The following is a 57,671-nucleotide window of genomic DNA, read 5'->3' on the forward strand; positions in this document are numbered from 1 at the left end:
TATTTGAAGTTGTTGCAATAAGAGCTGCAGCACAAATATCTTCCTGACCAGTTAAAAATAAATGATTTTTTTTCATAGTATCATAAGCTTTTCTAGTATTTACAACTATTAAATCGACATCATTTATATTTCTATAATTATAGATTATTTGAGCTGCTAAAACTAAAAATTGATTATTGAAGAAATGATTTTTTAATTTATTATATATTATTATAATATCATTAAAACTTTCTTCAGGATTATTTTGTATAGACAAATTGACAGCAGTAGTTAAAAGATTATTACCTCTAAAGTTAGAAAAAATAGAAGAGTTATTCCTTATTATATCTATACAATTGTTAATTTTTTCTACATCTGCATTTCTATTTCTTAATGTTAAGTTTAAAGCGTTACATTTTTTAAAAGTACCCATACCAAGGGTTGATTTTACATTATCTAATAGCTTACTATTTTTAATAAGTAGTTCAATTTTATCATCTACCATAAACTCTCATCTCCTTAAAATTTATAATAATATTATAACTATAAATTAAAATTAATTCAATATAAAAAAACTCTTTATAAGATAAAAAATAACTCATAATACCATATAAGTTTATAAGTATTTAAATTTGAGTATATTAACATTAGTGATATAATGGTAATATGTAGTAAAATATGGAGGTTAGATAAAATGAAAAAAAGTAATAAAGTGAAAGTAATTATTTTATTTATGATTACAATGCTATTGACGTTGACAAGCTGTAAAGGAGAAGTAGAAGAAACTATAATAGACGATAAAGAAGTAAAAGAAGTATCAGTAGTTGTACCAAATGGGGTTCCAGCTACAGCAATTTCAAAGCTTATAAAAGAAAATATACAGGTTGATAATAAGCACATTATTAATTATTCTATAGAAAATACAGCAGATACATTAGCAACTGCAGTTATGAAAGGAGAACCAGATATAGCTATAGTACCATCTAACCTTGCAGCACAAGCTTATAATAAAGGCCTTGGATATAAGTTAGTTGGAACAACTGGCTTCGGAGCTTTATATTTGATTTCAACTGAAGGTGAAATAAATTTTAATGACATTAAAGGAAAAGAGATATATAACATAGCTAATGGATTAACTCCTGATATAGTTTTTAAAGCTTTATTAAAGCAAAATGGAATTTTAAATGATGTTACTTTAAGTTATGTTGGAGGTGCTACAGAATTAGCACCAGCTATATTAAGTGGAAAAGCTAAATATGCAGTTGTTCCTGAACCAGCTTTAACAACTATATTAAGTAAAAAACCTAATATAAGTATAGTGGCTAGTTTAAATGACTTATGGAAGGAACAATTTAATAGTGAAAAAGGTTTTCCACAGGCAAGTATAATAGTTAAGGAAGAAATAATAGCCAATGATAAAGATTTTCTTGAAAAGTTTATAACTAAAGTAGATGAATCAGTTAAATGGGTAAATGATAATAATAAAGAAGCAGCACAATATTCGGTTGAAAATGGTTCACAAGTAGAAACCTCTATAACAGAAAAGTCAATAAAAAATAGTAATATAAGCTTTTCAAAGGCAAAAGATAATAAAGAGGATTATATAGATTACTTTAAAGTTTTAGAAAGTGAAAATTCAAAATCAATAGGAGAAAAGGTACCAGATGAAAAATTCTTCTATGAAGGATAAAAGAATAATATTCATATCACTACTTATAATAGTAGTGATATGGATAATTTTATCCAATAAAATTAACAATTCTATTTATTTGCCTAAGATAAGTGAAATATTAATAGAAATAATAAGTATAGTAAAAGAAAAGCAATTTTTATTAAATATAATAAATTCATTATTAAGAGGCTTCATAAGTTTTTTTATAGCACTAATAATAGCTGTGTTCCTAGGGATAGTATCAAGCTTCAATAAATTTATCTACAATTTTTTATATCCAGTAAACTCAATATTAAAATCAATACCAACAATAGCTTTTATACTAATTGCACTAATTTGGTTAAATAAAAATTATGCACCTTATTTAATTGGAATTGTAATAGCTTTTCCAATATTATATGAAACAACAATTAATTCACTTATAAATGGAAATAGTTATTTAAATGAAATGGTTGAAGCTTTTAGGGTTAGTTTTTTTGATAAACTTTTTAATATACATATTCAATCAATAATAATAAGTATATCATCTATAGCAACATCGACTTTTTCCTTAGTTTTGAAAGTAGTAATTGCAGGAGAAGTTTATGGACAACCGTCTTATGGAATAGGAAGTGCTATACAAGGTGAAAAAATTAACTTTAATACATCAGGTATATTTGCATGGATAATTATAGTAGCAATGCTATGCTATGTAACTGATAAATTTATTATATGTTTTTTAAATATTCTTATTAAAGATAGGAGATATATGATTGATTAAATTTAATAATATTAATATTAGCTTTGGAGATAAAGTGTTATATGATAATTTTTCTATAGAATTTCAGGAAAATGCTATAAATTATATAATGGGTGAATCTGGAATAGGAAAAACTACTTTAATAAAATATATAAAAGATGATTTATTTTTGAAAAATGTTGATATTAGTGTTGTTTTTCAAGAAAGTAGATTAATACCCTGGAAGAATATTTATAAGAATTTAGAAATAGTAATAAAAAATAAAGTTATGAAAGAAGATAGAAAAATAAAAATTAAAACGATATTACAAAATATGAATTTAATAAATTGCGAAAAGTTGTATCCTCACGAGCTAAGCGGTGGAATGCAACAAAGAGTAAGTATAGCTAGAGCACTACTCTATAATGGAGAAGTTTTTATTATGGATGAACCATTTAAGGGATTAGATAAAGAAAATAAAGAAAATGTCATTAGATTTATAAAGAAATATATATATGAAAATTCTAAAACGGCAATAGTAATAAGTCATGATATAGAAGAAGCAAAGAGGTTTGCTGATAAAATAATATTACTTAAAAATGAGCCTGTTACTAAAGAGATAATTAAATAGTTATGTTTAAGCGTAGAATTGCTAAAACTTTTACAAGGGAAATGCTTAAAGAATATTAAATGCAATAAATTTGAATTAATAGAAGTAATAAAGGAAAAACTAATATTGAGGATAAAATTTAATTAATGATATAGTTTACAGAAGGATTATTATAGAAAATCTAGAATATAATAAGTATAAGTTTAAGGATAATAATTTAAAATACTTAAAGGATGGAAATTATGCCAAAGGTTATTAATATAATCGGAGAAAAATCAAATGTGGGAAAAACATTTGTAATTGAAGGTTTAATAAGAGAATTAAGAAGTAGAAATTTAAGTGTAGCAACAATTAAACATGATATTCATGAATTTGATATTGATAAAAAAGGAAAAGATACATATAAACATAGAGAAGCAGGTTCAGAAACTATAATAATATCCTCTAGTTCTAGACTTGCGATAATAAAAGAATTAAAAGAAGAAACTAAATTTTATGATCTAATAAATATAGCTATAGATAAAGATATAATTTTAGTAGAAGGATATAAGAAAAGTAATTTAAGAAAGATAGAAGTATATAGAAATGGTGTTAGTAGTAAAATAATAACGCCCAAGAATAATCTTATAGCAATAGCAAGTGATGTAAACTTAAGATTAGATAATATTTTAGTTGTAGATAAAAATGATTTTAAAGAACTTGCTAATTTAATAGAGAAAGAAGAAGATTTTAAATTTGAAAATTATCAATAATATTTTCTAGAGCATAGTATTACCTAAGGATACAATCTATGGATTCTATGCCTGAATTATAAATTCACAGGGTGTTTATTTGAAAAAATAGCATCTCCACGATTTGGGAAGGAAAATAAGTTGACTTAAGTATATAATTACTTATAAAATATAAATTTTAAAATAATATTAAGGTTAATTTTAAGATTTATACATTAAGTAGATTTTAGCACTATAAAAGGTGTTTATTTATATTTAAATTAAAGGCTTATTACTCACCCAATTTATGAGTAATAAGCTTTTTGTATAGAAAATACAAAGCAATATTATTTTAAAAGAATTATTATATAAATTTTAGAGGAGGAAGAATGTGAGATCCTTTATATCATTAAATGAAGCACTGGAAATATTAAACGAAAATGTAGATAATTTAGATATTGAAGAAGTAGATTTAATTAATGGATTAAATAGAGTAGTATCTGAAAATATATATGCACAAATAAACAATCCACCTTTTAATAAATCTGCCATGGATGGATATGCATTTATTTGTAATAATAAAGAATTAATTAATAAAAGATTAAAGATAATTGATAAGGTTTATGCAGGAGGAGTCTGTAATAACATTGTAAGTGAAGAAACAGCAATTAAAATAATGACAGGAGCACCAATTCCAAAAGGAGCAAATGCTGTTATAAAACAAGAAGATGTAGTTATAGAAGAAGATTATATTATTTTAAGAAAAAATATAAATGAAAATGAGAATATTTGTATAAAGGGAGAAGATATATTACAAGGAAGCTTACTTTTAAAGTCAAATAAAAAACTTAATTATGCTGACATTGGAATTTTAGCTAGTTCAGGAATAAATAAAATAAAAGTATATAAAAAGCCTAAAGTGGCATTTATAAGTACCGGTGATGAAGTTATTGATATTGGTTTTGAGCTTAAAGAAGGAAAAATTTATAACAGTAATAAATATTCTATATTATCTAGATTAGGTGAACTTGGATATGATGTTAAATATATTAGTCATATAAATGATGATTCTAAGGAAATAGGTAATTGTATTGAACAATTGTCTAAGAAGGTAGATTTAATAATTACAACCGGAGGAGTTTCGGTAGGAGAAAAGGATTTACTTAAAGAAGCCATAGATATAACAAGTGGAGAAAAGCTTTTTTGGAAAATTAATATCAAACCAGGTTCAGCAGTTTTATGTAGTAAGATAAATAAGTCAATTATACTAAGTTTATCAGGTAATCCAACAGCTGCACTAACAACTTTCGAACTATTAGTTAAGCCAACTCTTGAGAAATTATCTGGATATAAAGAAATCAAAATAAATAGAGAAAAAGCAATATTATTACAAGACATCAAAAAGAAAAGTCCTCAAAGAAGATTCATAAGAGGATATGTAGAAATTGATAATTATAGACAATATGTACATATAACACAAACTAAATCAGGAAATGGAATACTTAGTTCTGCAATAAATTCAAATTGTATAATTGAAATAGAAGTTAATAATGATGGAAAAAGTAAAGGTGATTTAGTAGATATTATAAAACTTTAGGAGAAAAGATGATAAATAAAACATTAGCTATTTTAGCAGGTGGAAAAAGCAGTAGGATGAATTATAATAACAAAGCATTATTACTTTTTAAAGAAAAAACATTTATAGAAAGTATAATATATGAAGGAAAGGATTTTGATGAAGTAATAATTATATCTAATAATAAAGAAGATTATACACAGTTTGGTTTGAAAGTTTTTAATGATATTTATTTAGGAAATGGGCCTTTATCCGGAATACATTCAGCACTTAAAAATTCGAGAAATGAGAAGGTTTTTTGTATTGCTTGTGACATGCCTTTAATTACAAAAGATATCTTAAAGTTTATAAGTGATATAAATGAAGAATATGAAGTTTTAGTACCTAAAATAAATGAAAAACTTCAACCATTATGTGCCATATATTCTAAAGGACTAATTCCTAGAGCTGAAGAAGCTTTAATAAATAATGAAAATAAATTAAAAAAGTTTATAATGTCAACAAAATATAAAGTGTTAGAAGATAAAAAATATAAAGTGCTAAGTGAAAAAGAGTTTTCAAATATAAATACAATTAATGAATATAATGATTTGGAGGAAATTTAATGTACACTGTTGGAATAATAACAAGTAGTGATAAAGGGTATATAGGAGAGAGAGAAGACAAAAGTGGAGCAGTTATTAAAGAAATAGTAGAAAATGCAGGTTTTAAAGTAGAAAAAATGATAATTGTACCTGATGAAAATGAGATGTTAAAAAAAGAATTTATATATATGAGTGATGAACTAAAGGTTAATTTAATATTAAGTACAGGTGGTACTGGATTCTCCCAAAGAGATATAACTCCAGAGGCAACCAAAGAAATAATTGATAGAGAAGCACCAGGAATTTGTGAAGCTATAAGAATGTATAGTCTCCAAATAACTAAAAGAGCAATGCTTTCAAGAGCCGTATCAGGTATAAGAAAAGATACATTAATAGTAAATTTGCCAGGAAGTCCAAAAGCATGTAAAGAAGCTTTAGATTTTATATTAGATGAGTTAAAGCATGGAATTGATATTTTGATTGGGGAATCAAAGGAATGTGCGAGAAAGTAAACATAATTATATTTAAAAAAATTATTAGAAATATTATTAATTTTATAGGAGATTAAGTAAAATGAAAATGATAAGTGTATATGATTCTGTTGGGTGTATATTATCTCATGATGTTACTCAAATAATACCAGGAGAATTCAAAGGAAGACTTTTTAAAAAGGGTCATGTTATAAAAGAGGAAGATATTGAAAAATTATTATCCATAGGCAAAGAGCATATTTATGTATGGGAACCTAGTGAAGGAGAATTACATGAAAATGATGCTGCAATTAGGATTTCAAACCTTGTACTTGGAGAGGGTGTCTGTAAATCAAAAGAAATCAAAGAAGGAAAAGTGGACTTTTTTGCAGATATAGATGGAGTTTTAAAAATAAATAAAGATGAATTATTTAAACTTAATAGTCTTGGAGAAATAATAGTATCAACACTACATAATAATACTCCAATAAGAAAAGGTGAGAAAATAGGTGCAACAAGAGTTATTCCATTAATAATTGATGAAGATAAGATAATTAATGCAGAAAAATTAATAAAAAATAAAATTATTTATGTGGAAAAAATAAAGTCTAAGAAGTGTTTACTTATAACAACAGGTAATGAAGTCTATAATGGAAGAATAAAAGATGCCTTTTTACCAGTTATAAAATCAAAGCTTGGATATTATGGCAGTGAAGTAATAAAGCAAGTTATTTTACCAGATTCTAAAGAAAAAATAATAGAAGAAATAAAAAATGGATTAAGTGAAAATGTAGATATGATTGTATGCACAGGGGGAATGTCAGTAGACCCAGATGATGTAACACCAACTGCTATAAAAGAATGTGGCGGAGAACTTGTTACTTATGGATCACCAGTATTACCAGGAGCTATGTTCTTATTAGCTTATTATAAAGATACACCTATACTTGGAGTGCCAAGTTGTGCAATGTATTCAAAAAGAACAGTATTAGATTTAGTACTACCAAGAGTACTATCAGATGAAAAATTAACTTTAGAGGATATAGCAGCTTATGGACATGGAGGATTGTGCTTAGATTGTAAGATTTGTACTTTTCCACATTGTTCTTTTGGAAAGTAGGAGGATATAATGAATAGTAAATTTACTCATTTTGATAATAATGGCAATGCAAAGATGGTAGATGTATCAGAAAAGAAGAAAACTGAAAGAGTTGCAATTGCAATTTCTAAAATAAAAGTAAGCAAAGAAACATTAGAACTTATAAAAAAAGGGGAAATAGGTAAAGGGGATGTTTTAGGAGTGGCTAGAGTTGCGGGAATAATGGCTAGTAAGCAAACATCTAATTTAATACCTATGTGTCACCCTTTAATGATATCGAGTTGTAATATAGATTTTGAAATAAATGATGAAGATAGTAGTATTGAAATTAAAGCAACTGTAAAAATAGTAGATAAAACAGGAGTTGAAATGGAGGCTTTAACTGCAGCTACGATTTCAGCATTAACAATATATGATATGTGTAAAGCTGTAGATAAAAGAATGGTTATAGAGTACACTCATTTACTAAAAAAAACAGGGGGGAAGAGTGGAGAGTTTGATTTTTATGATAGCTCTTTAAAATAATATGAAAGATAAATATGGCAGAGAAATAGACTATTTAAGAATTTCATTAACTGATAACTGTAATTTAAGATGCATATATTGTATGGAAGAAAAAGATAATAATTTTCTTAAAAATGAAGATAAACTAACTAATGATGAAATATGTAAAATAGTATGTGAAAGTGCAAAGCTTGGTATAAAAAAAGTTCGATTTACTGGCGGAGAGCCTTTAGTTAGAAAAGATATATTAGAACTTATGCAAAGAATAAATAATATACCATCTATAAAAGAAATATATTTAACTACAAATGGAATATTACTAGAAGAAAATCTAGAGATTTTTTCGAAGTCCGGATTAAAAGGTGTTAATATAAGTTTAGATTCCTTAAATGAAGAGAACTTTAAGAAATTAACTAGATTAGGAGATTTGAAAAAGGTACTATCAGCAATAGATAAATGTATATCACTTGGAATTAAAGTAAAATTAAATACTGTTATAATAAAAGGAATTAATGACAAGGAGATAATAGATTTTGTTAATTTAACTTTAAAGAATCCAATAGATGTAAGGTTTATAGAACTTATGCCAATTGGGATAGGAAGCAAATATAAAGGAATTAATAATGAAGATATTATAGAAACTATTAAAAATAATTATAAGAGATTTGAAGAAGTTAAAAAAAATAAAAGTGGGGGTCCAGCAACTTATATAAAATTAAATGGTGCTAAAGGTAAAATTGGATTTATAAGTGCAATAAGCAATTGCTTTTGCGAAGAATGTAATAGAATTAGATTAACTCCAGAAGGATTTTTGAAACAATGTTTACATTTCAATTATGGTATTGATTTAAAGAAATTAATTAGAAGTGGAGTTTCTGATAAAGATTTGTCACTTGCAATATACAATAGCATTTTTGATAAACCAGAAAAACATTTATTTATGCAGAAAAGTAAAGACAAAGAATTAAAATTTATGAATCAAATTGGAGGATAGAAATATGAGCAAAGTTTTAGCTATATGTACAAGTAAGCATAAAGGAACATTAAAAAATGAAATAGAAGAAGCAACCTTTATAGAAGAGTTTGGGATAGAAGGTGATGCTCATGCAGGTAAATGGCATAGGCAAGTAAGTTTATTAGCATTTGAAAAAATTGATGAATTTAGAAATAAAGGTGGAGACGTAGATTTTGGTGCATTTGGAGAAAATTTAGTAATAGATGAAATTGAGCTAAATAAACTTCCAGTTGGACAAAGATTAACAGTAGGAGAAGTACTTTTAGAAGTAACTCAAATTGGTAAGGAATGTCATGATAAGTGTGCTATATATTATCAAGTTGGAGAATGTATAATGCCGAAAAATGGTATATTTACTAGGGTATTAAGGGGCGGAAAAGTAAGAGTTGGAGATGAGTGCAATTTAACAAATATGGAAAAGAAAGTATTTTCCTTGTAACGAAAACATCTTAGCATTTAGTTATGAAATAATTGAATGCTAAGATTTTTTTACTTTTTAGAGTAGCAAAAAAAATTAATTTTATGGATATTTTTATGATATCTTCATTTTACATAGGTTATGTATTTTTATTAAATGAATACAAGAAGTAAATATTAGAAATAATATTTATAAAATGGATAGATTTAAAGGAGAAATTATATGAGAATTGTTAGATCTACTTGCAATTATTGTTCTATAGCATGCAATTTTGATTTCCATGTTAACGAAAATGATTTTATAGAAAGGGTAGTACCAGCAAAGAATTATCCTGTGAATAAAGGTTTTTGTTGTATTAAAGGTCTTAATTTAGATAAACAAAATACTATTTATGAGAACCCAGTACTGCCACTTTTAAAAAATAAAAAAGGACAGTTTGAACATATATCTTGGGGAGAAGCATTTAATATATTTGCGAATAAGATTAAAGATATACAAAATCGGTATGGAAAAGAAAGTTTTGCATTTTTAAGTACAGGGCAGTTATGTACTGAAGAAATGGCACTAGCTGGGCATATAGGAAGAAATTTTTTAGGTGGTAATGGAGATGGAAATACTAGACTTTGTATGGCAACTGCAGTTGTAGCATATAAACAAAGTTTTGGCTTTGATTCACCGCCATACACCTTTGAAGATTTAGAACTATCCGATGTAGCAATATTTATTGGCTGTAATCCGGTAGTAGCTCATCCAATTCTTTGGAGAAGACTTGTTGATGGCAGAGGTGAAGATTCAAAACTTATAGTAATTGACCCAAGAAAAAGTGAGACAGTTAGTAATGCAGATATTTGGATTGATTTAAAACCAAAGAGTGATTTAAGACTTTTATATACATTAGCAAATGTGCTAATTGAAAAAGAATGGATAGATAAAGAGTTTATAAAAAATAGCACCGAAGACTTTGAAGGCTTTAAAAGCCATGTTAAAAAATATGATATAAATGATATTGAAGAGCATACAGGAATATCCAAAGGAAGAATATTAGATCTTGCAAAAATAATTCATGAAGGAAAAAGAGTATCGTTTTGGTGGACTATGGGGGTAAATCAAGGATATCAAGCAGTTAGAACTGCACAGGCTATAATAAATTTGGCGCTTATGACTGGAAATATAGGAAAACCTGGAACAGGAGCAAATTCAATAACAGGGCAATGCAATGCTATGGGATCAAGATTATTTAGTAATACAACAGGACTTTACGGAGGCGGAGAATATAGTAATAAGGATAGAAGAAAAGTTGTAGCAGAAGCCTTAGATATTGATGAAGATATGTTACCTAAAAAATCAAGTATTCCATATGATCAAATAATTGAAGGCATTAATAAAGGAGAAATAAAAGCTCTTTGGGTGATAGCTACAAATCCAGCAGCATCTTTTATAAATAATTTAGAATTTAAGAAAGCTGCTGAAAAACTAGAATTCTTAGCTCTTCAAGATATTTATAGCGATACAGAAACTGCTAAATATGCGCATCTTATACTTCCATCAACAAATGGATTAAAAAAGGAAGGGGTTCTCATAAATACAGAAAGAAGAATATCTAAAATTCAACCAGTAATTCCTAAAAAGGAAAATGAATTATCAGACTATGATATAATGCTAGGAATTGGCGAAGCTATTGGAATGGGAAAACTTTTGGAGAAATGGAGAACTCCAAAGGATGCTTTTGAAACAATAAGAGAATGTACTAAGGATATGCCTTGTGATATTACAGGAGTAGAATATGATGATTTAATAGTATCGCAAGGAATACAATGGCCATTTAGAAAAGGAGAGAAATTAGATAGTAAAGAGAGAAGACTCTTTGAAGATAAAAAGTTTTATACTCCTAGTAAAAAAGCAAAATTTATTTATGAGGATATAAGTGAAATGCCATATGAGCAAAATAAGGAATACCCCTATATTTTAAGTACAGGAAGGGCCACTGCAGGTCAATGGCATACACAAACAAGAACAAGGGAAATTCCAGCAGTAGAAGCAATAATTGTTAAAGAAGGATATATAAATATTAATACAGATACGGCAGAAAAGCTTGGCATTAGAGAAAATGAAAAAGTTAAGGTAACTGCACCTAATGGATTAAGCAATAATTTTCTAGTTAAGTTAACTAGAACTGTAAAGAAAGATCATGTTTTTGTACCAATGCATTATATAGAGTCAAACTCTGTATTACCATCAGTGTTTGACACTTATTCAAGAGAGCCTAATTATAAGTATGTACCAGTAAAAATAGAAAAAATAAATTAGGAGATTAATATGAAAAGAATAAAAATAAATAGAAAAAAATGTATAGGATGCTTAACTTGTGTTACGGCCTGTACGGTAGCTCACGGATCAAGAGATACTAGAGGTAGAATAGTTATTGATAGTGAGGGAAAGTATGCGCCTATATACTGTAGGCATTGTACTAGACCAGAATGTGTATATGCATGCCCTACTGGAGCAATGAGAAGAGATGATGAAAGTGGCTATGTAATTTATGATAAAAGTCGTTGTGCAAGTTGCTTTATGTGTATAATGGCTTGTCCTTATGGAGTATTAAAGATGGATTATCAAACTAATAGAGAAGTTATGAAATGTGATATGTGCTTATCTACTGAAAGTGAGTATCCACAATGTGTAGCTAAATGTCCTATGGGAGCTTTAACCTTAGAGGAGGTATATAGATAATGGTATATGTTATAGTTGGTGCATCAGCATCAGGAATTAATGCAGCTAAAACAATTAGAGAATATGATAAAGATGCAGAAGTTATTTTAGTATCAAAAGATGATAGAGTATATTCAAGATGTATACTTCATCATTTTTTAGATAGTAGAAGAGATATTAAGGATTTAGATTTTACTCCCAAAGATTTTTTTGATATGTATAATATAAAATGGTTAAGAGGAATTGAAGTTATAGGAATAGATATTAAAGAAAAAGTTTTATCTTTATCAAATAAGGAAAGTTTAAAATATGATAAAGTTTTACTTGCAGCTGGAGCTTCTTCTTTTTTACCACCAATAGAAAATTTAAGAACTTCTAATAATATAATTGGGCTTAGAAATTTAGATGATGCAATAAAAATTAAAGAGCTTACTAAGAAAGTCAAAAATGTTGCTATTTTAGGAGCAGGATTAGTTGGAGTTGATGCTTTAGCAGGACTTTTAGATTATGATGTGAATTTAACAATGATTGAAATGGGAGATAGAATGCTTCCCCTTCAATTAGACAAATATTCTGCAAATGTATATGAAGAAAGGTTAAGAAAAGAAGGAGTTAATTTTAAGTTTGGTGTAAGAGCAGAAAAGGTGATTGTAGATAATGATAATAATCCAGTTTCAATAAAGCTTAATACAGGAGAAGAAGTACCTTGTGAACTCATTATAGCTTGTGCTGGTGTTAGAGCAAATGTAGGATTCTTAAAAGATACTGGAATTGAATGTGATAAATTTGGACTTATAATAAATGCAAAAGGTGAAACAAATGCTAAAGATGTATATGGAGCAGGAGATATAACAGGAAGAAATCCTATTTGGCCAACGGCTGTTAAAGAAGGAATAATAGCGGCAAATAATATGGTTGGAAAAGAAACATTTATGGAAGATTACTTCGCTAGTAAAAATACGATGAATTTTTGCGGTGTGGCTACTATGTCATTAGGTATAGTTACAAAGCCTGACGATGATTATGAAGAAATAGTAGATATTGATGGTAAGGATTATAGAAAAATAATTTATAAAGATGGAGCAATTTATGGAGCTATAGTTCAAGGAGATTTATCTTATGTAGGAGTATTGACACAACTTATAAAACAAAAAATAAATGTTGATAAAGTTAAAAAACCTTTATTTGACATTGATTATTCTGACTTCTTTAATGAAACAGAAAATTTAGAATTTGTATATTGATTTAAATGAGAAATTAATAATTATAATAATGTGATAGTCATAAATATTTTATAACTATATAAGTAAAAGATTAATTAGTTTTATCAAAACCTCATTATTATCAATGCTTAATAAATGGCTTAGGAGGGAACCATGAAAGAAAATCTATTTTTGAAAAAAGTTGAGAATTTACCTATTGCGGTAGTGCCAGCTATGGTAGGTGCAGCTACATTATCTAATATTTATTATTTATTAGGATACATATGGATAAGGCACTTAACTATGTGGATTGCAACAGTTATTTTATTAACTTATATAGTTAAAATTTTATTATTTTATCCTACTTGCAAAAAAGAGTATTTTAACACGGTTCCATCTAGTCTTTATGCAGGAATAACTATGATAACTATGATTCTAGGGTCATATTATTTTGATTATAATAATAAATTTGGGAAAGGTCTATGGATTTTAGGGGTAGGGGTGCATGCAGTGCATATAGTAGTATTTACATATAATAATGTAATAAAGGGATTAAACAAAGATACTTTTCTTCCAAGTTGGTATGTGACATATAATGGAATAATGGTTTCTGTAGTTGTAGGAGCTTCTATGAAAGAGCCTTTAATAAATAAAATAGTTTTATATTATGGTATTGTGGCTCTACTAATTATATTACCATTTATGATTTTAAGATTAATAAAAGTTCCTGTAAAGGATGCAGTATTTCATACTCAAGCTATTTTGCTTGCTCCTTCAAGTCTTTGTGTGGTTTGTTATATAAATATTGAAGATAACGCTAACAATCTAGTATTATATTTATTATATCTTTTAGTTTTTGGTACGCTTTTATTCGTATTGTTAAAGCTTCCTAAATTTTTTTCCTATAAATTTACGCCATCTTTTTCAGCATTAACCTTCCCTATGGCAATAGCAACATTAGCTTCAATAAAAATGTCATCATTTCTAAATTATAAAGGATATAAATTATTAAGTAATATATTAAAAGAAATATCAGGGATACAAATATATGTTACAACAGGTATAATAGTATTTGTACTATTTAATTTTTTTATGATATTTATAAAAGACATTAAGAGAAAATAAGAGTAATTTTAAAGAAGGCATACAATAATAATGATATAAATTTTTTCTTCAAATTTATAAAAAGGTATTCACAAATGATAAAAAAAAGAGTAATATATAAGTATAAATAAACATATCGGAATAGTAGGATATAAAGGAGAGATAAAAATGAAAATAGCAAAAAGTTTAGTAGAATTAATAGGAAATACACCATTATTAGAATTATCTAATTACAATTCAGAAAAGGATCTTTTAGCAACAGTAATTGCAAAGTTAGAATATTTTAATCCAGGTGGTAGCGTAAAAGATAGAATTGGATATGGAATGATAGTAGATGCAGAGAAAAATGGAATTTTAAATAAAGATTCAGTAATAATAGAGCCAACAAGTGGAAATACGGGTATAGCGTTAGCTTTTGTTTCAGCAGCAAAGGGATACAGACTTATTTTAACAATGCCAGAAACTATGAGTTTAGAAAGAAGAAATCTTCTAAAAGCTCTAGGGGCAGAATTAGTGCTTACACCTGGAACAGAAGGTATGAAAGGTGCAATAGCTAAAGCAAATGAACTTAAGGATACAATTGAAAATTCAGTTATTTTACAACAATTTGAAAATCCATCTAATCCAGAAATTCATAGAAATACAACTGCAGAAGAAATCTGGAGAGATACGGATGGAAAAGTTGATATATTTGTAGGTGGAGTTGGTACAGGAGGTACTATTACAGGAGTTGGAGAAGTTTTAAAAGCTAAAAATCCTAATGTTAAGATAGTTGCAGTTGAACCAAAAAATTCTCCAGTTATATCTGGTGGAAATCCAGGGCCTCATAAAATTCAAGGTATAGGAGCAGGATTTATACCTAAAAATTTAAATGTTTCAATTATAGATGAAGTTATTACTGTTGACAATGAAGATGCATTTAATGCTTCAAAAGATCTTTCAAGAACAGAGGGATTATTAGTAGGGATATCAGCAGGAGCAGCAATAGTTGCAGCACAAGAATTAGCAAAAAGGGAAGAAAATAAAGGGAAGAATATCGTAGTACTTTTACCAGATACAGGTGAAAGATATCTTTCAACAGATTTATATAAATAATTTAAAATAAAGTCATTGCTATTTGTAGTAATGACTTTTATTATTAATGTATAAGGTATATAAGTTAAAATAAATAGTTCATACTAAAATAAACAACTTTAAACTTATAGTGCTATAAAAATATAGATTATTAATTTAAATATATATATAATAAAGGTTAATTAGATATTTAATTTTTATAATGATAGTAGAATAAAAGGAAAAAAGGTGATTATGTGAAAATTTCGACTAAAGGAAGATATGGCTTAAGAGCCTTAGTAGACTTAGCTATAAATATGGAATCTGAAAATGTAAGTATAAAAACAATATCAGAAAGACAGAATATATCAGAAAGATATTTAGAGCAAATATTTTCTTTGCTAAGAAAAGGTGGAATTATAGTAGGAAGAAAAGGAGCTCAAGGAGGGTATTCTTTAAGTAAAAATGCAAGTGAATTATCTATAAGTGAGATATTAAAAGTATTAGAAGGTGAAAATATTTTTATAGATATAAATGATGATGAAGAAAATGAAATAGAAGATTTTATAAACAAGAATTTATGGAGAGAAATTAATGATAAGATAAATGGTTATTTTTCAGCTATAACATTAGAAGATTTAGTTAATGACTATAAAAAATCAAAAGATACAATAATATATTATATATAAAAAGAAGTGGAAATTGCCACTTCTTTTTATATTATCTAATATAATAATATGATAAAAATATTTATATGATAACATAGAATAATATCTTTTAAATTAATAAAAATTATATACAAATTAATTAGTATTTTAATTAAAAATAAATATGAAATTTTAAAATAATGATAATTAGTCTATACCTTATAAGCAATAAGTAATATTGTACTAAAGCAGCTAAAATGCTATAATGTAATTGATTTCAAAGAGAGGTGGATGGTGATTCCTATGTATAAAAAAAATCTAAAAAATTTATCAAGATTCATAACTGTTTGTATTACTAGTTTTATAGTTTCTATTATTTTAGGTCAACTTATTTCTAGTTTTAATGGATATCATTTTAGAGATGTAATTTTTGTAGAAGGAATACTTATATTAATGATAGGCATATTTTCGGCTATAGGAGGAAATCCTATGAGCTTGTCTCTTCAAGATTTTGGACAAATCAATCCACAATGGTTAGCAAATATTAGTTTAGAAACAAATGAAATTGATAGAAAAAGAATAGTTGATTCATGTAAAGTAATTATAAATATAGATATAATCAATTTATCATTAATGATAGGTGGATTTATAGTTTTATTAATAAGTCGTATATTATAAAATATTAGAAATTTAAGGAGCTACCGTAAGGCAGCTCCTTAAATTTTAAAAATACAAAACTATATATTTTAAAATAAAATCTTTTTTATACCAATTTCTTATATTCGTCTAATGCTTTAGAAAGCTGGTCAGGACAAGATGTACCCTTAGTTCCACATTCGATTCCTTTTAACTTATCTATTGCTTCATCAATATTCATTCCATTAACTAGGGTTGACAAGGCAATAAGATTTCCAGCACAACCTCTAACAAAATTCACATTTTTAATAATGCTATTTTCTACATCTATATGTATTTCAGTAGCACAAACCCCTTTAGTTTTATAAACAAACATAATAAATACCTCCTAAATTATATACAGTATTCATTATATATGCATATTAAATAGAAATGAAGAGAAAATGTGGAAATTTGATATAAAAGATAAAAAAATGTCCCATTTTTGAGTGAAACCCATATATTATAATGTACATATTGTTATGCAATATAGTATGGACTAATTTTATCTTAGTAACTATTTTCTATTTGAGGGAGGTGCTATATGAATTCTTTGATTGTTTGTAATACAGGTAGTGATTCCATAAATAAGATATCACTAGAAAAATTATTAAGTGGGAAAAAAGTGATAAATGAGGAAGTGTTTTTAGAACTTGGAGAAAGACCTTTAGGACCTAGCAGCATCTGTTTAGAAAAAGATATAGCTTATACAACTAATAGTTATAGTAATTCTATATCAATAATAAATCTTAATATATTAAAGGAAGAAAGTAGTATATATGTAGGAGCACATCCAAATGATTTAGTTAACTATGATAATTATCTATATATATCATGTTCTGAATCTAATACTATTGTTCTTTATGATTTAAAAGAAAGAAAAGTAGTACTAGATATAGGAGTAAATAATTGGCCTAATAATATAGAAAAATGTAGAGAGAAAGGATTGATATTCGTATCTAATTTTCAAAGCAATAATGTATCAGTTATTGATGTAAATACTAATAAGGTAATTAAAAATATAAAAACATTAGAATATCCAACCAAAGTAAAAGTTTCTAATGATAGAACTTTATTGTATGTTTGCGAAAGTTATATTGGAGATGATAAAGATGGGTATATTGAGATATTCAAATTATCTAATTTAGAATCTGTATATAAAATAAAAGTTGGAAAAGTTCCTATGGATATTTTAGAAGATAATAAAAATATTTATATTTGTAATTTTGCTGATGGAAGTATTAGTATAATAGATAAAAAGAATTATAAAATACAGAGAAAAGTTACTTTGGGAGGTATGCCTAAATCAATAATCATATATAGAGAAATAGCCTTTGTATCTGATTATTTAAGAGGAAGAATTATGTGCATTGATTTAAATAAAAATGAAATAAAAGTCATAACAGTAGGAAAAGAACCTAATGCTATGACTTTATATTAGTTTTCATCATCAAATAATGAATTCATAATTTTAGTATAAATTTCAGAAGGATTGTTTTTCCAACGATTGCATAAAGATAGTGCTTGCTTCTTAGAAGGAACTGATACCTTAAGAGAAATTAAAAGGTTTTTATTTTCAGAAGCTTGTAAGTCTACTATAAATCCATTATCCTTAGCTAAAGTATAATCGCTATGAATAGTTAATTCCTTTTTTATAGAATCAAGCATTGTAAGGAGATAATCATCGATTATCTTCTTTTTTATTGTTGAAATTCTATCAGAAAAAAAGGATAATACATTTGCTCCTTTTTCAGTTATACATATTAAATTTCTATCATTTACTACTTCATATTTCAAAAAGTCTGATGAAACAAGCTCGCTAATATATTGTTGAAGTGTAAAATAGTTTATAAAGTTATTTTCTAGTATAATTTCGGTTAGCTGAGTATTAGTTATAGGGGATTTTAAAGATTCCATCACATATAAAACTAGCAATTTATTTTCTGCCAATTCAGCTGAATTTTCGTACATATTAAACCTCCTTTTTAGAAAGTATAAATTAATTATATCATAAATTTTACTAAGTTTATATTATAGTAATTAATATTATTTATAAAGAATATAAATAAATGATAGCAATTTAAAGGAGTTTCTTGTGAAAAGAAGATATAGAGTTTTAATTAGCGTATCACTATTAGTAATTACTATAGTTGTTTCTATTTTATTTGAGGGTGAACTAAAATATGTTTTTTCAAGCACTTTCAATGAAGGACCTATCTATAGGGTAAATAAAGATGAGAAAGTGATATCATTAAGTTTTGATATAAATTGGGCTGAAAAAGATGAAATTTATAACATATTAGAGGTACTAGATAAATATAATGTAAAGGCAACCTTTTTTATTATGGGAGGTTGGGTAAATTATAGTGAAGAAAATAGAGAAAAGCTTATTAAGATAAAGGAAGGAGGCCACGAAATAGGAAACCATAGCTATATACATCCTATGTTCACTAAAATTGATGAAAATAGGATGAAAGAAGAACTAGAAAAAACAGATAAAATAATAGAAGAAACAATTGGGATTAAGCCTAAATTATTTAGATTTCCTAGTGGGGATTATAATAAAAAAGCTTTTGATTATGTAAGTAGTAAAGGCTATAAATGCATTCAATGGGATGTTGATTCTGTTGATTGGAAAGAAAGGGGTGCTGATGAAGAGTATAATAGAGTTATTAAAAAAGTAGCCCCAGGATCAATTTTACTTTTCCATAATAATGCAAAATATACGCCGGGAAATTTAGATAGAATAATAAAAAGTCTTGAAGATAGTGGATATTCTTTTGCTACAGTAGGAGATATCATATATTATGAAAATTATTATGTTGATGATAAAGGCGAGCAAATAAAAAAATAAAATAAAAAATATTGAAAAATGATGATATAATGTATTATAATGGAAATATATCCAGTGGGGTTACAAAAATTACAATCGATTAAATTTATTACTAAGGGAGAGAGGGGTTAGTGATGGACAACTTGATGTTAAATAATAAGATTTATTTAGAGGGAAAAGTAATATCAGAATTGGAATTTAGCCATGAAATGTATGGGGAAGGGTTTTATACGTTTTCAATGGAGGTTATGAGGCTTAGTGATTCAGTTGATGTTTTAAACATAACAGTATCAGAACGACTAATTGCTAATATGGATTTATCTATTGATAAGGAAATAATAGTAGATGGTCAATTAAGATCATATAATAAGTTTGTTGATGGAGCTAATAAACTCATATTAACTGTATTTGCAAGAAATATTGAACCTTGTATTGAAAGAAGTAAAAATCCAAATGAAATATTCTTAGATGGATATATATGTAAGGAACCTGTTTATAGGACAACTCCCTTTGGGAGAGAAATTGCTGATGTACTATTAGCAGTAAATAGAGCATATAATAAATCAGATTATATTCCTACAATAGCATGGGGAAGAAATTCAAGATTCTGCCAAACTTTAGAGGTTGGAGATAATATTAGAGTTTGGGGAAGATTACAAAGTAGAGAATATCAAAAGAAGGTTAATGACACAGAAGTAATGAAAAAGATAGCATATGAAGTTTCTGTATCAAAGATGGAGAAGGTTCAAAATGATAATTTAGATTCAGAGCATGAAGTTACTGAACAAGAAGTAATGTAGTATAAAATAAAGGTGAAGAGTTAAACTTTTCACCTTTTATTATGTATTAATCATTTTCTTAAATCATCTAAAATTTTCACTTTATCCTTTGTCTGATCATCAACGATTTTAATTATTTTAGCTGGGCTACCAGCCACAACTACTCCAGAAGGAACATCTTTAACAACAACAGATCCAGCAGCTATAACAGCACCATCGCCTATTTTAACTCCTTCTAATATAACAGAGTTTGCACCTATTAGCACATTATCACCAATTTCACAAGGCGACTTACTTGGTGGTTCTAAAACTCCTGCAACTACAGCTCCAGCTCCAAGGTGAACATTTCTACCAAGTTTCCCCCTAGCACCAACTACTGCATTCATATCTACCATAGTGCCTTCACCAATTTCTGCGCCAATATTTATTACGGCCCCCATCATAATAACAGCATTTTTATCAATCTTCACTCTGTCCCTTATTATTGCACCAGGTTCTATTCTAGCATCTACATCTACAAGATTTAACATAGGAATAGCAGAGTTTCTTCTATCATTTTCAATTCTATAATAATTAATAAGTTTATTATTATTATTAATAAATTCATTTACCACATTATGTTCTCCAAAAAGAATATAAAAGTTATTATTTCCATACCATTCTATATCTTGTATATTAGCATTACTTAAATCTCCATTAACATATGCTTTAACAGGTGTTGTTTTTTTTGAGTCCTTTATAAATTTTGCAATTTCATAAGGATCTGTTAACTCATTATAGCTCATATTATACCCTCCTATACTATAAAGTTAGAATGAAAAAATTATATCAATATATTTCATGTATATCAATAGAAAGTAAGTAAAAAAGTGTTAAAATATATTATATTTACAATGTAGGGATATATAATGTACAATTTATAAAAAAGGAGTTGATAAAATGAAACTTGAAAAAGGTCTTGTTCAAGTGTACACAGGCGATGGCAAAGGAAAAACTACCGCTGCAATAGGGCAAGGTATGAGAGCCTATGGAAATGGATTAAAGATATATATGGTTCAATTTTTAAAAGGGGGACCAACAGGAGAATTAAAAACAATTGATGAGCTTAATGATAACTTTAAAATATTTAGATTTGAAAAGCCAAGAGATTTTGTTTGGAATTTAAATGAAGATGAAAAGGAAGAATTAAAAAGAGAAATTAAAGAGGGATATAAATTTATTATAAATACTATAAAAGAAAATAAATGTGATGTTTTAATAATAGATGAAATAATGGGAGTCTTATACAACAAATTTTTAACTGAAGAAGAAGTTATATACATTATTGATAATAAGCCACAAAGTATGGAACTTATATTAACGGGAAGAAATATACCAGAAGCAATTTTGAAGAAGAGTGATTTAGTTACAGAAATGAAATGTATTAAACATTATTTTGAAAAAGGTGTTGGGGCAAGAAAAGGAATTGAGTACTAGATTTATTTTGCGAAGCAAAATTCTAGGTAAAAGGTAACAAGTAATAGGAACAGTTATCAGTCCACAGTTCACAATTCACAGTTGTTTTAATTAGGGAAAAGAGAAGGTAACAAGGAACAAGTCATAGTTAATTTAAGCGTATAGGTAACATGTAAGAAGGAACAGGTATCAATTAGTAAGAATAGTTATGAGTGTATATTTCATAATTGAATTTAATTAAGGAATATGTAAAAGGTAAAAAGTGTCAGGGAAAAGGTAATAAGTATTAAGGAATAAGTATTAAATATAAAATTGATAAGAAAATATTAAATTTCTTTCTTTATTTTTTACTTTAAGATTTCTAATATATTATACCTGTTCCCTAAAAAATCCCTGTTACTTAAAGAATAACTGAAAACTGTGCCTTGTGAACTGTGAACTGAAATTTATAAAAGAGGGGGCTATAATAATGAATAAAAACTTAAATAATGTTGAAATATCAGGGATTAGAAGATTTTTCAATAAAGTAAAAGATGTAGAAGAAGCAATTTCTTTAACTTTAGGGCAACCAGATTTTAAAGCACCGAGAGAAATCAAGGAGGCCATGATAAAAGCAATTGAAGAAGATAGAATAACTTATACTGATAATTTTGGTCTTTTAGAGCTAAGAAATGAAATTTGTAATTATTTAAGTAATAGAAATATAAATTATGACTTAAAGGAAGTATGTGTAACTGTTGGGGGCAGCGAGGCATTATACTCAACTATATCTTCATTGATAAATAAAGGCGATAAGGTTTTAATACCTACTCCAAGTTATCCAGCATATGAAAACATAGTTAAGATTTTAGGAGGAGAAGTTGTTAACTATGAATTGGATGAAGATTTTTCTATAAATATCGGTAAATTAGTAAGTACAATAAAGAAGGATAAAATAAAATATATGATTTTATCTTACCCTTGCAATCCTACAGGGGCAATACTTAGTAAAGGTCAATATGAATCTCTAGTAGAAATTATAAAGAGTTTTGAAATTACTGTTATTACAGATGAACTTTATGAAGCTCTTTGTTATGATAAATATTATAGTATAGCAATGTGTGATAATATAAAAGATAAGGTTATATATATAGGAGGCTTTTCTAAAATGTTTTCTGTTACTGGTATAAGAGTTGGATTTATAGCAGCTACAGAGAAATACTTAAAAGAAATAGCTAAAGTTCATCAATATAATGTATCATGTACAAATTCTATAGGCCAATATGGAGTTTTAGAAGGTCTAAAAAATAGTTTACATACTGTAGAAAAAATGAAGGAAGAATTTATAAAAAGAAAAATTTATGTTGAAAATAGACTTAACTCAATGGGAATGGATCTTTATTCACCCAAAGGAGCATTTTATATATTTCCTTCTATAAAAAGATTTAATATATCCTCAGAGGAATTTTGCAATAAACTATTAAAAGAAGAAAAAGTAGCTTGTGTTCCTGGTGATGCCTTTGGATGTGGAGGGGAAGGATATATAAGAATATCATATTGTTATTCTATGGATGAGTTAAAAAATGCTTTAGATAAACTAGAAGATCATATTAGAAAAAATTACTAATTTGAAAAATAATAAGTAACTAATTAAAAACTAAGCAATATAAAAAGATATTTATATATTGCTTAATTTTTTTGAAATGAATAAATATTCTTGATATAATACATAATATTAGAAATAATAATGAATATATGTGTTTACATATGACGAACATATTATAATAAATGTCTATAAAAATGATGAAATGAATAAAAATATTTGATGAAATTAATAATAGATTAATAATAATTAGAAAAATGAAGGATTAATATTTATACTTGCATAAATGCTGAAAAAAAGTAAATGTAAGCGTTTTCCAAACACTTTAATACCCTTTGGTAGATTTAAAAAAAACAATAAGTATTATTGATATATTATTAAAATACTTAAGATAAATTTAAAATGTTAATTGACAAATTTCAATAATATAATATAATTATTAATATCTACAAAATGGAATGTGCGTAGAATGATGAATGGGGGTTGAAAACAAATGGTAAAGTATATAGGAAAGAGACTTTTAACTAGTATAGTTACTGTTTGGGCAGTTGTAACTATAGTATTCTTTCTAGTAAGAATGATGCCGGGTGGTCCATTTGATGGAGAAAAAATAACACCGGATATGAAAGCCCAACTAAACGAAAAATATGGTTTGGACAAACCTGTTGGAGAACAATATACGATTTATATGAAAAATCTATTAAAAGGTGATTTCGGTAAATCAATGAAGTATAAAGGAAGAGAAGTTTTAACAACAATAAAGAAAAGTTTCCCTAATTCAGCTAAAGTTGGAATGGTGTCAATAGGATTTTCTGTTGTAGCAGGAGTCTTACTTGGAATAATAGCTGCATTAAAAGCTGATAAATGGCCAGATAGAGTATGTATGGTTCTAGCAACATTAGGAATAACAATACCAAGTTTCGTTATGGGAACATTCTTAATATATATATTTACAGTTAAACTTAAGTTATTACCAGCCACAGGCTTAGGTAAGCCAACTAATTATATTATGCCTGTAATTGCATTATCAGGAAGTTCAATGGCATTTATAACTAGATTAACAAGAAGTAAGTTAATAGATGTATTAAAATCAGATTATATAAGAACAGCAAAGGCTAAAGGATTAAGTGGAAAAACAATAATATTTAAACATGCACTAAGAAATTCATTAATACCTGTAGTTACATACTTAGGACCTTTAGTAGCAGGAGTATTAACAGGATCTTTCGTAGTTGAAAAAATATTTGCAATACCTGGGCTTGGAAATGAATTTACATTATCAATTACTAATAGAGACTACACTTCATTATTAGGAGTTACAGCTTTTTATTGTACTCTAATAGTAACATGTAATTTATTAGTAGATATTATATATGTATTAATAGATCCAAGAATTAAACTAGAAGGATAAGAGGGGGTAAAGACGTGGAAGATTTAAAAATGGATTTAAATATAGATAAAGATTTATTTACTCCTTTAAGTGAAGAGGAAAAGAATTTTGAACAAATAGTTAGACCAAGTGTTGGATATTGGGCCGATGCATGGAGAAGACTTAAAAATAATAAAGTGGCATTATTTTCGCTAGTTATGATAGTAGTAGTGGTATTATTTGCATTTGTTGGTCCTGTAATAATGGAAAAGATAATGGGGTATACTTATTATGACACTAATTTACAAGCAACTGATTTAAGGCCAAGTGCACAACATTTATTTGGTACAGATAACTTAGGAAGAGATTTATTTGTAAGAGTAATGTATGGAGCAAGATATTCTCTTATAATAGCTATTTCAGCAGCAGCTATAAATTTAGTTATAGGTGTATTATATGGAGGGGTAGCTGGTTTCTTTGGTGGAAGAGTAGATAATATAATGATGAGAATAGTAGATGTTTTATATTCTATTCCAACACAAATATATGTAATAATATTAATGGCAACCTTCAAAAAGGAAGGATCAACTGGATTAACAACAATTATATTAGCAATGGCTATTTCTTATTGGGTAGGTATGGCAAGAATAGTAAGAGGAGATATACTTCAATTAAAGCAACAAGAATTTGTTCTTGCAGCTAAAGCTCTTGGAGCATCAAAAGCAAGAATTTTATTTAGACACTTAATTCCTAACTGTATGGGGTCTATATTAGTAACATTAACATTGTTTGTACCACAAGCAATTTTTACAGAAGCATTCTTAAGCTTTATAGGTCTAGGTATTAATGCACCACTTGCTTCTTTAGGTACATTAGCAAATGACGCTAGTGGATTATTAAGTACTGCTGCATATCAATTATTATTCCCAGCAGGAGCTATATGTATAATTATTTTAGCGTTTAACCTATTTGGTGATGGTTTAACAGAAGCTTTAGATCCTAAAAATAAGAAATAGGAGGAATGACAGATGAGTAGATTATTAGAAGTTAAAAATTTAAAAACCTCCTTTAGAACACATATAGGTGATGTGCAAGCCGTAAGAGGTGTATCATTACATTTAGATAAAGGAGAAGCTTTAGGAATAGTTGGAGAATCAGGTTGTGGGAAATCAGTGACAATGATGTCTATTATGAGATTATTGGCTGATAATGCAATTATAGATTCAGAGGAAATTACATTTAACGGGAAAAATATAACTAATCCAACTGAAAAAGAAATGCAAGAAATTAGAGGAAATGAGATGGCTATGATTTTCCAAGATCCTATGACATCATTAAATCCTTTATTTACAGTTGGACAACAATTAACTGAGCATTTAATTAAACATAAAAAAGTTTCAAAAGCAGAAGCTAATGATTTAGCAATAAAAATGTTGGATATGGTAGGAATACCAAGTCCAGAGAAAAGACTTAAGCAATATCCACATGAATTTTCAGGTGGTATGAGACAAAGAGTTATGATAGCAATGAGTCTTATTTGTGAACCAAAACTTATTATAGCAGATGAACCTACAACTGCTTTAGATGTTACAATTCAAGCACAAATATTGGATTTGATGAAAGACTTAAAAGAAAAGATTAATAGCTCTATTATACTTATAACACATGACTTAGGTGTAGTTGCAGATCTTTGTACAAGAATTAATGTTATGTATGGTGGAATAGTTGTAGAAGAGGGGACAGATGAAGACATATTCTACAATGCTAGACATCCATATACATGGGGGTTATTAAATAGTGTGCCGAATCCTAAAAGTGAGGTTAAAGAAAAATTAACTCCAATTGAAGGGCAGCCACCTGATTTATTAAAACCACCAACAGGATGTCCTTTTGCAGCAAGATGTAAATATGCTATGAAAGTTTGTATAGAAAAACAACCACCATTATTTGAAATATCAAAAGGTCATAAATCAGCATGCTGGTTATGTCATGAGAATGCACCAAAGATAGAATCACCAATAAGGAGGGAAGAATAATGGAAAAGAAAAATGATATTATTTTAGAGGTTAAAAACCTTTGTAAATACTTCCCTGTGAATAAAGGAATGTTCTCACAAAAAAGTTTTGTAAAAGCTGTTGATAATGTTTCATTTACAATAAAAAGAGGAGAAACATTAGGATTAGTTGGTGAGTCAGGTTGTGGTAAAACTACAACAGGAAGAACTATCTTAAAATTGTATGAGCCAACTTCTGGACAAATAATTTTTAATGGTGAAGACATAACTAATTTTAGTGAAAAGAAAATGGTTTCTTTAAGAAGAAATATGCAAATGATATTTCAAGATCCATATGCTTCTTTGAATCCAAGAATGACTGTAGGCGATATAATAGGTGAAGCTATAGATATTCATGGATTATATAAGGGTGAAGAAAGAACTAAAAGAATAAGATATCTTTTAGATAGAGTTGGATTAAATGGAAGCCACATAAATAGATATGCTCATGAATTTTCAGGTGGACAAAGACAAAGAATAGGTATTGCAAGAGCACTTGCAGTACAACCAGACTTTATTGTATGTGATGAGCCTATATCAGCACTTGATGTTTCAATTCAAGCTCAAGTAATTAATATGTTAGAAGAACTACAAGAAGAGTTTGGATTAACTTATCTTTTTATAGCTCATGACTTATCAATGGTTAAACATATATCAACTCATATTGGAGTTATGTACTTAGGAAAAATGGTTGAAAAAGGTCCTGCAGATGATGTGTATTTAAAGCCTAAACATCCTTATACACAAGCATTACTTTCAGCAGTACCGATTGCGGATCCTCAGGTGGCTAAAAATAATAAAAGAATAGTTTTAGAAGGTGATATTCCATCACCGATAGATCCACCGCCGGGATGTAGATTTAAGGGTAGATGTAAATATGCTAAACCAATTTGTGGAGAAGTAGATCCAGAACTTAAAGAAGTAGAACCAGGTCACTTCGTAGCATGTCATCTATTTAATGAATAGGTATCTATTGCATAATAAGCAATTAGTATAAATTTTATATATTAAGGGGGAAAAACAATGAAAAGCAATAAGCTTAGAAAGATTTGTGCAGTTGCACTAACACTTACACTTGGAATGTCTGTTTTTGTAGGTTGCGGAAACAAGGATTCAGCAGATAGTGGAAGAAAATTAATTTATAACTTAGGTGAAGACCCAGAAACTTTAGACCCAACATTAAACACTTCATCTGGAGCAGGATCAATTATTGATAATGCTTTTGAAGGATTAATGAGACTTGATGAAAATGAAAAGGCAATTCCTGGAGTTGCTGAAAAAATGGAAGTATCAGATGATCAATTAGTATATACTTTCACATTAAGAAAGGATGCTAAATGGTCTGATGGGGAAGCAGTTACAGCTAAAGACTTTGAATATTCATGGGTTAGAGCTTTAACTAAAGACACTGCAGCAGAATATAACTATCAATTATTCTATATTAAGAATGGTGAAAAATTCTATAATGGTGAAGCTAGTAGAGAAGATTTAGGAATAGAAGTAGTAGATGATCATACTTTAAAGGTAACTTTAGAAGCACCTACAGCTTATTTCCCAGAACTTACTGCATTTACAACTTACTTCCCTGAAAGAGAAGACATAGTTACAGCTAACCCAGAAGGATGGGCTACTGAACCAGAAACTTATGTTTCAAATGGACCTTTCAAATTAGTACAATGGGATATGAAAGATCAATTAATATTTGAAAAGAATGAAAACTACTGGAATAAAAAAGAAATCAAGCTTCCTGGAATAGTTTGGAAATTGGTTACTGATCAAAATACTGCATATGCTTCATTAAAATCTGGAGATTTTGATATGGTTGACACAGTTCCACCAGCTGAAATCGAAAATGGTAAAAATGAAGGTTTAGTTACTATTTATCCAAATCTTGCAACTTATATGTTAGTTTTAAATGTAGGAAAACAAGATGGATTATCAGAAGATGTTAAAAAAGTTTTAAGTAATGAAAAAGTAAGAAAAGCTTTAAATCTTGTAATTGATAGAAAAGCTATTGTTGAAAATGTTACAAAATCAGGTCAAGTACCAGCATATAGCTTTGTACCAAAAGGAATATTAAATGAAAAAGGCGAAGATTTTGCATCAAAGAAATATTATGATGCAGAAACACCTAATATAGAAGAAGCTAAAAAATTATTAGCTGAAGCTGGATATCCAGAAGGAAAAGGTCTTCCAACATTAGAATTCATGTATAATACTGAAGGAGATCACAAATTAATAGCTCAAGCAATTCAACAAGACTGGGCTAAGATTGGTGTTAATGTTGAGTTAGCTAACCAAGAATGGAAAGTATTCTTAAATTCAAGACAACAAGGTCAATATCAAATTGCTAGACATGGTTGGTCAGGAGACTATGTTGATCCAATGACATTCTTAGATTTATGGGTAACTGGCGGTGGAAACAATGACGCTGGATATTCAAATGCAGAATATGACAAGTTAGTTGCAGATGCTAAGAAAGAAGCAGATCCAGCTAAGAGATGGGAATTAATGAGAAAAGCAGAAGATATCATTATGGAAGAAATGCCAATAATCCCATTATATTACTACACTAAAGTTAAGGGTGCTAAACCAGAAGTTAAGGGTGTTAGAGTTTCAACTTTAGGACACGTATTCTTTGATAAGGCATATATCGAAGGTGAAAAGTAATAACTAAAAAAGAAGAGTCTATGACTCTTCTTTTTTAGTTTCCAGCTCTATTAAAATGTTGGCTAGAAAAGCCCTCCCTTTTAATAGATTTATGTTTAGCATTTGGATTATGGTTATGGCCTTCTTCTGTAATAGGAGTTTGATTATTACATTTTTCCATTCTAGCTTTTTTATTATCAGGTTGACTATCTTTTGGCATAATTAAACCTCCTTATTATTTAGTCATATTATAGTTTTACACTATAAGTAAATTTTAAACTAGAAAAACATTCCTAATAAGTTTAGAATTAAAATTAGGGCTGCCAAATATGACAGCCCTTTTTAAATAGTTAAATTCCTAAAACATCATCCATATTATATAACCTTGCTTCAGTAATTTTATTCATAAATTCACAAGCTTTTAATGCACCTACCGCAAATACTTCTCTTGATATTGCTTTATGAGACAACTCTATTATTTCTCCAGTACCAGCAAATATTATATCGTGATCTCCAACAATGGATCCACCTCTAACTGCATGAATTCCAATTTCTTTTTTATTTCTCTTACTTTCACCACTTCTACCATACACATATGAAGTTTCAGTGGGGATAGAATCTTTAATAGTATCAGCAAGTAAAAGAGCTGTTCCACTAGGAGAATCAACTTTTTGATTATGATGCTTCTCTATTATTTCAATATCATAATTTTGATATAAAGAAGGAACTACCTTCTTTAATAGGGAATTCAATAAATTCACACCTAAAGACATGTTAGCAGATCTAAATATTGGAATAATATCACTTGTTTTCGAAATAAGTGATAAATCTTCAGCAGTATAGCCTGTAGAACATAAAATAACTGGCTTATTATTTTTTAACGATAAACTTAATATATCCTTAAGTGCTTCAGGTCTAGAAAAATCTACTAAAACATCATAAGCTACATTTAAATCTTTAATATCTGTAAAAATGTTGAAGTCATATTTCATATTTGGGTATTTATCTATTCCGGCAACAATATTTATATTAGGAAAATTCTTAACAGTTTCTACAATTATTTTCCCCATTTTTCCACAGCAACCATTTAGTACAATTTTTATCATATTAAACTCCTTAAATTAAATTATAATTTTTTAAAGAACATTTTAGTATTTCAAGATTTTCATTATCCATATCACATAAAGGTAATCTAAATGGACCTACATTTTTACCCATCAAATTTAAAGCAGTCTTAACTGGGATTGGGTTAGTTTCTATAAACAATTTATTTGCTATATCCAAGGTATCTAATTGTACTTTTAAGGCCTTTTTTATATTACCAGATAAATATAAAGAAGTCATATCATGAACCTCCTTAGGCATTATATTTGCAAGTACAGATATAACTCCTAAACCTCCTAAAGACATTATTGGGATTGCTTGATCATCATTTCCAGAATATATATCAATATTATCTCCACATAATGCTTTCATTTGAGCAACTTGACTTATATTTCCGCTAGCTTCTTTAATAGCGATTATATTTTTTAATTTTGATAATTCTAATAATTGAGCAGGGGATATATTAACGCCTGTTCTACTTGGAACATTATACAAAATTATAGGAGTATCCACTGCATTGTTTATTGCTTCAAAATGTTTAATTAAACCTTTATTTGTTGTTTTGTTATAATATGGTGTTATAACTAAAAGAGCATCAACACCAACACTTTCAGCAAATTCACTCATTTCGATAGAAGCTTTAGTATCATTAGTTCCAGTACCAGCAATTACAGGTATTCTTTTATTAACAACATCAACAGTAAATTTTATACTTTTTCTTCTTTCCTCAATATTCATTGTACTGGCTTCACCAGTTGTACCACAAATTACAATTGCATCTGTTCCTTCTTGTATATGCCATTCTATTAAATCTTTTAATTTGTTGTAATTGACTCCAGTATCATTAAAAGGTGTAACTATTGCTACTGCAGAGCCTTTAAAAATTGACATTACTCATCACTCCTTTATTAATAGTTCGGCTATTTGCACTGCATTTAAAGCAGCCCCTTTTCTAATATTATCAGCAACTACCCATAAATTTAGTCCATTATCTATGCTAAAGTCTCTTCTTATACGTCCAATAAATACGTCATCTTTTCCTGATGCCATTAAAGCTGTAGGATATTTAAGTGTGTTTATATCATCATAAACTGTAAGCCCTTTTGTATTGGTAAATAGTTCTATTATATCTTCTAAGTTAAATGATTTTTCTAGTTCAACGTTTATACTTTCACTATGACTATTAAGAACAGGAACTCTAACAGCAGTTGCTGTAATTTTTAAGTTATTATTATGAAGAATTTTTTTTGTTTCTTCAATCATTTTAATTTCTTCTTTTGTGTAGCCATTATCTAAAAAAACATCTATATGAGGAAGGCAGTTACCTGCTATGGAATAAGGAAATTTCTTTGGCTTATTACCCTTTAAACCTTCTTCTAAATCAGCTATACCTTGCATACCAGCACCAGAAACAGCTTGGTATGTAGAATATACTATTCTTTTTACTCCGTAGTTGTCTAATAAAACCTTTAAAGGAACCATAGCTTGAATTGTAGAGCAATTAGGATTAGCTATAATACCGCTATGCCACTTTATATCTTCAGGATTAACTTCAGGAACTACTAAAGGAACATCTTTATTCATTCTAAATGCGCTTGAATTATCGATCACCACAGCTCCATATGAAGCAAATATAGGTGAGAATTTCAAACTTACATCTCCGCCGGCTGAGAAAAGTGCAAAATCTATTCTTTTATCTTTTATATTCTCAACTGAAGTTTCCTCCACTATTATTTCTTCTTCTTTAAAATTTAGTTTAGAACCTGCTGAACGTTTAGAAGCAAAAAGATACAAATCTTTAATAGGAAAGTTCCTTTCCTCTAAGATTTCTAAAAATTTTCTTCCCACATTACCAGTAGCCCCAACTATTGCAACATTGTACATAAATTTTTCCCCCTTTTCATTAATGTAAATAGTAAATATAAAAAATATAGTTACTATAACTATAGTTAAATATTCTTAAAAATTCAATACTTTATTATAATATATAAAATTTTAGAAGATATAGTGAATAATAAATTTTAATAGTATATTAGCAAAACTTTTGGAAAAACTATAAATATTATATTGATAGGGGGTATAAAATTGAGTAAAACACCATTAAAAAAAATAATAAAATCAAAAATAAAATCAAATAAAGAACTATCAGAGGCCGAAGTATTAAGGGAAAAAATTAAATATGAAATAGCAGACGAGTTAGGATTAAAAGATAAAGTAGATGAATTAGGCTGGGGGGGGCTAACAGCAGAAGAAACAGGAAGAATAGGGGGGATAATGACTAAAAGAAAAAGAATATTAAAGATACCTACAAATGATGAAATTCTAGGTAGAAAGTAAAATTATTTTTTATAGTGCATTTTTATTCTTTCTATAGATTGACTAAAGGAAATTTTACATTTAATATAGTTTTAGAAAACTCTATAAAGATGGGGAGGGATATCTTTGGCATATGGAGAGTTTGCTAAAATATATGATAATTTAATAAATGAAGATATTGACTATGAAGATATGTGTTCTAGAATTATTGAAATATGCAAAAAGGAAGATATAAGTTTTGATAATTATCTAGATATAGCATGTGGTACTGGAAACGTTACTGCAAAACTGGCAAAAAATTTTAAAGAATCCTTTGCTGTAGATTTATCAGATGATATGTTAAGGGAAGCTTTTAATAAGCTAAAAAAGGAAAAAATCAAATGTCAGCTAGTTTGTCAGGATATGAGTGAGCTTAGCCTAAATAGAAAATTTGATCTAATTACATCGGTATTGGATTCAACAAATTACATTATAGAAGAAGCAAGTTTTCTTAAATACTTAATGAGGGTAAAAGATCATTTAAAAGATAATGGAATATTTATATTTGATGTAAATTCATATTATAAGCTTTCGGAAATATTAGGTAATAATATTTATACATATAGTGAAGAAGAAGTTTTCTATACCTGGGAAAATACTTTTGAAAATGATATTTTGAATATGTTTTTAACTTTCTTCGTTAAAAAAGGAGAATTATATGAACGATTTGAAGAAGAACATTTAGAAAGAGCGTATACAGAAGAATTTATAGAAAATAAGCTTAAAGAGTTGGATTTGAAAATAATAGGTAAATTTGATGGATACTCTAAAAAATCTGTTGAAAATTTAACAGAAAGAATTATGTATGTAGTAAAAAAGTAATTTAGTTAATGGAGGAATAATGATGGATAAAATAATAAAAGCAACAGCAAAAGATGGTATGGTAAGGATTATTGCTGGTGAAACAACTGATTTAGTTAATACAGGTAAGGAAATACACGAATGTACACCAGTTGCAGCAGCAGCACTAGGAAGAATGCTTACAGCGGGTGCATTAATGGGATCAACCTTAAAATCAGACAAAGAGGTAATTACTTTAAAAATAAATGGTGGCGGAGAAGCTAAGGGGATAACAGTAACATCTTATGAAGGTGGAAAAGTAAAGGGATTTATTGGAAACCCATATGGAGATATACCGCTAAATTCAAAAAATAAATTGGATGTAGGTGGGTATGTAGGTGTAAATGGTGAATTTACAGTTATTAAAGATTTAGGAATGAAAGATCCATATGTAGGTCAAGTGCCTATTTATACAGGAGAAATAGGAGAAGATTTAGCTTATTATTTTACTGTATCAGAGCAAACTCCATCAGCTGTAGCATTAGGAGTTTTAGTGGATAGAGATTATTCTATAAAGGTGTCTGGAGGCTTTATAATTCAAATGATGCCAAATGCAGATGAATTACTTTCAGACTTAATTACATATAGATTAGAAGAAATACCATCAATTACACAAATGCTTTTAGAACATGGAAGTATAGATAAAGTATTAGAATACATATTCGAAGGTATGGACTTAAAGATTTTAGAGGAATTAAAACCAGAATATACATGTAATTGCTCAAGAGAAAAGGTTGAATCAGTATTATTATCAATTGGTGCAAAAGAACTTCAAGAAATATATGATGATGGTAAAGAAGAAGAAATTAAATGTAATTTCTGCAATACTGCTTATAATTTCACAAATGAAGAAATAGGTAAATTACTAGAAGCAGCAAAATAAAAACAATTAACAATTGAGAAAAACTTTTAGAATATATAAAAATTTTGTTTATTGTTATGGAGTACTATTAATTGTTAATTAAAAAGTGGACCCTTGTAAAACAAATGTTTTATAAGGGTCCACTTTTTTGGAGGCGCCACCCAGATTTGAACTGGGGAATAAAGGTTTTGCAGACCTCTGCCTTACCACTTGGCTATAGCGCCAAATCTTATAATTATAGCTTATGTAATTTAAATTTTTTTGATACTAAATTTTAAATAAAATTTTTATAAATACAAATAATAATATATATAATAAAATTACATAATAGTAGTTAAGAGGTGAATATAGGAATGTTCAATAAAATAAGTAATATATTAATTAATTATGAAAAACCATCTATAGAAATAGAAAAATTATTTAATAAAGAAGACTTTAAAAAAAGTAGTTTTAATATAATAAGTGAATTAGAAAAAATCCCTCAAGAAAAAAAATTTCATCCAGAAGGAAATGTATGGAATCACACTAAAATGGTAGTAGATGTAGCAGCAAAAATTAATAGTTTTTCTAGCAATGCTCAAATATTTATGTGGGCTGCTTTGTTACATGATATAGGAAAAATAACAACCACTAAATTTATTAAAGGACGATATAGATCGTATGATCATGATAAAGAAGGTGCAAATATAACTTATAGATTACTAGAATTATATGAGAATATGGATTTTACTAAAAGAGTTACAGAAATAGTAAGATTTCATATGCATCATATTTATATAATAAAAAAATTACCATTTTCAGATATAGAAGGATTATTAAACAGTGAAAACTTTAATGATATTATATTATTATTTATTTGCGATAAATTAGGAAGAGGAAATCAAAATTTAAGTGAAAATAAAAATAATATTAATGAAGTATATACTATATTAGATATATTAGATAAAAAATCTAATAAAAACTTTGAAGATTTAAGAAATCTAATAAACAAAATAGAATTTGATATTTTAAATTTAAAATAAAAAAAAAGCTTAAAGATATACAAATTTCTTTAAGCTTTTTTTTGATTAAAGATAGAAAATTAATTTTTTAAAATATATAAAATCATAAATAAATTATCAATCTATTATTAGAAACATTTATGTATATAAGACGTATTATATAAAAGACTATAAAATTAAAAGACTTCCTCTATCTTGAAGTTTTCCATCTTTTAAATAAATAGGTGAAACTCCGTATTTATTTAAAAAATTTAATACTTTTTCACCATACATATATGACTTTAAATTACCAAAGAAGGCCATTTTATCTTTAGATATAAGACCACCACTTCCACCGATAAAACCGTAATCTAATCCTTCTAATATTATGTCTCCAGGAGGAAGTAGTAATATATCAAAATCATAATTTATTAAAGTATTATATATTCCTAAATCACTAGTTATAAGAGATTTTTCACTTACAGGTAAACAAGAGCATTTAGTATAACCTTGTTTTACATTGATAAGTTTTTTAAAATTTTGAGAACTAATGAGATTTTCATCAGTATATTTTAAGTTATGAATAAAATAATTTTCTAATATTAGAGCATTTAAGAAAATATTATTAGGATAAGAATACTTTAAAGAACGATTACTTTCTATAAAGTTTACATTTAAATCAGAAAGTTTTTTCTTAAAGTTAGGAGATATATCTTTTTGAATTATTACTTTTTTCGACTTTTTATCTAATATATTTAATTGTATGTCTACATGGCCATCAATGGATTTATATAAAGAATTATTCGGTGGTACTTCTACTATTGATAAACCAAATGATTCAAGGGAAGTTCTTTCTATATTAGAAATTCTATAATCAACAAAGCAAACCATAAATAAACTCCTTTTAAATTTAAATTAATATAAATTAATTATAAATTAGTATATTAATCTTGTCGATTGATAAGAAATATTTTTTGAATATAGTTTAAATTTTTATACATACTATTACTAGGAAGGGAGTGGAATCCATGCTTGTACTAAAGCTTGTTTATAATGATGATCTAGATTTTGTAAGTGAAATTCAAGAATTGCGAACTATTCTAAAGAAAAAAGACATAAAAATTGGGATAGTAGAAAGTGTGGAACTAGATAGTCATATAGTTAAAGTACTATGTGATGATGATGGTTATAATGAGAGGGTAAAAGAAATCATAAATTTATATATAAGTAATGTATTGTATAAAGTAGTAATAGAACAGTATAAAGAAAAAGAAATGTTTGATTTTCTAACTGAAAATTATTTCTTTTTAAAACAAGAAGAAGTAATAGAAGTTGAAGAAGAAATTATGAAGATATTATTAGGTGAAGAATCATTAAAATGTGAAAATTTAATTTATTGCATGAATAAAATGAATAGTATAATTGAAAAAATAAAAAATTGTTTAGAAGAAAATTCAGAGATAAACATAAATGGATTTATAAGATTTAGAATGAGAGATTTAAGAGAAGATATAGAGAATATAATAGATAAAGTAATAGAAAGTTATATGGTTGAAAAGGAATATAGAGAATTTATAAAGTTATTAAAATATTTTGTAGATATACAAGAAAGTAAAATAGATGAAATAAACATATTCATCAATGAAGCAGGAAATTATTTTATAAAAGATAAAGATAAAAAAGATATATTTAATGAATTTATGAAAGAATTAGTTGAATGTAGGATAGATAATGATGCTAAGATGGAAGATATAATAATAAGTGGATTAATAACTAATGCACCTAAAAAGGTAGTAATACATGGTAAAAAGAATTGCTTGAATAAAGAGTTTATTGATACTATAGAAAATGTTTTTGAAAATAAAGTAAGCTTTTGTGATGGATGTTCTTTATGTATGGAAAAACAGGTTAAATTTTAAATTTATGTTGACAAGTTTTTTGACAAATAATATAATACTAGTGTTAAGAAGAAACACAGCCGTTTCTCACCTTACGGCATAGCTTAGTAAGGTATAATGTATTCTTATTTAATTTATTATGATTTAAATTAAAGAAATGAATATTTTGAGGACGGCATATGCTGTCTTTTTTATTTTGTCTTTTTATTGAGAAGTTATTTAATATTTCCCTTAAAAAGAATATAAGAAGATTAAGCATTATAAAAAACATATATGCTAATAAATTCCTTTTTGTGGAATTGATTTAGATTAAAATTCAATTTAAGGGACATTTAATAAAAGATATTATTCTAAAGTTTTATAGTTGTAAAGTTAGGATTCCCTTAATAAAGCATAATTTGAGAGGAGGATTTTATTATGCCAAAAATGAAGACGCACAGAGGTGCAGCAAAGAGATTTAAGAAAACAGGTACTGGAAAATTAAAAAGAGCAAAAGCTTTCAAGAGCCATATATTAACAAAGAAAAGCTCTAAGAGAAAGAGAAACTTAAGAAAAGCTGCTTATGTTTCAACTACTCAAGAAAAAGCAATGAAGAAATTATTACCATATCTATAAAATAAGAGGAGGATTGAAACATGGCAAGAGTTAAAAGAGCAGTAAATTCACGTAAAAATCATAAAAAAGTATTAAAGCTTGCAAAAGGTTATTATGGCGGAAAGAGCAGATTGTTTAAAACAGCTAATGAGTCTGTAATAAGAGCTTTAAGAAATGCTTATGTTGGAAGAAGATTAAAAAAGAGAGATTTTAGAAGATTGTGGATAGCAAGAATCAATGCAGCTACAAGAATGAATGGTCTTTCATATTCTAAATTTATAAATGGAATTAAATTAGCTGGAATTGATATGAATAGAAAAATGTTATCAGAAATAGCTATAAATGATCCTAAAGCATTTGCAGATTTAGTGGAAGCAGCAAAAAAACAATTAAATAAATAATATAAGCGACCGATTGGTCGCATTTTTTACTATATAGGAAATTATATCTTAAAAATATATTGATAAATAACTTATAGAATATAAGTTGTTAAAGTTATTCCTGCATAGTAAAAAATAGAATAAAGTGCGCGTGAAGGATTTTCCTAAGGCAGCTTCGGAAATGCACATGCACCAAAAAAAGTCGACAGCTTGGCAAATTTATCTTGACGACTTTTTTATAGGTAAATATAAATACTATAGAAAAAATAGTTAATAATATCTATTATTAGTAGTAAAATAAAGATAAAATTCTAGTTTATCTATGAGGTGAAGATATGCAATTTAGTTTAAAAAGAAAAATTAAATTGAAAGGAGTTCAAATATTAGCATTAGGATTTTTAATAGCAATTTTTATTGGAGGAATAATCTTATCACTTCCAATATCTTCTGCTTCTGGAGAAGCAACAAACTTTTTAGATGCTATTTTTACATCTACTTCAGCTGTTTGTGTTACAGGTTTAGTAACCTTAGATACTAGTACTTACTGGAGTACTTTTGGGCAAATGGTAATAATGATATTAATAGAAGTTGGTGGTCTTGGGTTTATGACATTTGGGGTTCTTATATCATTAGTACTTGGCAAGAAAATAACATTAAGAGAAAGACTTATAATGCAAGAAGCTATGAACACACATTCCATCCAAGGACTGGTGAAAATGGTTAAATATATATTAGTTTTTACAGTATCAGTACAAGTTTTTGGAGCAGTATTGTTGTCAACGCAATTTATACCTGAATATGGCATTTATAAAGGATTATTCTATAGTCTTTTTCACTCAATATCATCTTTTTGTAATGCTGGATTTGACTTATTTGGAACAAGTCTTATTAATTATTCTAGTAATACAACAGTTATTTTAGTAATTAGTACATTAATAATAATTGGAGGATTAGGATTTACAGTTCTCTTAGAGATATATGAGTTTAGATCAATAAAAAAGTTTTCAATTCACTCAAAATTAGTTCTAATATCAACACTTATATTGATACTTATAGGAACATTATTAATATTTGTATTTGAACGAAATAATGTAGAAACTATAGCAAATATGAACATGAAAGATAAGATGTTAAATTCATTTTTTGCATCAGTAAGTCCGAGAACAGCTGGATTTAATAGTGTTTCTACTACAGCTATGACATCAGTGAGTAAGTTTTTAACTATAATATTAATGTTTATTGGAGGATCACCAGGATCAACTGCTGGTGGACTAAAAACAGTGACTTTTGCTATACTAGTATTAACTGTTATTTCAGTTATAAGAGGAAGGGAAGATGCAGAAATATTTGGAAGACGATTTAGTAAAGGCGTTGTTTATAAGGCCTTCACTATATTATTCATTGCAGTATCATTAGTAATAATGTTCACAATGATTTTATTGTTCACTGAAGTTAGTGCATCATTTATGGATATACTTTACGAAGTAACATCAGCATTTGGTACTGTTGGACTTACTCTAGGATTTACTCCAAATTTAAGCTCTATAGGGAAAGTTCTAATTATACTTATGATGTATTTTGGCAGAGTAGGACCTCTTACAGTAATGCTTGCGTTAGCAAGAAAAAATAAAAAATCTGGATATAAATATCCAGAAGGAAAGATTTTAATTGGTTAGGAGATGAAGTTTATTGGCTAATAAGCAATTTGTAATTATAGGACTTGGAAGATTTGGATCTTCTATAGCAAAAACCTTATATTCTTTAGGGAGTGATGTATTAGCAATAGATAAAGATGAAGAGATAGTACAAGAAATAGCTGATAGTGTTACACATGCTGTACAATTAGATGCAACAGATGAAAATGCGCTAAAATCACTTGGAATAAGTAATTTTGATGTAGCAGTGGTTACTATAGGTGATGATATCCAATCAAGCATTATGGTTACTTTATTAGTAAAAGAACTTGGAGTTAAATATATTGTAGCTAAAGGGCATAATGATTTTCACGCAAAAGTTCTTTATAAAATTGGAGCAGATAGAGTTATACTTCCAGAAAAAGATATGGGGGTAAGAGTTGCGCATAATTTAGTCTCAAATAATATATTAGATTATATAGAGCTTTCAGAAGACTATAGTGTTATGGAAATTCAAGTATTAGAAGAATGGTCAGGGAAAACTTTAAATGAGTTAAAACTTAGAAGTAAATATGGAATAAATGTTATTGCAATTAAAAGAGGTCAGGAAATTAATTTATCACCATCAGCAGGAGATATAATTAAAAATACTGATGCAATTGTTGCTATAGGAGTAGCGGAAGATTTAAACAGGCTAGAAGGCATGATAGCTAAATCAAATTAACGAGGTGTAAATTTTGATTTATATAGAAAGTAAAGACAATAATTTTTTTAAGGCTACAAAGAAACTGAAAGATAAAAGATTTAGGAATAAAGAAGGTAAGTTTATTTTAGAAGGATTTAGATTAATAGAGGAAGCTACAAAAGCTAATATGGAAATAGAATATATAATTTTATCTCAAGAAAATGAAGAAAAATTACATAATAGTAGTTTAAAAGAAGTTATTGGTGATGATAAAATATATGTTTTTTCAAGCGCTTTATTTTCTCAGATATCTTCTACAGAACATCCTCAAGGAGTTATAGCAATAGTTAAAAATAAAAAAATGATTATTAATTTAGAAGGACAATTCTTTTTAATATGTGATAAAGTTCAAGATCCAGGTAATTTAGGAACTATAATAAGAACTGGTCATGCAGCTGGGGTTGATGGAATAATACTAACAAAGGGAACAGTAGATATTTATAATGATAAAACAATAAGATCTACTATGGGTTCTATATTTTACGTTCCTATTTTTTATGATGATGAAGATTTTAATATTATTAAAAGGCTTAAAAATAGTGGAGTTTCATTGGTAACAACCTCTCTTGAGAAATCTAAAAACTTTTTTGAAGAAGATTTAAAAGGGAAAATTATGTTAGCTGTAGGTAATGAAGGCAATGGAATAAGTAATGAACTTTTTGAACTTGCAAACAAAAAGGTTAAGATCCCAATGCCTGGAGGAGCTGAATCTTTAAATGTAGCGGTTGCAACATCAATAATTTTATTTGAAAAAGTTAGACAAAATCTAATATAGAAATAAATAGAAAATTTCTATTGAAATTAATTAAGTTTATTTGTATAATAGATTGTAAATTAAATATAAAAAGACAGTGAATGAGAAAGTAGATATAAAAGTCTTTTCAGGGAGAAATAGTCTAAGACTGGAAGCTATTTTAAAGAAGTTTATATTGAAGTTCCCTCAGGAGTCCTAGAAGTGAAATTAACAGTAGTTTCTAGCGGTTTTAATCGTTATTTAAATTTGAGTTGGGTTGTGAAATTATAAATTTTATAACCAATTAGGGTGGTAACGCGGCACTTCGTCCCTTTTATAGGGGACGAAGTTTTTTTATTCTTTAGGAAATTATAAAAAGTTTATTCTTAATATAACTTTTTATAATTTTCTTCCTTCAGTTTTCAAGTGGGCATATGTAAGTTTGCGTTGACTTGGAGCGAAGTAACGGAATAAGTAAATTTACATATGTCCATTTTTTATTTTAATCAAAAAGGAGGAACAAATATGCAAGAAAAGTTAATTGCTATTAAAGAAAATGCATTTAATGAATTAACAAATGTAAATGCTAGCTCAGAGTTAGAAGAAATAAGAGTAAAATATTTAGGTAAAAAAGGAGAGCTAACTACTATATTAAGAGGAATGGGATCATTATCTCAAGAAGAAAGACCAATAGTAGGAAAGCTCGTAAATGTAGTAAAAAAAGAAGTTGAAGATAAGATTGAAGAAATATCAAGAGAAATTAAGGAAAAAGAAAAAAATGCTAAATTGGCATCAGAAGTTATAGATATATCTCTTCCGGGAAAGAAAAATTTAATTGGTAAGAGACATCCTCTGGATTTAACTTTAGAAAGTATGAAAAATATATTTATATCAATGGGATTTACAGTAGAAGAAGGGCCAGAAGTAGAATTAGATCATTACAATTTTGAAGCTTTAAATATTCCAAAGGATCATCCAGCTAGGAGCGAGCAAGATACTTTTTATATAAATGATAATCTAGTATTAAGAACACAAACTTCACCAGTTCAAATTAGAGTTATGGAAAATCAAGCTCCACCAATAAAAATGATAGCTCCAGGTAAGGTATATAGATCAGATGCAGTTGATGCAACTCACTCACCTATATTTTATCAAATGGAAGGACTTGTAATTGATAAAGGAGTTACATTTGCAGATTTAAAAGGAACTTTAGAGCTTTTTGCAAAAAAGATGTTTGGAGATAAGGTTAAAACTAAGTTTAGACCTCACCATTTCCCATTTACAGAACCTTCAGCAGAAATGGATGCAACTTGCTTTGTATGTGAAGGCAAAGGATGTAGGGTATGTAAAGGAAGTGGCTGGATAGAGCTTTTAGGTTGCGGTATGGTTCATCCACAAGTATTAAGAAATTGTGGTATAGACCCAGAAGTTTACAGTGGATTTGCCTTCGGATTTGGTGTTGATAGAATGGTTATGCTTAAGTATGGAATAGATGATATTAGACTATTATACGAAAGTGATATGAGATTTTTAAATCAATTTTAATTATAGGAGGTAAAAGAGATGAAAGTACCATTTAATTGGTTAAAAGATTATGTTGAAGTGAATATAGACGCAAAAGAACTTGGAGATAGATTAACATTATCAGGATCAGCAGTAGAAGAAGTTATTACTCAAGGTGATACAATTAAAAATGTAGTTACTGGAAAAATTGTTGAAATAACTGCACATCCAGATGCTGATAAATTAAATGTTTGTCAAGTTGATATAGGAGCAGCCGAAAAAATTCAAATTGTTACAGCTGCAACAAATATGAAAGAAGATGATGTAGTACCAGTTGCTCTTCATAAATCAATTTTAGCGGATGGAACAGAAATTAAAAAAGGTAAGCTTAGAGGAGTAGTATCTAATGGTATGTTCTGTTCAGAAGAAGAACTTGGAATAGCTGGAGATGAACCAGTTCATGGTTTAATGATCTTACCTAAAGATGCACCACTAGGGATAGACATAAAAGAGTATTTAGGTCTTAATAAATCAATATTAGATTTTGAAATAACTTCAAATAGACCAGATTGTTTAAGTATTGTTGGTATGGCTAGAGAAACAGCAGCAACTCTTAATACATCTTATAAAATGCCAAGTTTTAATTATGAAGTAAAGAATTCTGAAAATATTAATAATAAATTAAATGTTGAAGTTAAAGATTCTTTATGTAGAAGATATATGGCAAGAGGCGTTAAGAATGTTAAGGTTATGCCTTCACCAGGTTGGATGCAAGAAAGATTATTAGAAGCTGGTGTTAGACCTATAAATTGCATAGTTGATATAACTAACTTTGTAATGCTAGAACTTGGAGAACCAATGCATGCTTTTGATGCAAGAGAAATTAAAAGCGGGAAAATAGTTGTAGAAAGAGCTAAAGATGCAGAAACTTTCGTTACTTTAGATGAAACTGAAAGAAAGTTAGATCCTAGTTTCTTATGCATAAAAGATGGAGATAAAACTATAGCTTTAGCAGGAATAATGGGTGGATTAAATTCAGAAATTAAAGAAGATACAAATGAAGTTATATTTGAATGTGCAAACTTTGATGGAACTAATATAAGAGTTAACTCTAAAAAGCTTAATTTAAGAACTGAAAGTTCATCAAGATTTGAAAAAGACATAGATCCAAACCTTGCAAGTCTTGCAATAGATAGAGCTTGTGCTTTAATTTGTGAACTTGGATGTGGTGAAGTAATGGAAGGAACTATTGATGTATACACTCAAAAGAAAGAAGAGGGAAGTATTACAGTAGATTCTAATTGGATAAATAAATTCTTAGGAACAGAGATATCAAAAGAAGATATGAAAAGATATCTTGATTCTTTAGATTTAAAGACTGAAATTGCAAATGATGATTTGGTTATAAAGATACCAACATTTAGAATAGATATAGCAATTAAAGAAGATATAGCTGAAGAAGTTGCAAGAATATATGGATATGATAAAATTCCAACAACAATATTTAAGGTATCTACTGAAAGAGAGCCTAAATATAAAAATGAAATATTAACTGAAGAAGTTATAGATACTATGATAGGAAGTGGATTAAATCAATCCATCAGCTATTCTTTTGTATCACCTAAAGTTTTTGATAAAATCAATTTACCAGAAAATAGTGATTTAAGAAATGTTGTAAAGATTAAAAATCCACTTGGCGAAGATTATTCTGTAATGAGAACAACTACTATTCATTCAATGATGGAATCCTTAGGAAGAAATTATTCAAGAAATAATGAATATGCCAGATTATTTGAGGTTGGTAAGATATATATACCAAACGAAGATGAAACTGTTCTTCCAACTGAAAAGAATATTTTAACAATTGGTATGTATGGAGATTGCGATTATTTAGATTTAAAGGGAGTTGTAGAAAATATTGTTGAATCTTTAGGTTTAAATAAAGTAACATTTGCTCGTGAAGCTGAAAATCCTAGCTATCACCCAGGTAAAACTGCTGCTTTAATGATTGGCAAATCAAGAGTAGGGGTATTAGGTGAAGTTCACCCTGATGTTTCGGAAAACTATGGCGTTGATGTTAATTGCTATTTAGCTGAGTTAGATTTAGATTTATTATTTAATGGTGCTGAAACAACTAAGAAGTATAAGCCACTTCCAAAGTTCCCAGCAGTTACAAGAGATATAGCTCTATTGGTAAATGATGAAGTGTTAGTACAAGAAATTGAAGACACTATTAAAAAAGCTGGTGGAAACTTAGTTGAAAAAGTAAAATTATTTGATATTTATAAAGGTGCTCAAATACCAGAGGGTAAAAAAAGTATAGCTTATGCAATTGCATATAGAGATGAAAAAAAGACACTTACTGATAATGATGTAAATAAAGTTCACGATAAGATATTAAGAAGCCTTGAATATAAATTAGGTGCAACTTTAAGATAATAGATAGTAAATAAAAGATACTTTAGAGTTAATATTATTAGTCTAAAGTATCTTTTATTATTTTATTTATAATTAGATTATAACTATATTATAATTATATATACATTCTTTGGAATATTTATGTTAGAATTATATTAGTTATAATTATTATGTTAATGAGGTGTGTTATGAATACTATAACTATTAAGATAAATGGGATTGAATATAATCTAAAAGGAAGAGAAAATGAAGAGTATTTATTACAAGTTGTAAAATATGTAGATGGAAAAGTTAGAGATATTATGGCAAATAATAGGAAGTTGAGTTCTACAGCATCAGCTACACTTGTTTCATTAAATATAGCAGATGAATTATTTAAAGCAGATATAGAAATAGAAGAATTAATGAAAAAAAATACTTCTCTAGAAGAAAGAAACATAACATTAAAAGAAAGAATAAAAGAAATTAGAGAAGAAGCAGAAATCCTTGAGTTTAATAGTAATAAAGAGATAGACAAATTAAACAAATTAATAAATGAATTGAACAAAAGGATTTTAGAGGATGAAGAATTAAAAAATAAAGTTAAGCTTCTTGAAAAAGAAGAGAAGGAAAATAAACTTTTAAAAGAAAAGATATTAAGTTTAGAAACAGAAATATCTTCTAAGGAAATAAAAATTAATGAGCAATTATCATTAGAGTCAGAAATAAATTCTTTAAGAAATGAAAATTCAATACTAAGAGAAGAATTAGAAAATTATTATAAAGAATTAGAAAATTTAAAAGAAAGTAATTACTTGTTGAAAAATAATGAAATGGGGTACAAAGAAAAATTCATTAAACTTAATGAGGAATGTAAGATAATAGAAGAGGATTTTAAAAAGACAAAGGCAGAAAAGGAATCATTAAAGCAAAGAAACAAAGAAATAAAATTCCAATTACAAAATTCAAAATATAAGGTATTAGATTTAGAAAAGAAATTAATTGATACACAAGTAAAGCTAGCAATAGAAAAAAGACATAGAAATGCTTTACTAAAAGATGTTTAGTCAGTATATTATTTCTATAAAGGCAGCTTGATTTTGTTAATTAAGCTGTTTTTATATTAAATAAAACAACTTAATTTCTAGCAATAGAAAAAAATTATAAATTGTGATATATATAATTAGTGAAGATAAAAGCATAATAAACTAAAGTTTAGGAGAAGTATTTATGAATAAAGTAGAAATTTTAGCTCCAGCTGGGAGCATGGAAAGTCTTGTAGCGGCAATGAATAAGGGAGCAGATGCGGTTTATTTAGGTGGAAATAAGTTTTCAGCTAGAGCATATGCATCTAATTTTGATAATGATAATATGATAAAAGCTGTTGATTATGTACATAGCTATGGAGCTAAGGTTTACGTAACATTAAATACTATATTAAAAGAAAATGAAATTGAAGAAGCAGTTAGATATGTAGGTTTTTTATATGAAATAGGAGTAGATGCAATAATACTGCAAGATTTAGGATTATTTAAAAGAATAAAAGAAGATTATCCCGATTTTGAAATACATGCATCTACACAAATGACTATACATAATGGAGAAGGTGCACTATTTTTTAAAGAAAGAGGTTTTCATAGAATAGTTTTATCTAGGGAACTATCTGTAGATGAAGTTAAATATATTTCTAAAGATTTAGGAATAGAAACAGAAATATTTGTTCATGGTGCATTATGTATTTCATACTCAGGTCAATGCCTTATGAGTTCCATGATAGGTGGTAGAAGTGGAAATAGAGGTAGATGCGCTCAGCCTTGCAGAATGGAATATACATTAAAGGGAAATACATCTGGAGAAAGAAAGGCTTATCTTTTAAGTCCTAAGGATACATGCACAATAGAAGACATGAAAGATATTATAGATTCAGGAACATATTCACTGAAAATAGAAGGAAGAATGAAAAGACCAGAATATGTTGCAGGAGTAGTAGAAAATTATAAAAATGCAGTAGAAAAGGAATTATACAATACAGAATATAATGTTAGCAAAGGAAAAAGAGAATTATTACAGCTATTTAATAGGGGTGGATTCTCTAAGGCTTATTTACATAAAAATGTTGGAATGGATATGATGAGTTTTAAACATCCAAGAAATACGGGAGTACCTCTAGGAAAAATAGAGAAAAATGGAGAAATAGTTTTAAAAGAAGATATTGCTTTAGGTGATGGATTTAGGTTTAGGGAAAGTGGATATTCAATAAATAAAATTATAACTAATGGAAAAGAAGTAAAAGAAGCAAAAAGAGGAGAAAGAGTTAAAATATTTCCAATTGCTTATAAGGTAGGGGATGAGATATTTAAATCATTAGATAGAAAACTGTTTGATTCTTTAGAGGATTCTATAAAACCATATAATAGAAAAATTTCCTTAAAAGCAAATGTTACTTTTAAAGTTGCAGAACCATTAAGAATAAGCATAGAATATAATGATAAGAATTATGAATTTTTAGGCGAAGTTGTTGAAAAGGCAGAAAAAAGACCTTTAGAAAAAGATAGAGTTATAGATTCACTATGTAAATCTGGAGAGAGCGCTTTCAAAATAGATGAAATTAATTTTGAAGCTTTTGAGGATGGATTTATAAGAGTTAGTGATTTGAATAACCTGAGAAGAGATGCTTTAGAAGGAGTTCAAAAATCTATTACAAAATCTTTTAGAAGAAAGAGACCTAAAAAATTAGATAAAATTGATAATATTAAGAGCAATGATATAAGTTTAGATATAATATATCAATGTATTACGAGAGAACAGCTTGATACTTTAATAGAAGAAGGTGTTAAGGATATAATAGTTGATGTGTTTAATAGGGATAAAGATGCTATTAATGTTAAAGATTTAATAGAAGTATCTCAAAATAAGGAACTTAATATATATTTAAAGGTTCCAAATATAATTAAGAGTGAATTTAATAATGTAATAAATATAATAGAAAAGGTAAAAGAATATATTAAAGGGATAGTGACTGTTAATGTTGGGATAATTCGTAATTATCAAGATGAAATGATGATAATAGGTGATTATAAACTTAATATAATAAATTCAGAAGCTTTAAAGTTTTATCAAAATGAAATTGATATTCCTACACTAAGTTTAGAGCTTAATAGGAAAGAAATTAAAAATATGCTAAAAGGAAATAGGGGGAATGTACAAGGAATAATATATGGCAAAACTGAGCTTATGATAAGTGAATATTGTCCTATTGGAAGTACTTTTGGTGAAAAATCATCGTGTAAGGATTGTAATTTAGCATGTACAAGAGATGAGTTTACACTAATAGATAGAATGAATGAAAAATTTAGAGTAATGACTGATATTTTCTGCAGAAGCTATATTTTAAATCCTTATCCATTGAATCTTATTGAAGAAAAAGATGATTTAAAAAATCTTGGAATAAATTCCTTTAGAGTTGAATTTAGAGATGAAAATTCAAATGAGGTAAAAAAAGTATTAAGAATGATAAGAGGAGAGGAAAAAGTTAATACTAATACTTATACAAAAGGTCATTATAGAAGAGGGATAGAGTAGGAGAGAAAACATGAGCATTATATTACATAGGTATTTACTTTTAGGAGTAATATTATTAAATTTACTAGCTATATTAAGAAGTAGAAAGTTTGCAAATAATGCTAAAATAGTAAATGCTATTATTGAATATAGAAGAGAAGGTATTAAGTTAATAAAAGATTTTTGGAAAAAACAAATTATAATGATTGCAATAGGAGTAACATTATTTTTATTAGCTATATTAATTAAAGAAAATGATAATAAGATTGCAATTAATACATTTTCACTTATAAATTATTTATATGTGTTGATTTCAGTAGTATTAGTTACGTATAACTATAATAATTTTAATAGAGAAATATCTAATTTATTAAACAAAATTAAAAGTTAGAGTAATGAAGAGGAGATATTATGGAAGAAAGAACTCTTAGAGTGTTAGAATTTAATAAGATAAAAGAAAAACTAAAAGAATATGCAGTAACATATGGTGGAAAAGAAATTATAAATAATCTTAGACCTTACGACACTGTATTTGAAGTTAAAAATAAACTTAAGGAAAGTAACGAAGCATTAGATTTATTAATAACAAAAGGAAATCCTCCTTTTGAAGGATTATTTGATGTTAGAGAGGGAATAGAAAGAGCTAAAAAAGGAGGAGTATTATCAGCCGGACAATTGCTAAGAATTGGCGGTATGTTAAAATGTTCAAGAAGATTTAAGGAATATATATCTAGAAGAGAAGATGAAGTTCCTCATATAACTCTAGAAGATTTAGCATATATATTAACTCCTATTAAAAGTCTTGAAGAAATTATAGAAATTTCTATAATTTCTGAAGAGGAAATAAGTGATAGAGCAAGTAGTACATTAAATGGAATAAGAAGAAATTTAAAGGAAAAAAATTCTTCTGTAAGAGATAAAATAAATTCAATTGTAAGATCCAATGCAAAGTACCTTCAAGATGCCTTATATACAATGAGGGGAGATAGATATGTTTTACCCGTAAAGGCTGAATATAAGGGAGCAGTTCCAGGACTTGTACATGATCAAAGCTCAACTGGAGCAACATTATTTATAGAACCTATGAGTCTTGTTAATTTAAATAATGAAATAAAGGAACTTAAGCTTAAAGAAAAAGCAGAGATCGAAAGAATATTAATGGATTTATCTAATAGGGTTTATGAAAATATTGAAACTGTGGAATCTAATTATAAAATTCTTACAGAGCTAGATTTTATATTTGCAAAAGGAAAATATGCTTCTAGTTTAAATGCTGTTTGTCCAGATGTTAATGAAGATAGAAGTTTTGATATAATTCATGGAAGACATCCTTTAATTGATCCTAAAATAGTTGTCCCTTCTGATATTTATTTAGGAAATGAGTTTAATACATTAATGATTACTGGTCCTAATACTGGAGGTAAGACAGTAACATTAAAAACTGTAGGATTATTACATTTAATGGGACTTAGTGGACTTTTAATACCAGCAAAAGATGCTTCAACTATAAGCTTTTTCACAAAGATATTTGCTGATATAGGTGATGAGCAAAGTATAGAGCAATCTTTATCCACTTTTTCATCTCATATGACTAATATAGTAAAAATAATGAAGGAAGCAGATAAGAACTCACTAGTTTTATTTGATGAATTAGGTTCAGGTACTGATCCGGTTGAGGGTGCAGCATTAGCAATAGCTATAATAGACACATTAAGAGAAAAAGAAGCAAGATTAATTGCTACAACACATTATAGTGAATTAAAAGGATATGCATTAAGGACACCTGGTATTGAGAATGCATCTGTTGAATTTGATGTTGAAACATTAAGGCCTACGTATAGGCTTTTAATAGGTATTCCGGGAAAATCAAATGCATTTGAAATCTCAAAAAGGCTAGGGCTTCAAGATGAAGTAATAAATAAGGCTAAAAGTAACATTTCTTCAGAAAACCTTCAATTTGAAGATTTAATAAGAGATCTTCAAGAAAAAAGCATTTTAGCCAATAGAGATGCTAGAGAAGCTAAAAGAATAAAATTAGAAGCAGAAGACTTTAAAAAGAAGTATGATGATAAGCTTAAAAAGTTAGAAGAAGTTAGAGATAAAGCTTATAATGATGCTAGAAGAGAGGCAAAAGATATTATAGCTAAAGCAAAAGACGAGGCAGATGAAATATTAAAGGCGATGAGAGAACTCGAAAAGCTTGGAATTGCTCAAGGTGGTAGGGCTAGACTAGAAGAAGAAAGAAAAAAACTTAAAGATAGCTTAGAAAAAAAGGAAAATTCATTATATAAAACAAGAGAAAATACAGGAGAAGCCATTGAAAAGGTAATTTTGGGAATGGATGCATATCTTCCTTCGTTAAATCAAAATGTAATAATAATTTCAATGCCTGATTCAAAAGGAGAAGTTCAAGTAGAAGCAGGTATAATGAAAATAAATGTTAAATTAAAGGATTTGAGAAAAGTTAATGATAAACCAGTAAAAAAAGAAAAGAAAAAAAGAGAACTTAAGCTAAACTTGAAATCAATAGATAGCAGAGTTGACTTAAGAGGGATGGATGCAGAAGAAGCTTGCTACAAAGCAGATAAATATTTAGATGAAGCTTATATGGCTAATTTAGGAGAGGTAACAATAGTACATGGAAAAGGAACAGGAATTTTAAGAAAAGCTATAAATGATATGTTAAAAAGACACCCACATGTAAAGAGTTATAGATTAGGTGAGTATGGTGAAGGTGGAGATGGAGTTACAATAGCAATTCTTAAATAAAATAATAATTAAAATACTATTAAGATAAAAAGAGACTCATGTTTCAGAGTCTTTTTTTATGTTATAATTATATAAGAAAAGAGGTGTGATATGTATCTTATAAGTAGTTGTTTATGTGGAGTTAATTGTAAATATAGTGGAGGTAATAACTTAAATAATAAATGCTTAGAGCTTTTCAAAGAAGGTAAGGCTATATTAGTATGTCCTGAAGAACTAGGGGGACTCCATACACCAAGAACTCCTGCAGAAATAAAAGGTAGCTCAGAAGGAATCTTAAATGGTAAGGATAAAATTATAACTAAAGAAAATATAGATGTTACTAAAGAATTCTTAAAGGGTGCATATGAAACTTTACATATAGCTAAGTTAAGTAATATAAATAAGGCGATTTTAAAAGAAGGAAGTCCATCATGTGGAGTTAATTATGTTTATGATGGTAACTTTAATGGAACAAAAATAAAGGGAAAAGGTTTGACGGCTACTCTTTTAGAGAAATATGGAATAGATATTATAAGTGATATTGACTGGAAGGAGAATAACTGTGGGAATATTTGATATCTTTAAAAAAATTAAAAGAAAATCTAATGAAGATGAGTATGATGAATATTATGAATATGAATTTGAAGAAAAATTAGAAAGTTTAAAAAAAGTTGATAATAGAGTTAATGATGAATCTAATGAAGAAGTTTATGAAAAAAAAGAAGTAGAAGCATATGAAGATAAAGAGGATATAAATATAAAAGAAGAAGTTAAACTAACAAAAGAAGAAATTGAAGAATTACTTTTAAATGAAATTTTAAAAGTAATTGAAGTATATGATGATTTCGATAAGGTAAAAATAGCAGCAAGAGAAGCCGCTAATAATATTGGTAAAGAATATTTAAATGAGTTGCCAAACTATTTAAATGGTAGAATACACAGACCAAGTAGATTCATAGACAAATATGATGATATTGGGGAATGGACTATAATTGTTGAAAACTCTGTTCTAATGATAATTTATAGTTTTAAGGAAGATGCTGTAGCTGTATTACAAAGAATATCTCAAAGAAATTCTAATTTGAATCTTAAGGCTACAAATTTATTATGCAAGTTAGCAAGTGAAAATACTAAGACTGATGAAATAGTAAATTCAATAATGAATAATTTGATTGCTTTTAACGATGAAAACAAGATTATAATTTTAGGTTTTATGTCTCAAATTAAAGAAAATAATCAAGTAATTGGCCTTATCCAACATTTTTATAAAAGTTTTATAAAAAGTGGAGAAATAGAAAATGCTTATAAAACTTTAAAACATTTAATAAATGCTGCAGAAAGGTTTACAAATGGGCATTTAAACTTTTTAAAATCACTAGCTATGGGTAAAAATACTCTTAACTTAGAAGAAATAACAGCTATTGAAGAAAATGATCCTAAAAGTGTACGAATGGATAAAGTTGATGACTATCTAAGAGTAGATGCGGCTATAACATATTATACTTTAAATCAAAAAGATGATGATATAAACAGTAAACTTTATTATTTAAGTGAATATTCATTAGATAAAAATTTAAGAAATAAAATAAAGTCATTATTAAAGTTATAATATATAAATTAAGTAGATTGATATATTTATAAAATATCAATAAGTTTATATTTTTGTTATTAATTATTAAATATATAATTAAATTTAAAACTAATGAAATATTATCTAGATTTTATAATAAAAATATATTTTAACTATAAATAATTTTTGTTATAATGCTAAATAGTAATGGAGGGATAAGCTTTGACAAAAAGTAAATCGAAAAGAAAAAAACAAATGTTAAAAAGAAGAATTATAGCATTAATTATTTTTGGAATAGTTATAGGTGGAGTTGTTTATACCCCTATTAAATTAAAGCATATTAATTTATTGCAAATAGAAGCAAAGGCAAGTGAACGTTTTAATAATAAAATGAGTTTTATAGAAGACTATAAGAAAATTAAGGAGAATTTCAGTAATTTATATGCATCAGATGATAAACTACAAGAAATAAGTGAATCTATTGATGTAATAGATGAAAAACTGTCAAATGGAGTTAGCGAAGAAGTTGAAAGTTTAATTTCTACATTAAAATCAGTTATAAGTGATTTAAGTGCAGCTAATCAAATAGAACTTGAAAATATATTCAATGATGTAAATAGTGACAATATTAATAATTTTACTGAAGAAGAAATGAATAAGGTTAATGAATACACAAATGAATACAATCAATTATTTAGCAAAGAAAAATATAAACAAGCAAAGGAAACTTTAAATTTATTAAGTAATTATATAAGTGAAACAAAAAAAGTTGCTAGCGAAAGAAAAATAAAAGAAACTTATGAACAAAAATCAAATGAAGATTCTAGTTTAAGAGAACCAAAATATATAAATGGAATATTGATTGTAAATAAAGAATTTGGATTACCTGATAGTTTTTTACCTGGCGAAAGTGCTGAAGCGAGACAAGCTTTTGAAAATATGAAAGCAGATGCAGCAAAAGAAGGAATATACCTTAATGCTTTTTCGACTTATAGAAGCTATTGGAGTCAAAATATATTATATTGGAACTATGTTTCAAATTACGGACAAGATCCTACAGATACATTTTCTGCAAAAGCGGGTTTTAGCGAACATCAGACAGGACTGGCTTTTGATATTGGAGGTTTAGATAGATATCTTTGGGCAGAAGAAGATTTTAAATATACTGATGAAGCAAAATGGTTAAAAAGTAATAGTTATAAATATGGATTTATTCTAAGATATCCAGAAGGCAAAGAATGGAAGACGGGATACATGCATGAATCTTGGCATTTTAGATATATTGGAGTAGATCATAGTATAAATTTTAAAGATAGTGATTTAACATTAGAAGAATATTTAGGATTATAAGGGGATGTCGTAGACATCCCCTTATAATATAAGTTTTATATTTATATTAATAATATAATTTTAAAGCTTATTTTGTAACTATTTTAATATTTTCAACAGTTAAATCTTCCGTCCCTTGAACATAAAGATTAGCCCTCTTTAAGTCATGAACATAATCAACAATTTCTTGTGTTATTTCCTCACCTGGACAAAGTACTGGAATTCCTGGTGGATATGCAAGTAAAAACTCACCTGAAATTTTTCCTATACTATCTTTTAAAGAAATTGAAGTTTTATTACTATAAAAAGCTTCTCTTGGGTTAAGAATTTTTCTAGGTATTGTAGGAATATCTAAAAAGTCTTGAATAGGTTCTCTTTTACCATAGTAATCATTTGATATTTCTTTAAGGGCAGATAATAATCTATCCATGCCTTCTTTGGTATCTCCAAAAGAACCAACTGCAAGTACATTATAAAAATCGGATAATTCCATTTGTATATGATACTTATCTGCTAAAATCATATCAAGTTCAAAGCCGGTAATTCCAAGTTCTCTTGAAGATATAGTAAGTTTTGTAGAATCAAAAGAATAAGAACCAGGTTTTCCAAGAACTTCTTCCCCAAAACAATAGAATCCAGGAATTTTATTTATTTCATCCCTAGTATATTTGCAAAGTTCTATAGCTTTTTCAAGTAAACTCCTTCCTTCTAATGCAATTTGTCTTCTAGCACAATCTAAAGAAGCCATCAATATGTAAGAAGGGGAGGTTGTTTGCATTAAATTTAAAATTTGTTGAACTCTTGTAGGATTAACATATTTACTTTTAACATGCAATAAAGATCCTTGAGTTAAAGATCCAATTATTTTATGGGTACTTTGAGCACATATGTCAGCGCCTGCTTCTAAAGCAGACATAGGTAACTTTTCTGAAAAAGCTAAATGAGGTCCATGAGCTTCATCCACTATTAAAGGTATGTCATAGCTATGAACTATATCAGCAATTTTCTTTATATCTGTTGCTACACCATAATAAGTAGGATTTATAATTAATACAGCTTTAGCATCTTTATTTTCTTTAAGAGTTTTTTCAACTGTCTCAGGAGTTACCCCGTGAGCAATTCCGAGTTTTTTATCAATTTCAGGCTCCATAAAAATAGGAATAGCACCACTTAGAATAATACCAGAAGTTACTGATTTATGTACATTTCTAGGAATTATTATTTTATCTCCATCATTAACTACAGAAAGTATCATAGCTTGTATAGCACCTGATGTACCATGAATAGAAAAAAATGACGAATGTGAATTATAAGCATCAGCTACTAATTCCTGAGCTTTTTTTATAGGTCCTGTTGGATGATGTAAACTATCAACTAATTTAAAGACCGTAACATCTATTTTAAATGGATTTTCACCTATAAAATCCTTAAATTCTTTGTCTATACCTACTCCTTTTTTGTGTCCAGGAACATGAAATGGAAGAGTATCTCTATTTACATATTCTTTAAGAGCATCAAAAAGAGGAGTTTCAGCTTGATTTAATTTATACAATTAGAACACCTTCTCTCTTATAAATATTATTGATTAATCAATAAGTTTTATACAAACATTAATATTATATTTTATTAGCTTCAACTATGCAATAAAATACTAAGCAATATTAAAAGAAATATGTAATTAAGTGAAATTTGAATAAAAAATAGCATTTGTGACAAGAATATTTAAAGAGAATCTTGTTAATTAGGAGGAATTATCTTGAATAGCTTAAACTTAAATAAGAGAGAAGCAAATATACCAAACAATGCTAAGAAGTTAAGAAGAACAGGGAAGGTGCCAGGAATATTATATGGAAAAAATTCTAAGGACTTCATGTTTGAAGTAGGAGAATTAGATCTTTGTAGAGAAATTTCTAAAACTGGTGAACATGGAGTTTTAAATTTTGAACTAGATGGCAGTAGTAGTCATAAGGCATTAATAAAAGATCTTCAAAGAGATCCTGTATCACATAAAATAATTCATCTAGACTTAGAAGAATTAGAACAAAATCAAAAAATTATATCCTCTGTTCCTATTCACTATGTAGGAGAAAATAACTTAAATAAAAGGGGAATGGTATTACAAAAAGAAAGAGGAAGTATAAAAGTTGAATGTACAGCTGATACATTACCAAAGCATATAGATATAAATATTAATGATAGTAATAATGGATATGTTTATAGGGTCGGTGATTTGGAAGTTGCTTCTGAGCTTTCAATAATTGATGATTTAGAGACTGTAATAGCTTCAGTAACTTATGAAAGAAAAACTGTAAGCGATGATATGGAAGAAATAGAAGAAGAAAATAGTCATAAATAAACAAAAAATACCTCGAAAAATGTAAAGAGATACAATGTTTTATCTCTTTATATTTTTTTATTCCATAATCAAAATCTTTAGTGTATAATATTACCTGATTATTAGTTTTAGGAGGGGTAGCATGTTATATAGAGAAAAATATAATGATTGGTTAGAGTCAAAGATAGTTGATGAAAAGATGAAAGATGAATTAAGATCAATAAAGGATGAAAATGAAATTGAAGATAGATTTTATAAAGATCTTGAATTTGGTACAGGTGGACTTAGAGGGATAATTGGTGCTGGAAGTAACAGAATGAATATATATACTGTATCTAAAGCTACTCAAGGTTTTGCAAATTATTTAAATAAAAGTTTTGAAAATCCATCAGTGGCAATAGCATATGATTCAAGAAATATGTCAAAAGAGTTTTCAAAAGCTGCAGCTTTAACTCTTTGTGCAAACAATATCAAAGTATATTTATATGAAGATTTAAGGCCAACTCCAATGCTTTCTTTTGCAGTAAGATACTTAAATTGTACTGGAGGAATTGTTGTTACAGCTTCACATAATCCAAAAGAGTATAATGGTTATAAAGTATATGATGAATTTGGTGGTCAAGTTACTGATGAAAAGG

59 protein-coding genes, 1 tRNA gene, 1 riboswitch and 1 other annotated feature (2 of these 62 running past the window's edge) are annotated in these 57,671 nt (G+C 27.6%); of the genes, 49 read left to right on the top strand and 11 right to left on the bottom strand.

The genetic code is table 11. The features are described from left to right. Nucleotides 1–484, bottom strand: partial view of a DUF4003 family protein gene (locus ABDZ60_RS16790; RefSeq protein ID WP_047001343.1) — the beginning only. It extends 506 nt beyond the left edge of the window; 484 of the gene's 990 nt are visible here — the first part of the coding sequence; it begins with the start codon at nt 482–484; its stop codon lies off the left edge, out of view. Nucleotides 485–673: 189 nt separating this feature from the next. Here ABDZ60_RS16790 and ABDZ60_RS16795 point away from each other — a divergent pair, with 189 nt between their 5' ends. The 18 genes from ABDZ60_RS16795 to ABDZ60_RS16880 all read left to right on the top strand — a co-directional run bounded on the left by ABDZ60_RS16795 (nt 674) and on the right by ABDZ60_RS16880 (nt 16,748). Beyond that, entirely contained in the window at nt 674–1,669 is a 996-nt protein-coding gene (locus ABDZ60_RS16795; protein ID WP_343779712.1) for an ABC transporter substrate-binding protein, read from the top strand. Further along, the gene (locus ABDZ60_RS16800; RefSeq protein ID WP_343779714.1) at nt 1,644–2,411 is read left to right on the top strand and encodes an ABC transporter permease; all 768 of its coding nucleotides are present in this window, start codon (nt 1,644–1,646) and stop codon (nt 2,409–2,411) included. Before ABDZ60_RS16795 ends, ABDZ60_RS16800 begins: the two co-directional genes overlap by 26 nt. Beyond that, nucleotides 2,404–3,000 (top strand): ATP-binding cassette domain-containing protein, encoded by a 597-nt coding sequence (locus ABDZ60_RS16805; RefSeq protein ID WP_343779716.1) that lies wholly within the window; start codon nt 2,404–2,406, stop codon nt 2,998–3,000. Before ABDZ60_RS16800 ends, ABDZ60_RS16805 begins: the two co-directional genes overlap by 8 nt. Nucleotides 3,001–3,221: 221 nt before the next feature. Further along, nucleotides 3,222–3,731, top strand: coding sequence for a molybdopterin-guanine dinucleotide biosynthesis protein B (mobB, locus tag ABDZ60_RS16810; RefSeq protein WP_016206752.1), 510 nt, complete (start codon nt 3,222–3,224; stop codon nt 3,729–3,731). Further along, nucleotides 3,723–3,861, top strand: a riboswitch (molybdenum cofactor riboswitch). Its footprint overlaps the gene before it by 9 nt. 219 nt (nt 3,862–4,080) lie before the next feature. After that, entirely contained in the window at nt 4,081–5,286 is a 1,206-nt protein-coding gene (locus ABDZ60_RS16815) for a molybdopterin molybdotransferase MoeA (RefSeq protein ID WP_047001341.1), read from the top strand. Nucleotides 5,287–5,294: 8 nt separating this feature from the next. Then, nucleotides 5,295–5,870 (top strand): molybdenum cofactor guanylyltransferase, encoded by a 576-nt coding sequence (locus ABDZ60_RS16820; protein ID WP_343779720.1) that lies wholly within the window; start codon nt 5,295–5,297, stop codon nt 5,868–5,870. Then, nucleotides 5,870–6,361, top strand: coding sequence for a MogA/MoaB family molybdenum cofactor biosynthesis protein (locus tag ABDZ60_RS16825; RefSeq protein WP_016206755.1), 492 nt, complete (start codon nt 5,870–5,872; stop codon nt 6,359–6,361). Before ABDZ60_RS16820 ends, ABDZ60_RS16825 begins: the two co-directional genes overlap by 1 nt. A gap of 61 nt (nt 6,362–6,422) precedes the next feature. Then, nucleotides 6,423–7,439: a molybdopterin-binding protein gene (locus ABDZ60_RS16830; protein WP_343779722.1), complete on the top strand. Its 1,017-nt coding sequence runs from the start codon at nt 6,423–6,425 to the stop codon at nt 7,437–7,439. Nucleotides 7,440–7,448: 9 nt separating this feature from the next. After that, nucleotides 7,449–7,943, top strand: coding sequence for a cyclic pyranopterin monophosphate synthase MoaC (gene moaC, locus ABDZ60_RS16835; protein ID WP_047001338.1), 495 nt, complete (start codon nt 7,449–7,451; stop codon nt 7,941–7,943). Between the two features lies 1 nt (nt 7,944). Then, a complete protein-coding gene (moaA, locus tag ABDZ60_RS16840; RefSeq protein ID WP_343779726.1) occupies nt 7,945–8,916 on the top strand; it encodes a GTP 3',8-cyclase MoaA in 972 nt (323 codons plus the stop codon). A gap of 4 nt (nt 8,917–8,920) precedes the next feature. Next, on the top strand, nt 8,921–9,376 hold the full coding sequence (locus ABDZ60_RS16845) for an MOSC domain-containing protein (RefSeq protein WP_343779729.1): 456 nt from the start codon (nt 8,921–8,923) through the stop codon (nt 9,374–9,376). 201 nt (nt 9,377–9,577) lie between these two features. After that, on the top strand, nt 9,578–11,662 hold the full coding sequence (locus ABDZ60_RS16850) for a molybdopterin oxidoreductase family protein (protein WP_016206760.1): 2,085 nt from the start codon (nt 9,578–9,580) through the stop codon (nt 11,660–11,662). Nucleotides 11,663–11,671: 9 nt separating this feature from the next. Further along, the gene (locus ABDZ60_RS16855) at nt 11,672–12,085 is read left to right on the top strand and encodes a 4Fe-4S dicluster domain-containing protein (protein WP_343779732.1); all 414 of its coding nucleotides are present in this window, start codon (nt 11,672–11,674) and stop codon (nt 12,083–12,085) included. Next, nucleotides 12,085–13,308, top strand: a complete 1,224-nt coding sequence (locus ABDZ60_RS16860) for an NAD(P)/FAD-dependent oxidoreductase (protein ID WP_343779734.1) — start codon at nt 12,085–12,087, stop codon at nt 13,306–13,308. The genes ABDZ60_RS16855 and ABDZ60_RS16860 overlap by 1 nt, the downstream gene beginning before the upstream one ends. 132 nt (nt 13,309–13,440) lie before the next feature. Beyond that, nucleotides 13,441–14,391 (top strand): TDT family transporter, encoded by a 951-nt coding sequence (locus tag ABDZ60_RS16865; RefSeq protein WP_343779736.1) that lies wholly within the window; start codon nt 13,441–13,443, stop codon nt 14,389–14,391. Between the two features lie 147 nt (nt 14,392–14,538). Continuing rightward, nucleotides 14,539–15,465: a cysteine synthase A gene (cysK, locus tag ABDZ60_RS16870; protein WP_016206765.1), complete on the top strand. Its 927-nt coding sequence runs from the start codon at nt 14,539–14,541 to the stop codon at nt 15,463–15,465. 215 nt (nt 15,466–15,680) lie between these two features. Continuing rightward, a complete protein-coding gene (locus ABDZ60_RS16875; protein ID WP_047002175.1) occupies nt 15,681–16,112 on the top strand; it encodes an RrF2 family transcriptional regulator in 432 nt (143 codons plus the stop codon). A gap of 261 nt (nt 16,113–16,373) precedes the next feature. After that, on the top strand, nt 16,374–16,748 hold the full coding sequence (locus tag ABDZ60_RS16880) for a hypothetical protein (RefSeq protein ID WP_047002174.1): 375 nt from the start codon (nt 16,374–16,376) through the stop codon (nt 16,746–16,748). A gap of 85 nt (nt 16,749–16,833) precedes the next feature. Here the strand turns inward: ABDZ60_RS16880 and ABDZ60_RS16885 are convergent, their stop codons facing one another. After that, complete coding sequence (locus ABDZ60_RS16885) at nt 16,834–17,082, bottom strand: TIGR03905 family TSCPD domain-containing protein (RefSeq protein ID WP_016206768.1); 249 nt, start codon at nt 17,080–17,082, stop codon at nt 16,834–16,836. A gap of 207 nt (nt 17,083–17,289) precedes the next feature. On the opposite strand from ABDZ60_RS16885, the gene ABDZ60_RS16890 reads away from it, so the two are divergent. Continuing rightward, a complete protein-coding gene (locus ABDZ60_RS16890; RefSeq protein WP_343779741.1) occupies nt 17,290–18,186 on the top strand; it encodes a YncE family protein in 897 nt (298 codons plus the stop codon). Here ABDZ60_RS16890 and ABDZ60_RS16895 read toward each other — a convergent pair. After that, the gene (locus ABDZ60_RS16895; protein ID WP_047002172.1) at nt 18,183–18,716 is read right to left on the bottom strand and encodes a DUF4364 family protein; all 534 of its coding nucleotides are present in this window, start codon (nt 18,714–18,716) and stop codon (nt 18,183–18,185) included. The two genes, ABDZ60_RS16890 and ABDZ60_RS16895, sit on opposite strands and share 4 nt — an antisense overlap. Nucleotides 18,717–18,840: 124 nt before the next feature. Here ABDZ60_RS16895 and ABDZ60_RS16900 point away from each other — a divergent pair, with 124 nt between their 5' ends. Together ABDZ60_RS16900 and ABDZ60_RS16905 are read left to right on the top strand one after the other, a co-directional pair. Continuing rightward, complete coding sequence (locus tag ABDZ60_RS16900; RefSeq protein WP_047002171.1) at nt 18,841–19,599, top strand: polysaccharide deacetylase family protein; 759 nt, start codon at nt 18,841–18,843, stop codon at nt 19,597–19,599. Nucleotides 19,600–19,712: 113 nt separating this feature from the next. Then, nucleotides 19,713–20,378 (top strand): single-stranded DNA-binding protein, encoded by a 666-nt coding sequence (locus ABDZ60_RS16905; protein ID WP_040436603.1) that lies wholly within the window; start codon nt 19,713–19,715, stop codon nt 20,376–20,378. A gap of 50 nt (nt 20,379–20,428) precedes the next feature. Here the strand turns inward: ABDZ60_RS16905 and dapD are convergent, their stop codons facing one another. After that, entirely contained in the window at nt 20,429–21,142 is a 714-nt protein-coding gene (gene dapD, locus ABDZ60_RS16910; RefSeq protein ID WP_016206772.1) for a 2,3,4,5-tetrahydropyridine-2,6-dicarboxylate N-acetyltransferase, read from the bottom strand. Nucleotides 21,143–21,296: 154 nt separating this feature from the next. Here dapD and ABDZ60_RS16915 point away from each other — a divergent pair, with 154 nt between their 5' ends. The 7 genes from ABDZ60_RS16915 (at nt 21,297) to ABDZ60_RS16945 (ending at nt 29,486) form a co-directional block, all read left to right on the top strand. After that, nucleotides 21,297–21,833 (top strand): cob(I)yrinic acid a,c-diamide adenosyltransferase, encoded by a 537-nt coding sequence (locus ABDZ60_RS16915; protein ID WP_047002170.1) that lies wholly within the window; start codon nt 21,297–21,299, stop codon nt 21,831–21,833. 448 nt (nt 21,834–22,281) lie between these two features. Continuing rightward, complete coding sequence (locus ABDZ60_RS16920; RefSeq protein ID WP_016206774.1) at nt 22,282–23,418, top strand: pyridoxal phosphate-dependent aminotransferase; 1,137 nt, start codon at nt 22,282–22,284, stop codon at nt 23,416–23,418. Nucleotides 23,419–23,887: 469 nt separating this feature from the next. Then, nucleotides 23,888–24,805, top strand: a complete 918-nt coding sequence (locus ABDZ60_RS16925; RefSeq protein ID WP_343779747.1) for an ABC transporter permease — start codon at nt 23,888–23,890, stop codon at nt 24,803–24,805. A 29-nt stretch (nt 24,806–24,834) separates the two neighbouring features. Then, nucleotides 24,835–25,779, top strand: a complete 945-nt coding sequence (locus ABDZ60_RS16930; RefSeq protein ID WP_040436608.1) for an ABC transporter permease — start codon at nt 24,835–24,837, stop codon at nt 25,777–25,779. A 12-nt stretch (nt 25,780–25,791) separates the two neighbouring features. Beyond that, entirely contained in the window at nt 25,792–26,799 is a 1,008-nt protein-coding gene (locus ABDZ60_RS16935; RefSeq protein ID WP_343779749.1) for an ABC transporter ATP-binding protein, read from the top strand. Further along, nucleotides 26,799–27,782, top strand: coding sequence for an ABC transporter ATP-binding protein (locus ABDZ60_RS16940; protein ID WP_016206778.1), 984 nt, complete (start codon nt 26,799–26,801; stop codon nt 27,780–27,782). Before ABDZ60_RS16935 ends, ABDZ60_RS16940 begins: the two co-directional genes overlap by 1 nt. Nucleotides 27,783–27,839: 57 nt before the next feature. After that, a complete protein-coding gene (locus ABDZ60_RS16945) occupies nt 27,840–29,486 on the top strand; it encodes a peptide ABC transporter substrate-binding protein (protein WP_343779752.1) in 1,647 nt (548 codons plus the stop codon). 34 nt (nt 29,487–29,520) lie between these two features. On the opposite strand, the gene ABDZ60_RS16950 is transcribed toward ABDZ60_RS16945, so the two are convergent. The 4 genes from ABDZ60_RS16950 to ABDZ60_RS16965 form a co-directional block, all read right to left on the bottom strand. Beyond that, on the bottom strand, nt 29,521–29,685 hold the full coding sequence (locus ABDZ60_RS16950) for a hypothetical protein (RefSeq protein WP_016206780.1): 165 nt from the start codon (nt 29,683–29,685) through the stop codon (nt 29,521–29,523). Nucleotides 29,686–29,815: 130 nt separating this feature from the next. Beyond that, the gene (gene dapB, locus ABDZ60_RS16955; protein ID WP_016206781.1) at nt 29,816–30,571 is read right to left on the bottom strand and encodes a 4-hydroxy-tetrahydrodipicolinate reductase; all 756 of its coding nucleotides are present in this window, start codon (nt 30,569–30,571) and stop codon (nt 29,816–29,818) included. A 10-nt stretch (nt 30,572–30,581) separates the two neighbouring features. Next, nucleotides 30,582–31,460, bottom strand: a complete 879-nt coding sequence (gene dapA, locus ABDZ60_RS16960) for a 4-hydroxy-tetrahydrodipicolinate synthase (RefSeq protein WP_016206782.1) — start codon at nt 31,458–31,460, stop codon at nt 30,582–30,584. A 6-nt stretch (nt 31,461–31,466) separates the two neighbouring features. Then, the gene (locus ABDZ60_RS16965) at nt 31,467–32,453 is read right to left on the bottom strand and encodes an aspartate-semialdehyde dehydrogenase (RefSeq protein WP_047002165.1); all 987 of its coding nucleotides are present in this window, start codon (nt 32,451–32,453) and stop codon (nt 31,467–31,469) included. 201 nt (nt 32,454–32,654) lie between these two features. On the opposite strand from ABDZ60_RS16965, the gene ABDZ60_RS16970 reads away from it, so the two are divergent. The 3 genes from ABDZ60_RS16970 to hslO all read left to right on the top strand — a co-directional run bounded on the left by ABDZ60_RS16970 (nt 32,655) and on the right by hslO (nt 34,647). Beyond that, nucleotides 32,655–32,906, top strand: coding sequence for an alpha/beta-type small acid-soluble spore protein (locus tag ABDZ60_RS16970; RefSeq protein WP_047002164.1), 252 nt, complete (start codon nt 32,655–32,657; stop codon nt 32,904–32,906). A gap of 105 nt (nt 32,907–33,011) precedes the next feature. Further along, entirely contained in the window at nt 33,012–33,746 is a 735-nt protein-coding gene (locus tag ABDZ60_RS16975; RefSeq protein WP_047002163.1) for a class I SAM-dependent DNA methyltransferase, read from the top strand. A 19-nt stretch (nt 33,747–33,765) separates the two neighbouring features. Beyond that, nucleotides 33,766–34,647, top strand: a complete 882-nt coding sequence (gene hslO, locus ABDZ60_RS16980; RefSeq protein ID WP_047002162.1) for an Hsp33 family molecular chaperone HslO — start codon at nt 33,766–33,768, stop codon at nt 34,645–34,647. 128 nt (nt 34,648–34,775) lie between these two features. Here the strand turns inward: hslO and ABDZ60_RS16985 are convergent. Continuing rightward, nucleotides 34,776–34,850 (bottom strand) — tRNA-Cys (locus ABDZ60_RS16985). A gap of 129 nt (nt 34,851–34,979) precedes the next feature. Here ABDZ60_RS16985 and ABDZ60_RS16990 point away from each other — a divergent pair. Continuing rightward, nucleotides 34,980–35,648, top strand: coding sequence for an HD domain-containing protein (locus ABDZ60_RS16990; protein WP_047002161.1), 669 nt, complete (start codon nt 34,980–34,982; stop codon nt 35,646–35,648). Nucleotides 35,649–35,795: 147 nt separating this feature from the next. Here ABDZ60_RS16990 and ABDZ60_RS16995 read toward each other — a convergent pair whose 3' ends face one another. Then, nucleotides 35,796–36,497 carry a DUF6873 family GME fold protein gene (locus ABDZ60_RS16995; RefSeq protein WP_047002160.1) on the bottom strand — a complete coding sequence of 234 codons (702 nt, stop codon included), beginning with the start codon at nt 36,495–36,497 and terminating at the stop codon, nt 35,796–35,798. Nucleotides 36,498–36,634: 137 nt separating this feature from the next. Between ABDZ60_RS16995 and ytxC the strand changes: the two genes are divergently transcribed. The 15 genes from ytxC (at nt 36,635) to ABDZ60_RS17070 (ending at nt 54,719) form a co-directional block, all read left to right on the top strand. Beyond that, nucleotides 36,635–37,525 (top strand): putative sporulation protein YtxC, encoded by an 891-nt coding sequence (ytxC, locus tag ABDZ60_RS17000; RefSeq protein ID WP_016206789.1) that lies wholly within the window; start codon nt 36,635–36,637, stop codon nt 37,523–37,525. Nucleotides 37,526–37,921: 396 nt separating this feature from the next. Further along, complete coding sequence (rpmI, locus tag ABDZ60_RS17005; protein ID WP_016206790.1) at nt 37,922–38,119, top strand: 50S ribosomal protein L35; 198 nt, start codon at nt 37,922–37,924, stop codon at nt 38,117–38,119. Between the two features lie 20 nt (nt 38,120–38,139). After that, nucleotides 38,140–38,499 carry a 50S ribosomal protein L20 gene (gene rplT / locus ABDZ60_RS17010; RefSeq protein ID WP_016206791.1) on the top strand — a complete coding sequence of 120 codons (360 nt, stop codon included), beginning with the start codon at nt 38,140–38,142 and terminating at the stop codon, nt 38,497–38,499. 314 nt (nt 38,500–38,813) lie between these two features. Next, nucleotides 38,814–40,154, top strand: a complete 1,341-nt coding sequence (locus tag ABDZ60_RS17015; RefSeq protein ID WP_343779762.1) for a TrkH family potassium uptake protein — start codon at nt 38,814–38,816, stop codon at nt 40,152–40,154. 13 nt (nt 40,155–40,167) lie between these two features. Then, complete coding sequence (locus ABDZ60_RS17020; protein WP_016206793.1) at nt 40,168–40,836, top strand: potassium channel family protein; 669 nt, start codon at nt 40,168–40,170, stop codon at nt 40,834–40,836. A gap of 13 nt (nt 40,837–40,849) precedes the next feature. Next, nucleotides 40,850–41,632 carry a TrmH family RNA methyltransferase gene (locus ABDZ60_RS17025; RefSeq protein ID WP_016206794.1) on the top strand — a complete coding sequence of 261 codons (783 nt, stop codon included), beginning with the start codon at nt 40,850–40,852 and terminating at the stop codon, nt 41,630–41,632. 67 nt (nt 41,633–41,699) lie between these two features. Then, nucleotides 41,700–41,926 (top strand) — a binding site (T-box leader). A gap of 189 nt (nt 41,927–42,115) precedes the next feature. Continuing rightward, nucleotides 42,116–43,135: a phenylalanine--tRNA ligase subunit alpha gene (gene pheS / locus ABDZ60_RS17030; RefSeq protein ID WP_016206795.1), complete on the top strand. Its 1,020-nt coding sequence runs from the start codon at nt 42,116–42,118 to the stop codon at nt 43,133–43,135. 18 nt (nt 43,136–43,153) lie between these two features. After that, nucleotides 43,154–45,532, top strand: coding sequence for a phenylalanine--tRNA ligase subunit beta (gene pheT / locus ABDZ60_RS17035; protein ID WP_343779764.1), 2,379 nt, complete (start codon nt 43,154–43,156; stop codon nt 45,530–45,532). Nucleotides 45,533–45,699: 167 nt separating this feature from the next. Further along, a complete protein-coding gene (locus ABDZ60_RS17040) occupies nt 45,700–46,557 on the top strand; it encodes a cell division protein ZapA (RefSeq protein WP_016206797.1) in 858 nt (285 codons plus the stop codon). 163 nt (nt 46,558–46,720) lie between these two features. Further along, entirely contained in the window at nt 46,721–49,072 is a 2,352-nt protein-coding gene (locus tag ABDZ60_RS17045) for a U32 family peptidase (RefSeq protein WP_343779767.1), read from the top strand. 10 nt (nt 49,073–49,082) lie between these two features. Next, nucleotides 49,083–49,442, top strand: a complete 360-nt coding sequence (locus tag ABDZ60_RS17050; protein ID WP_016206799.1) for a hypothetical protein — start codon at nt 49,083–49,085, stop codon at nt 49,440–49,442. Nucleotides 49,443–49,462: 20 nt separating this feature from the next. Next, the gene (locus ABDZ60_RS17055) at nt 49,463–51,820 is read left to right on the top strand and encodes an endonuclease MutS2 (protein WP_343779768.1); all 2,358 of its coding nucleotides are present in this window, start codon (nt 49,463–49,465) and stop codon (nt 51,818–51,820) included. A gap of 90 nt (nt 51,821–51,910) precedes the next feature. Beyond that, nucleotides 51,911–52,375: a 2-thiouracil desulfurase family protein gene (locus ABDZ60_RS17060; protein ID WP_343779771.1), complete on the top strand. Its 465-nt coding sequence runs from the start codon at nt 51,911–51,913 to the stop codon at nt 52,373–52,375. Next, nucleotides 52,362–53,408, top strand: a complete 1,047-nt coding sequence (locus tag ABDZ60_RS17065; protein ID WP_343779773.1) for a hypothetical protein — start codon at nt 52,362–52,364, stop codon at nt 53,406–53,408. The genes ABDZ60_RS17060 and ABDZ60_RS17065 overlap by 14 nt, the downstream gene beginning before the upstream one ends. Nucleotides 53,409–53,591: 183 nt before the next feature. Then, on the top strand, nt 53,592–54,719 hold the full coding sequence (locus ABDZ60_RS17070; RefSeq protein ID WP_016206803.1) for a M15 family metallopeptidase: 1,128 nt from the start codon (nt 53,592–53,594) through the stop codon (nt 54,717–54,719). Between the two features lie 67 nt (nt 54,720–54,786). Here ABDZ60_RS17070 and ABDZ60_RS17075 read toward each other — a convergent pair whose 3' ends face one another. Then, a complete protein-coding gene (locus ABDZ60_RS17075; protein ID WP_016206804.1) occupies nt 54,787–56,250 on the bottom strand; it encodes an aminotransferase class I/II-fold pyridoxal phosphate-dependent enzyme in 1,464 nt (487 codons plus the stop codon). Nucleotides 56,251–56,454: 204 nt separating this feature from the next. On the opposite strand from ABDZ60_RS17075, the gene ABDZ60_RS17080 reads away from it, so the two are divergent. Together ABDZ60_RS17080 and ABDZ60_RS17085 are read left to right on the top strand one after the other, a co-directional pair. Further along, the gene (locus ABDZ60_RS17080) at nt 56,455–57,054 is read left to right on the top strand and encodes a 50S ribosomal protein L25 (protein ID WP_016206805.1); all 600 of its coding nucleotides are present in this window, start codon (nt 56,455–56,457) and stop codon (nt 57,052–57,054) included. Nucleotides 57,055–57,175: 121 nt separating this feature from the next. After that, nucleotides 57,176–57,671, top strand: partial view of a phospho-sugar mutase gene (locus tag ABDZ60_RS17085; protein WP_343779775.1) — the beginning only. 1,232 nt of this gene lie beyond the right edge of the window; only the first 496 of its 1,728 coding nucleotides appear in the window; its start codon is at nt 57,176–57,178; the stop codon falls past the right edge of the window.

Origin of the sequence: Clostridium sartagoforme, assembly GCF_039521405.1 — a bacterium.
Classification (GTDB): Bacteria; Bacillota; Clostridia; order Clostridiales; family Clostridiaceae; genus Clostridium; species Clostridium sartagoforme.

Coding starts and splice junctions, on each gene's coding strand:
- ABDZ60_RS16795 (WP_343779712.1), top strand. CDS start 674: ATGAAAAAAAGTAATAAAGTGAAAGTAATTATTTTATTTATGATTACA.
- ABDZ60_RS16800 (WP_343779714.1), top strand. CDS start 1,644: ATGAAAAATTCTTCTATGAAGGATAAAAGAATAATATTCATATCACTA.
- mobB (WP_016206752.1), top strand. CDS start 3,222: ATGCCAAAGGTTATTAATATAATCGGAGAAAAATCAAATGTGGGAAAA.
- ABDZ60_RS16820 (WP_343779720.1), top strand. CDS start 5,295: ATGATAAATAAAACATTAGCTATTTTAGCAGGTGGAAAAAGCAGTAGG.
- ABDZ60_RS16825 (WP_016206755.1), top strand. CDS start 5,870: ATGTACACTGTTGGAATAATAACAAGTAGTGATAAAGGGTATATAGGA.
- ABDZ60_RS16830 (WP_343779722.1), top strand. CDS start 6,423: ATGAAAATGATAAGTGTATATGATTCTGTTGGGTGTATATTATCTCAT.
- moaC (WP_047001338.1), top strand. CDS start 7,449: ATGAATAGTAAATTTACTCATTTTGATAATAATGGCAATGCAAAGATG.
- moaA (WP_343779726.1), top strand. CDS start 7,945: ATGAAAGATAAATATGGCAGAGAAATAGACTATTTAAGAATTTCATTA.
- ABDZ60_RS16845 (WP_343779729.1), top strand. CDS start 8,921: ATGAGCAAAGTTTTAGCTATATGTACAAGTAAGCATAAAGGAACATTA.
- ABDZ60_RS16850 (WP_016206760.1), top strand. CDS start 9,578: ATGAGAATTGTTAGATCTACTTGCAATTATTGTTCTATAGCATGCAAT.
- ABDZ60_RS16855 (WP_343779732.1), top strand. CDS start 11,672: ATGAAAAGAATAAAAATAAATAGAAAAAAATGTATAGGATGCTTAACT.
- ABDZ60_RS16860 (WP_343779734.1), top strand. CDS start 12,085: ATGGTATATGTTATAGTTGGTGCATCAGCATCAGGAATTAATGCAGCT.
- ABDZ60_RS16865 (WP_343779736.1), top strand. CDS start 13,441: ATGAAAGAAAATCTATTTTTGAAAAAAGTTGAGAATTTACCTATTGCG.
- cysK (WP_016206765.1), top strand. CDS start 14,539: ATGAAAATAGCAAAAAGTTTAGTAGAATTAATAGGAAATACACCATTA.
- ABDZ60_RS16880 (WP_047002174.1), top strand. CDS start 16,374: ATGTATAAAAAAAATCTAAAAAATTTATCAAGATTCATAACTGTTTGT.
- ABDZ60_RS16885 (WP_016206768.1), bottom strand. CDS start 17,082: ATGTTTGTTTATAAAACTAAAGGGGTTTGTGCTACTGAAATACATATA.
- ABDZ60_RS16890 (WP_343779741.1), top strand. CDS start 17,290: ATGAATTCTTTGATTGTTTGTAATACAGGTAGTGATTCCATAAATAAG.
- ABDZ60_RS16895 (WP_047002172.1), bottom strand. CDS start 18,716: ATGTACGAAAATTCAGCTGAATTGGCAGAAAATAAATTGCTAGTTTTA.
- ABDZ60_RS16905 (WP_040436603.1), top strand. CDS start 19,713: ATGGACAACTTGATGTTAAATAATAAGATTTATTTAGAGGGAAAAGTA.
- dapD (WP_016206772.1), bottom strand. CDS start 21,142: ATGAGCTATAATGAGTTAACAGATCCTTATGAAATTGCAAAATTTATA.
- ABDZ60_RS16915 (WP_047002170.1), top strand. CDS start 21,297: ATGAAACTTGAAAAAGGTCTTGTTCAAGTGTACACAGGCGATGGCAAA.
- ABDZ60_RS16920 (WP_016206774.1), top strand. CDS start 22,282: ATGAATAAAAACTTAAATAATGTTGAAATATCAGGGATTAGAAGATTT.
- ABDZ60_RS16925 (WP_343779747.1), top strand. CDS start 23,888: ATGGTAAAGTATATAGGAAAGAGACTTTTAACTAGTATAGTTACTGTT.
- ABDZ60_RS16930 (WP_040436608.1), top strand. CDS start 24,835: ATGGATTTAAATATAGATAAAGATTTATTTACTCCTTTAAGTGAAGAG.
- ABDZ60_RS16935 (WP_343779749.1), top strand. CDS start 25,792: ATGAGTAGATTATTAGAAGTTAAAAATTTAAAAACCTCCTTTAGAACA.
- ABDZ60_RS16940 (WP_016206778.1), top strand. CDS start 26,799: ATGGAAAAGAAAAATGATATTATTTTAGAGGTTAAAAACCTTTGTAAA.
- ABDZ60_RS16945 (WP_343779752.1), top strand. CDS start 27,840: ATGAAAAGCAATAAGCTTAGAAAGATTTGTGCAGTTGCACTAACACTT.
- ABDZ60_RS16950 (WP_016206780.1), bottom strand. CDS start 29,685: ATGCCAAAAGATAGTCAACCTGATAATAAAAAAGCTAGAATGGAAAAA.
- dapB (WP_016206781.1), bottom strand. CDS start 30,571: ATGATAAAAATTGTACTAAATGGTTGCTGTGGAAAAATGGGGAAAATA.
- dapA (WP_016206782.1), bottom strand. CDS start 31,460: ATGTCAATTTTTAAAGGCTCTGCAGTAGCAATAGTTACACCTTTTAAT.
- ABDZ60_RS16965 (WP_047002165.1), bottom strand. CDS start 32,453: ATGTACAATGTTGCAATAGTTGGGGCTACTGGTAATGTGGGAAGAAAA.
- hslO (WP_047002162.1), top strand. CDS start 33,766: ATGATGGATAAAATAATAAAAGCAACAGCAAAAGATGGTATGGTAAGG.
- ABDZ60_RS16990 (WP_047002161.1), top strand. CDS start 34,980: ATGTTCAATAAAATAAGTAATATATTAATTAATTATGAAAAACCATCT.
- ABDZ60_RS16995 (WP_047002160.1), bottom strand. CDS start 36,497: ATGGTTTGCTTTGTTGATTATAGAATTTCTAATATAGAAAGAACTTCC.
- ytxC (WP_016206789.1), top strand. CDS start 36,635: ATGCTTGTACTAAAGCTTGTTTATAATGATGATCTAGATTTTGTAAGT.
- rpmI (WP_016206790.1), top strand. CDS start 37,922: ATGCCAAAAATGAAGACGCACAGAGGTGCAGCAAAGAGATTTAAGAAA.
- rplT (WP_016206791.1), top strand. CDS start 38,140: ATGGCAAGAGTTAAAAGAGCAGTAAATTCACGTAAAAATCATAAAAAA.
- ABDZ60_RS17015 (WP_343779762.1), top strand. CDS start 38,814: ATGCAATTTAGTTTAAAAAGAAAAATTAAATTGAAAGGAGTTCAAATA.
- pheS (WP_016206795.1), top strand. CDS start 42,116: ATGCAAGAAAAGTTAATTGCTATTAAAGAAAATGCATTTAATGAATTA.
- pheT (WP_343779764.1), top strand. CDS start 43,154: ATGAAAGTACCATTTAATTGGTTAAAAGATTATGTTGAAGTGAATATA.
- ABDZ60_RS17040 (WP_016206797.1), top strand. CDS start 45,700: ATGAATACTATAACTATTAAGATAAATGGGATTGAATATAATCTAAAA.
- ABDZ60_RS17045 (WP_343779767.1), top strand. CDS start 46,721: ATGAATAAAGTAGAAATTTTAGCTCCAGCTGGGAGCATGGAAAGTCTT.
- ABDZ60_RS17050 (WP_016206799.1), top strand. CDS start 49,083: ATGAGCATTATATTACATAGGTATTTACTTTTAGGAGTAATATTATTA.
- ABDZ60_RS17055 (WP_343779768.1), top strand. CDS start 49,463: ATGGAAGAAAGAACTCTTAGAGTGTTAGAATTTAATAAGATAAAAGAA.
- ABDZ60_RS17060 (WP_343779771.1), top strand. CDS start 51,911: ATGTATCTTATAAGTAGTTGTTTATGTGGAGTTAATTGTAAATATAGT.